Source organism: Janthinobacterium sp. CG_23.3 (assembly GCF_046115965.1).
In the GTDB taxonomy this organism is placed as follows: Bacteria; Pseudomonadota; Gammaproteobacteria; order Burkholderiales; family Burkholderiaceae_D; genus Janthinobacterium.
This window is the reverse complement of the sequence record NZ_JBJXIB010000041.1, coordinates 1-41835: the sequence shown is the minus strand read 5'-3', so window position 1 is coordinate 41835 and position 41835 is coordinate 1. Positions and strand designations below refer to the sequence as shown.

Sequence of the window (41835 nt, the reverse complement as noted above, 5' to 3'; positions counted from 1 at the left end):
TCGACAGTGTCGCTAACGAAGTAGGCCAGGTGCCCCTCAGGGAGCCAGTCTTGCAAAGCATGGGGAAGCAGCATCTGTTGATGCTGATTGTAGGGCAGGTAGCTCGTCGTCATTCGACAAGTTTACCTCGTCCCCATTCCGATTGCATCAGTTTCTGCCGCGCAGACTCCTAGCCGATGAAGGAGTCGAACTGCATGTCGAATTCTTGCAGCGCCTTTTGCGCGTTCTGCATCTTTTTGCGGAACTCGGGGCCGCGCTGCAGGGCCAGGCCGACCGCCAGTACGTCGATGACGACCAGGTAGGCCAGCCGCGCCGAGATCGGCGTGTACGGGTCGATGTTGAAGACCAGGTCGATCGGGATCAACACCGTGGCCAGGTCGGCCAGCGGCGTGCCCGACGGCGCCAGCACGATGACGTCGGCGCCGCCGCGGCGGGCCAGCTTGACCGAGCGCACCAGCGCCGGGCTGTTGCCGCGCTGCGAGATGGCGACCACCGCGTCGCCGCTGCGCAGCAGCGCCGCGGCGATGCTGTGGATGTTCGGGTCGGCGTAGGCCACCGTCGGCACGCCGGAGCGGAAGAATTTGTGCTGGGCGTCGGCGGCGACGATGCCCGACGTGCCCTGGCCGTAGAACTCGATCTTGCTGGCGCGCGACAGGATGTCGAGCGCGCGCTGGATCGCCTCCGGGTTCAGGTTGTTGCGCAGGTCGAGCAGGGTGTTGATCGAGCGGCTGCAAATCTTGTTGACGAGGTCGGCCGCCAGGTCGTCCTGGGCCGGTTGCTCGTTGGCGCCCGGCATGGCCAGCGCCAGGCCCTGCGCCAGCTTCAGCTTGAATTCGTGCCAGCCGTCGTAGCCCAGGGTGCGGCAAAAGCGCACCACCGTCGGCTCCGACACGCCGGCGCTCTTGGCCAGCGCCGTGATGTTCTGGCTCACGGTCTGGGTCGGCTGCTCCAGCACCGCCAGCGCGACTTTTTTCTCCGACTTCGAGAGCGAATCGAGCTGGGTGCGGATCGAGTCGAGTAGCATCAGTCTTCCGGCAGCGCTTCTTCGCGCCATTGCAAGCCGTCGCGCCCGATCAGGGCGCTGGCCGCGGCCGGGCCCCAGGTGCCGGCGGTGTACGGAATCGGCGCGTTGTCGCTGTCTTCCCAATGGTCGAGGATCGGTTCGACCCATTCCCACGCCGCCTCCAGCTCGTCGCCGCGCATGAACAGCGTCAGCTGGCCGCGCAGCACGTCGAGCAGCAGGCGCTCGTAGGCGTCCATGCGCGGCGTCTTGAACGATTCGCGGAAGTCCAGTTCCAGCTCGGCCGGTTTCAGGCGCATGCCGTCGCCCGGCGTCTTGGCCATCAGGTTCATGCGCAGGCCCTCGTCCGGCTGCAGGCGGATCACCAGGCAGTTCGGCTGGAAGCTCGAGGTCGGCTGGGCGAAGATCGAGTGCGGGATCGGCTTGAAGCGCACGACGATCTCGGCCAGGCTGTCGGCCATGCGCTTGCCGGTGCGCAGGTAGAACGGCACGCCGGCCCAGCGCCAGGTGTCGATTTCAGCCTTCAGCGCGACGAAGGTCTCGGTGTGCGAGTGCTCGGGCGCGTCCGGCTCGTCGCGGTAGCTCGGCACGGCCTTGCCGTCGACGTGGCCGGCGCGGTACTGGCCGCGCACGATGTTTTGCGCCAGCGTGGTCGGGGTGAATTTTTTCAGCGAGCGCAGCACCTGCAGCTTGGAGTCGCGCACCGCGTCCGACGAGATCGACGTCGGCGGTTCCATCGCCACGATACACAGCAGTTGCAGCAGATGGTTTTGCAGCATGTCGCGCAGCGCGCCGGAGGTGTCGTAGTAACCCATGCGGTTGCCGACGCCGAGCTTCTCGGCGATGGTGATCTGCACGTCGGAAATCCATTCGCGGCGCCACAGCGGCTCGAACAGGATGTTGCCGAAGCGCAGGGCCATCAGGTTCTGTACGGTTTCCTTGCCCAGGTAGTGGTCGATGCGGTAGATCTGCGTTTCGGCGAAGACCTGGCCGACTTCGGCGTTGATCTGCTTGGCGCTGGCGAGGTCGCGCCCGAGCGGCTTTTCCAGCACCACGCGCGAGTTCGGCGTGACCAGCGAGTTGGCGGCCAGGTTGTCACAGATTTGCGCGAACAGGTGCGGCGGCGTGGCCAGGTAGTAGACCCGGGTCAGGGCCGGCTCCGGGCGCAACGCCGCCACCAGCGGCGCGTAGCTGTCGGCGTCGGTGGCGTTGAGCGAGACGTAGACGATGCGCTGGCAGAACTTGGTCCAGGCCGGCGCCGTCAGCGTGGTGGCCTTGATGTGCGGCTTCGAGTTCGCTTCGACGGTCTTCAGGAACTCGTCCTGGCCGCAATCCTGGCGGCCGACGCAAATGATGCGTGAGCTCGCCGGCAAGTCGTTGGCGACGTCGCGCGCGTACATCGCCGGCAGCAACTTGCGCATGGATAAGTCGCCGCTGCCGCCAAACAGAACCAGGTCAAAATCGGAAAGAGCCATAATATGAGAGTCGTCGCAAAAGTAAAGGGGCCGGAGGAGGTGCGCAGGGTGTCGCGCTGCCGGCAGTCTGGAACCCGACGCGGGCATTTATGTAAATTTACTACGTAGATGTGACGAATGCAAGTAATTTTACTACATTGCAGCCATGTTCGGCCATCGGGGGCGCTGCCGCGCGCACCCGGACGGCCCATTATATGCCGATCCGCCGGCGCCGGGCGGGCGCTTGCGGCGCCGGGCTTGGCCGCCGCAAGCGCGGCGCCGGCCGCTTTGGCGCCGCTGCAACATGCGGACATAAAAGTGTGAGGCGGGACAGTGGAACGGCAAATATATTATTGCCCGCGAACAAATTTCCGTATAATCAAATCGACCGATTACCCCGTTTGGGCGTGCCCTTGCGTGCCTTCCGATGCGCCTGGGGCGATGCCCCGGGGCCGCCGCAACAGACCGGTGCGCACTACAAGCCGGCGCCCACACCACATTCGCACCTTTACAACAGGGGACACCATGAGTTCAATGCAGCAAGACGTCGATGAACGCACCAGCCTGACTGGCAACAACAAGTTCGAATTGTTCCTGTTCCGCCTGGGCACCAGCGAGAATTCGACCCAGCGCGAGCTGTTCGGCATCAACGTGTTCAAGGTGCGCGAGATCATGGAAATGCCGCAGGTGACCGCGGTGGCCGGCTCGCATCCGCACATGCTGGGGGTGGTCAACATCCGCGGCCAGATCGTGCCGGTGATCGACTTGCCGATGGCCGTCGGCTGCACCGCCAGCAACGGCCTGCGCATCCTGATGGTGACCGAATTCGCCCGCTCGACCCAGGCCTTCGCGGTCGAGGAAGTCGACGAGATCGTGCGCCTGGAGTGGAACCAGGTGCTGTCGGCCGAGCAGACCGTCGGCGGCGGCCTGATCACCAGCATCGCCCGCCTCGACGGCGACACCGACAAGACCCGCCTGGCCCAGGTGCTCGACGTCGAGCAGATCCTGCGCAACGTATTGCCGTCCGGCGACCCGGACGTCGACAAGAGCAGCATCGGCCCGCAAGTGCGCCTGCCGGTCGGCGCGGTCATTTTGGCGGCCGACGACTCGTCGCTGGCGCGCTCGCTGATCGAACAGGGCCTGACGGCGATGGGCACGCCGTACATCATGACCAAGACCGGCAAGGAAGCGTGGGAGAAATTGCAGGCCATGTCGGACCAGGCCATCACCGAGGGCAAGACCGTCAAGGACAAGGTCGCGCTGGTGCTGACCGACCTGGAGATGCCGGAGATGGACGGGTTCACGCTGACGCGCAACATCAAGACCGACACGCGCTTCGCCGGCATCCCGGTGGTGATCCACTCGTCGCTGACGGGCTCGACCAACGAAGACCACGTCAAGGGCGTCGGCGCCGACGCCTACGTCGCCAAGTTCGTCGCGGCGGAACTGGCCGCGACCATCCGCAAGGTGCTGGCCAAGTAAGGTTGCCCAGGTTTTGTCGGTCGGCTTACGCCCCCTGGGCTAACCCGACCGACGAAAATCCGCCCGTCGATATTAAGGGATATATGCCGGTTCGGCGCGTCCCGCCACGTCCACCCGCAGCGACAGCACGCAGCCCGACAGCGGATGCGCCGCCAATTCTTCGGCCGAGCGCTTGTAGCTGGCGCTGGTGATATACAGCGTGCGCAAGTCGGCGCCGCCGAACGCCACCATGGTCGGGCAGCGCACCGGCAGCGCCACTTCGCGCAGCAGCGTGCCGTCCGGCGCGATGCACAACACCCGCCCGCCCTCGAACATCGCGCACCAGTAGTTGCCTTCGCTGTCGACGGCCGCGCCGTCCGGCCGGCCGCCGTAGTGGTTGGCCTTGTCGGTCGAAAAACGCTGGAATTCGACCGCGTCGGCCACCGTGCCCGCTTGCAGGTCGAAGCTGTAGCGGTCGATGCGGTGGGTGGTGGTGTCGGCGTGGTACAGGCTGCGCTGGTCCGGGCTGAAACCGAGGCCGTTCGAGACCGTCATGCCGCCCGACCAGACCAGCCGGGTCTTGCCCCGTTCCAGGCAAAACATCTGCGCCGCCTGCCGGTCGCGCGGCTCGTAGATGGTGCCGACCCAGAAGCGCCCGGCGGCGTCGGCGCGGCCGTCGTTGAAGCGGGTGGTGGCGGTGTCGTACGGCGCCGGCGCGATCTGCGTGACGGCGCCGCTGTCGGTGTCGAGGTGGGCGAAGCCGCTGCGCAGCGCCACCAGCAGTCCGCCGCCGGCGTGGCGCGCCAGCGCCGACGGCTCGCACTCCATGCGCCAGGTGCGCCGCGCGCCGCTGGCCGGGTCGAGCCGGTGCACGCTGAAACCTTCGATGTCGACCCAGTACAGGGCCGCCTCTTCGGCGTGCCACAGCGGGCATTCGCCCACTTGCATGGCGCCGTCGCAGGCCGCTTCGATGGCGGCCGCGGTGTGATTCGTCATAGTCGTGTCCTTGCGATTAGTATGCCGACCTGGCCGCCCTGGCCAGTTCGATCAAGCCGTTGGTCGAGCTGTCGTGGCGCTGCGGGCAGGCCTCGCCCTGCAGTTCGGCCTGGATGTTGCGGGCCAGTACCTTGCCCAGTTCGACGCCCCACTGGTCGAAGCTGTTGACGTCCCACAGCACGCCCTGCACGAAGGTCTTGTGTTCGTACAGCGCGATCAGCGCGCCCAGCGCGGCCGGGGTCAGCTGGTCCATCAAAATGGTGTTGCTCGGACGGTTGCCGGGGAAGGTCTTGTGCGGCGCCAGCGCGTCGATCTGTTCGGCGGCCAAGCCCTGCGCCTGCAGGTCGGCGCGCACCTCGGCGTCGGTCTTGCCGGTCATGAAGGCTTCCGACTGGGCGAAGCAGTTCGCCAGCAGCGCGTCGTGGTGGCCGGGCAGGTCGTGGGTCGGGCGCAGCGCGGCGATGAAGTCGATCGGCGTGACGTCGCTGCCCTGGTGCAGCAATTGGAAGTAGGCGTGCTGGGCGTTGGTGCCGCACTCGCCCCAGACCACCGGACAGGTCGGCGTGTCGACCGCCGCGCCGCCCTTGGTGACGCGCTTGCCGTTGCTTTCCATGTCGAGTTGCTGCAGGTAGGCGGGGAAGCGGCTCAAGTCCTGGTGGTAGGGCGCGATCGACAGCGAGGCGCAGTCGAGGAACTGGCGGTTCCAGAAGCCGACCAGGGCCAGTAGCACCGGCATGTTGCGCTCCAGCGGCGTGCGGCGGAAGTGCTGGTCCATCGCGTGCGCCCCGGCCAGGAAGTCGCTGAAGTAGTCGAAGCCCACCGACAGCGCCAGCGCCAGGCCGATCGAGGACCAGACCGAGTAGCGTCCGCCGACCCAGTCCCAGAACGGAAACATGTTCTCCGGGTCGATGCCGAAGGCCTTGATCGCCTCGGTATTGGTCGACACGGCAACGAAGTGCCGCGCCAGGTCGGCCGCCTCGCCCTCGAGCAGGAACCAGGCGCGCGCGGTATTGGCGTTGAGCATGGTCTCGGCGGTCACGAAGGTTTTCGAGGCAACGATGAACAGCGTCGTCTCCGGGTCGACCTTGGAGAGGATCGCCTCCATGTCGTGGCCGTCGACGTTCGAGACGAAGTGCATTTCCAGGCCCGGGTTGGCGTAGGAGCGCAGCGCCAGGCAGGCCATTTTCGGGCCCAGGTCGGAGCCGCCGATGCCGATGTTGACGACGTCGCAGATCGGCTTGCCGGTGTAGCCGAGCCAGCCGCCGTTGCGCACCCGCGCGGTGAAGTCCTTGACGCGATCCAGTACGGCGTGGACGTCGGCGTTGACGTCCTGGCCGTCGACCACCAGCGCGCCGCCGCGCGGCGCGCGCAGCGCCGTGTGCAGCACCGCCCGGTCTTCGGTCGGGTTGACTTTTTCGCCGGCGAACATGGCCTCGCGCCGGGCTTCGACGCCGCGCTCGCGCGCCAGGTCGGTCAGCAGGCCGAGCGTGGTGGCGTCCAGGCGGTTCTTGGAAAAGTCCAGCAGCAGGCCGGCGGCCTCGACCGTCAGTTGGCGGAAGCGCTGCGGATTGTCCGCGAACAACTGGCGCATCTGCCATTGGCTGGCGGCGGTGGCGTGCGATTGCAGGGCCTGGAAACTGGCGGTGGCGGTGAGCATCGGGGTAGGGGCGGTCTGGCGCATGATGGGTCGGCGTCGTAGAGTGGCTGTGGCGGGTTGAGGGGGCGGGCGGCGCGGAAAAGGCCGGCCCGGCGTCATATTATTTAACTATACATGAAAAACCGGTAATTTCACTACAGTTTGATCGGCGGCGGCGCCCCGCGCCGGCCGCTTTGGCGGCGCCCGCTTGGCGTTCGCGCCCGCCCCGCAATCCGCCCGGCGCGCGGCGGCGGCCCGGCGCGCAGCCGTGCGGCGCTTGCGTTTTGGCGGAAAATATAGCAAGCTGGCTCACAAAAGGGTGGTCGTATTCCAATTTTGTAGTAAAATTTCACGAAATACATTTATAAGGAACCGATCATGGCGGTGCATCCAGTAGTCGAAACCGTAACAGCGCGCATTATCCAGCGCAGCCGACCGTCGCGCGGCGCCTATCTGGCGCACCTGGAAGCGGCGCGCGTCAAGGGCGTGCAGCGCAACGCGCTGTCGTGTACCAACCTGGCGCACGGTTTCGCGGCGTTCCCGGCCAACGACAAGCTGGCGCTGCGCGAAGACAAGAAGCCGTCGGTGGCCATCGTCTCGTCGTATAACGACATGCTGTCGGCGCACCAGCCGTTCGAGCGCTTTCCGGCCATCATCAAGGACGCCGTGCGCCAGGTCGGCGCGGTGGCGCAGTTCGCCGGCGGCGTGCCGGCCATGTGCGACGGCGTGACCCAGGGCCAGCCGGGCATGGAGTTGTCGTTGTTCTCGCGCGACGCCATCGCCATGGCCACCGCCGTGGCGCTGTCGCACAATATGTTCGACGCCGCCCTGTACCTGGGCGTGTGCGACAAGATCGTGCCGGGCCTGCTGATCGGCGCGCTGCACTTCGGCCACCTGCCGGCCGTGTTCGTGCCGGCCGGGCCGATGGCGTCGGGCCTGTCGAACCAGGAAAAAGCCAAGGTGCGCCAGTTGTACGCGCAGGGCAAGGCGACGCGCGAGGAATTGCTCGAAGGCGAGGCCAAGGCCTACCACGGCGCCGGCACCTGCACCTTCTACGGCACCGCCAACAGCAACCAGATGTTGATGGAAGTGATGGGCCTGCACCTGCCGGGCGCCGCCTTCATCACGCCGAACACGCCGCTGCGCGACGCCCTGACGGTGGCGGCGGCCCAGCGCGCCGCGTCGATCACGGCGCTAAGCGGCAACTACCTGCCGGTCGGCCACGTGGTCGACGAGAAATGTATCGTCAACGCCCTGGTCGGCCTGCTGGCCACCGGCGGCTCGACCAACCACACCTTGCACCTGGTGGCGATCGCCAAGGCGGCCGGCATCGTCATCGACTGGAACGACTTCAACGAACTGTCGGCCGCGGTGCCGATGCTGACGCGGATCTACCCGAACGGCGACGCCGACGTCAACCATTTCCACGCCGCCGGCGGCACCGGTTTCCTGATCCGCGAACTGCTCGACGCCGGCCTGCTGCACGAGGACGTCACGACCATCCTCGGCAAGGGCCTGCGCGCGCACTGCACCGAGCCCTTCCTCGACGCACCGGGGCGGGGCGTGGTGTGGAAGGACGCGCCGCTGGCCAGCGCCGACGAGAACGTGCTGCGCACGGCCGCCGCGCCGTTCGCGCCGGACGGCGGCATGGTGCTGGTGGCCGGCAACCTGGGCCGCGCCGTGATGAAGGTATCGGCCGTCAAGCCGCAGCACCGCACGGTCGAGGCGCCGGCGCTGGTGTTCAATTCGCAGGAGGAATTCATGCTCGCCTACAAGGCCGGCAAGCTCGACCGCGACTTCGTCGCCGTGCTGCGCTTCCAGGGGCCGCGCGCCAACGGCATGCCGGAACTGCACGCGCTGACGCCGGCGCTGGCCAACCTGCAGGACGCCGGGCGCCGCGTCGCCCTGGTCACCGACGGGCGCATGTCGGGCGCGTCGGGCAAGGTGCCGGCGGCGATCCACGTGTCGCCGGAAATCCTGGCCGGCGGCCCGCTCGGCCTGGTGCGCGACGGCGACATCATCCGCGTCGACGCCTTCACCGGCACGCTCGAGGCGCTGGTGCCGGCCGACGTCTGGTGCGCGCGCACGCAGGCGCAGGCCGACATGACGCCGAACCACGTCGGCATGGGCCGCGAATTGTTTGCCATGTTCCGCTCCACCGTCAGCGCCGCGGAAGAGGGTGCCACCACCTTCGGTCTGCCGTCGCCGATTCCCACCACCGTTGCCCTGCATGACGCCGACGCCATCGTCGAAGACTTGCCGGGGTCCGATGAAGACACTCTCATAAAGAAATAATATGACTATGACTCTGCTGGAAATGATGCGCACCTCGGCCGTGATCCCCGTGATTGCGATTGACGACCCCGAGCACGCCGTACCGCTGGCGCGCGCGCTGGTGGCGGGCGGCATCCGCGTGCTGGAAGTGACGCTGCGCACCAAACACGGCCTGGCGGCGATCCGCGCCATGGCCGAAGTGCCGGGCGCCATCGTCGGCGTCGGCACGCTGACGCAGCCGGAACAATTCGCCGCCGCGCGCGACGCCGGCGCCGTGTTCGGCGTCTCGCCGGGCCTGACGGCGGCGCTGATCGCCGCCGCGAAAAGCAGCGGCCTGCCGCTGCTGCCGGGCGTGATGACGCCGTCCGAAGTGATGGCCGCGCGCGAGCAGGGCTTCCAGCAACTGAAACTGTTCCCGGCGGTGCCGGCGGGCGGCGTCGGCATGCTCAACGCGATCTACGGCCCGCTGCCGGACATCACCTTCTGCCCGACCGGCGGCATCTCGCAGGAAACCGCGTCGCAGTTCCTGGCGTGCAAAAACGTCGCCTGCGTCGGCGGCTCGTGGCTGACGCCGAAAGACGCCATCCTGGCCGGCAACTGGGACCGCATCACCGACCTGGCCAAAGCCGCCAGCGGCCTGCGCTCCGCCTAAGCCCCCCCCCCGCGCGCCTGCCGTCCCGGCATGCGTGGCGCCGGCGCCGTTAAAACCAGCGGCGCCGGGCCGGGGTCGGCCCCCGAGGGGCCGCCCCCCCCATGCGGTGAAGCCGGATTCACGCTTTTTGTGTTAACTAGTTCAACGCCGAAGCGCGCTTGAATCCTAGTCCGCGCACAGGTCTGGCGTCGGTCCGCCGGCAACGCCGGCCGGCGCCGGCGTCTGCGCCAGCACGCGGTTGCGCCCGGCGCGCTTGGCGCCGTACAGCGCGCGGTCGGCGGCGCCGATCAGCGTCGCCACTTCGACCGGCGCGTCCGGGTCCTGGCTGGCGATGCCGATGCTGACGGTGATGTGGCGCTCGGCGCCGCCGGCCTGCAGGTGCGGCACGGCCAGCGCGCTAATGCCGGCGCGCATCGCCTCGGCCATCGCCAGCGCGCCGTCGGCGTCGGTCTCGGGCAGGATCACCGCGAACTCCTCGCCGCCGTAGCGCGCCAGCAGGTCGGTGGAGCGCTGCAGCAGCGCCGTCAGCGCCGCCGCCACCTGGATCAGGCAGTCGTCGCCCTGCTGGTGGCCGTAGTGGTCGTTGTAGGACTTGAAGTGGTCGATGTCGATCATCAGCAGCGACAGCGCGGCGCCGTTGCGCTTGGCGCGGCGCAGCTCCTTTTCCATCGCGACGTCGAAATGGCGGCGGTTGGCGATGCCGGTCAAGCCGTCGGCGAAGGTTTGCGAGCGCAGCACCAGGGTCTGCTCGCGCAGCAGTTTTTCGCGCCCGACGGCGACGCTGACGTCGTGCACCTGGATCAGGCAATGCCGCGGCGCGCCGGCGATGTCGATCGGCGTCACCGCCACCGCCTGCTGCATGCGTTCGTTGCGCGCCGCCGTGGCCGGGCTCGAGTACAGCGCGAACGGCGACTTGTTGAGCGTCTGCGACAGCAGCGAGGGGAAGTTGTCGCGCAACGCCTGGCCGATCGCCGCGTCGACCCGGCGCGCGCGCAGCTCGGGGTAGAGTTCGAGGAAATCCCGGCCCATCACGGTGTCGGCCGACAGGCCGGAGTGGCGCGCCATCCACTGGTTCCACAGCACCACGCGGCGCGCGCCGTCGAGCACGACGACGCCGAGGTTGACGGCGCCGAGCGCGCTCTCGAGCAGGCCCAGGCGCCCGACGTGGCCCGGCCCGGTCGTCACGCCGTCCCCATCACTTTGACCAGGTACTGGTTGACCAGGTCCTTCAGGTCGTGCAGCGAGGTGACGTCGAGCACGAAGGCGACGTAGCCGTGGATTTGGTGTTTTTCCAGGATGAAGTCGATGTGCAGCATCAGCACCACGGTGTCGGCCTGGCCGCCCGAGGAGGCCATGATTTCCTCGCTGGTGCCGACGTGGTAGACCGGCAGCGAGCCGTGCAGCTCGCGCCCGAAGATGTTGGCCAGCGTGCCGACGCAGGAATTGAGGATGATGTTGCCGATCTCGCTCATCGCCTCCTGTTCCATCTCCGTCAGTTCCTGCAGCGGGATCGATTCGCCCACCATCAGGCGCACGATTTCCAGGCTTTTATCCTCGGGGAACATGAGCATCGCCTCGGTCTGGAACGCGCCCTCGTAGTGCTGGCTGACGCCGCAGATGCGTTCGCCGTCGCGCTTGCCCAGCAACTGGGCCGCCTCGGCGCGGCTCAGGAAGCTGATCGAGGGCACCGACATCGTCACCTCCTCGTTGACGATTTCGCTCATCGCGGCGGCCGCGTGGCCGACCCCGATGTTGAAAATCTCCACCAGGGCATCGTGTTCGAGTTCGGTGAGGGAGAGCATGCTCAGCTCTCTAGCGCGTTGAGCAATTGGTGGATGCGGCCTTCGGTGATGGGTTTTTCCATGAAACCGATGCCCAGTTCGGTGGCCCGGTTGCGCGTGGCGTTTTGCACGTTGGCCGTCACCAGCGAGATGTGGCTGTGCGGACACAGCGCGCGCAGCTGTTCGGCCGCCGCCATGCCGCCCATGCCGGGCATGTTGACGTCCATCAGGATGAGGACCGGTTGCAGCGCCGGCGCCTTCGCCAGCGCTTCCTCGCCGGTGGCCGCCTCGACGACGGTCCAATCGGGTTTCTTGCTCAGAACAAATTGATGCGCCATCAGCCGGGAAACCCGGCTGTCGTCGACAATAAGGACCGTTTTACTTTGGTTCATGGGTTCTTCCTGAAACTTTGTATGCTGGCGACAACGCATTTTCGCACATTTTGCGCGCCCGCTCCCGCGTATATTAGGCGCGTGCGTACGGTGTCGGGGCGTGGGCGCTGCCGGCGCGGCGGACCGGCCGGCGCCATTTGCCGCGCAAAGCGGCTGGGCAGGCCGGCAATCCGCTAAAATACCGCCATTGCCGTTTATTTCCACCCTTTTTACAGAGCACCACTGCCATGACCCAAGACGAATTGAAACAAGCTGTTGCCCGCGCCGCCATCGAGTATGTAGTGGACGGTGAGATTATAGGTGTGGGCACGGGTTCGACCGCCAATTTTTTCATCGATGAATTGGCCAAGATCAAGCACCGCATCAAGGGCGCCGTGGCCTCGTCGGAAGCGACCGCGGCGCGCCTGCGCGGCCATGGCATCGAGGTGTTCGACCTCAACGACGTGGCGTCGATCGCCGTCTACGTCGACGGCGCCGACGAAATCACCGCCGCCGGCGCGATGATCAAGGGCGGCGGCGCGGCGCTGACGCGCGAGAAAATCGTCGCCTCGGTGTCGGGCCAGTTCGTCTGCATCGCCGACGGCTCCAAGCTGGTCGAGACGCTGGGCCAGTTCCCGCTGCCGGTCGAGGTGCTGCCGATGGCGCGCGCGGCCGTCTCGCGCCGCCTCGGCGCGCTGGGCGGCCAGCCGCGCCTGCGCCTGAAGGCGGGCAGCGACGAAGCCTTCGTCACCGACAACGGCGCCGTCATCGTCGACGTGCTGGGCCTGGCGATCGCCGACCCGGTGGCGTTGGAGCGCGAGATCAACCAGATCGTCGGCGTGATCGCGGTCGGGCTGTTCGCCGGTCGCGGCGCCGACGTTTGCCTGCTGGGTACCGCGGACGGCGTGCGCACGCTGACGTTTTAAACCACGGCGCCCCGGCGCCACTGCTGACCGGACCTGAGCATGAAGCGATTGACCGTATTGTTGTCGTCCGCGCTGTTGTTGAGCGCCTGCGCCGGCTTGCCGTTTGGCGTGCCGTTTATGAAAACCGAGGCGCAGGCGCGCGAGGAGGTGGCGCGCGCCGCCGCCAGCCGGCGCGTACCGCCGCCGGCCCTGGCGGCGGACGGCACCGCGCGCGTCGCCATCGACGGCGTGGAGATTGAGAAGGTCGAGTTTCGCGCCGGCGTGTCCTCGGCGACGGTGGAGCGCCTGGCGCGGCAGCGCAACTGCAGCGGCGGCCTGGGCGCCGGCCTGGTGAGCCAGCCCGGCCCGGTCGAGGTGTACCGCATGGCGTGCGACAACGGCAGCGTCTTCCTGGCCAAGTGCGAACTGCGCCAGTGCAAACCGATGTAGGCCAAGGCGCCGCGGACCCTGCTGGCGTTCAGTTGCCGTGTCGCAGGTCGGATGCGCGGGCCGCCGAGGCGTCGGCGTAATCCGACCTACAAAACCTGCGGGCGTAAAAAAACCACGCGTTCCGGAAGTGTCCCTGAAAGCGTGGCTTGTCGCCGGGCGGGCCGGCCGCCGCGGCTTAGTCGGCCGGTGGCACGTAACCCATGGCGGCGTCGGCGCCGTCGCCGAAGAAGTGCTTTTCCATCTGCGTGGCCAGGTATTTGCGGGCGCGCGCGTCGGCCAGGTTCAGGCGGTTCTCGTTGACCAGCATGGTCTGGTGCTTGAGCCAGGCCGCCCACGCTTCCTTCGATACCGATTCGTAGATCTTCTTGCCCAGTTCGCCCGGGTACGGCGCGAAATCGAGGCCTTCAGCGTCTTTGTTTAACTTGATACAGTGAATTGTGCGGGCCATCTGTGCTCCTAAAGCGGTCAATGTAAAGCGTGATTATAAAGTCTTAATGAGGACCTGGGATTTGCGCTGCCAGTTGTACATGTGCTGGCGGTCTTTCGGCAGGTCGTCGACGTTGGCCGGCACGAAGCCGCGTTTTTTGAACCAATGCGCGGTGCGCGTGGTCAAAACAAACATCTTGTTGAAGCCGGCGGCGCGGGCGCGGTTTTCCATGTGTTTCAAGATACGCTCGCCGTCGCCCTGCGCCTGCACTTCCGGATTAACCGTCAGGCAAGCCATTTCGGCCATTTTTTGCGCCGGGAACGGGTACAGGGCGGCGCAGCCGAAAATGACGCCGTCATGCTCGATGACGGAGAAATATTCGATTTCGCGTTCGATCAGCTCGCGTCCCCGCTTGACCAGGGTGCCGTCGGCCTCCAGCGGCTCGATCAGTTTGATGATGCCGCCGACGTCCTCGATGCTGGCCTGGCGCAGGCTTTCCAGGTTCTCGTGGCTGATCATGGTGCCCACGCCGTCATGGGTGAACAGCTCCAGCAGCGCCGAGCCGTCGGTGGTGAACGGCACGATGTGGGCGCGCGGTACGCCGCTGTTGCACGATTTGATGGCGTGCTGCAGGTAGAAGGCGGTGTCGTGCGGCAGGAAACCGGCTTGCAATACGGCCTCGGCCTGGTGCGAGGACAGTTCGCGGATTTCGGTGCCGGCGGCGTCGAGCATCATCGGCGTTTCGCTGATGAAGATCAATTTGTCGGCGTGCAGCGCGATCGCCGCCGAGACGGCGACGTCTTCCATCGTCAGGTTGAACGCCTCGCCGGTCGGCGAGAAGCCCAGCGGCGAGAGCAACACCAGCGCGTCGGCGGCCAGGATCGGGTGGATGGTTTCGGAGGCGATCTTGCGCACCACGCCGGTCAGTTCCAGGTCGACGCCGTCGATGACGCCGAGCGGGCGGGCGGTGACGAAGTTGCCGGAAATGATGCGGATGGCGGCGTGCGCCATCGGCGTGTTCGGCAAACCCTGGCTGAAGGCGGCCTCGATGTCGAGGCGCAATTCGCCGGCGGCCTCTTTCGCGCACTCGAGCGCGGCGATGTCGGTGATGCGGATGCCGTTGGTGAAACGGCCTTCGACGTTGCGCAACGCCAGTTGTTCGGCTACCTGCGGTCGCGAACCGTGGACGATGACGACTTTGATGCCGAGCGCGTGCAACAGCGACAAATCCTGCGCCAACACCGGCAACGCGCCGGCGGTGACGAGTTCACCTGGGAAGGCGACCACGAAGGTCTTGCCACGGAATGCGTGGATGTAAGGTGCGACCGAGCGCAGCCATTGGACGAATTGGGTAGGGTTTTCCATTAAGCGCATTATAATTCGCTGCGCGATGTCCGCGCCCAAATACCTGTAAAAAACAATGTCCCAAACCAGCAATAAGCCTTCGACTACTTTCCCACGCCCGAATTCGGCCTCCGACCAGAGTGGAACGACCGCGTCCGCGGCGCCAAACGCGCCCGCGCGGCCGGCGGAGCAGCCGCGCGCGCCGCGGCCGGAGGGGCAGCAGGCCCAGCGTCCGCCGCGCGCGCCGCGGCCGGACGGGCAGCAGGCGCAACGGCCGCCGCGCGCGCCGCGGCCGGAAGGCCAGGGCGGGCCCAGCGAGCCGCGCACGCCGCGCGAGCCGCGCGTCGCCGAAGCGCCGTTCCGCAATCCGCTGCCGCCGATCACCTATCCGGAAGACTTGCCGGTGTCGGGCCGGCGCGGCGAAATCGCCGAGGCCTTGCAGGCGAACCAGGTCATCATCGTCTGCGGCGAGACCGGTTCGGGCAAGACCACGCAGTTGCCGAAGATTTGCCTGGAGCTGGGGCGCGGCCGGAAGGGCCTGATCGGCCACACCCAGCCGCGGCGTATCGCCGCCTCGTCGACCGCCAAGCGCATCGCCCAGGAGATGGGCACGCCGCTGGGCGAAACCGTCGGCTTCAAGGTGCGCTTCGCCGACACGCTGACGCGCGGCGCCTCGGTCAAGCTGATGACGGACGGTATCTTGCTGGCCGAGACGCAAACCGATCCGCTGTTGAAAAATTACGACACGATCATCATCGATGAGGCGCACGAACGCAGCCTGAACATCGACTTCCTGCTCGGCTATCTAAAACAGTTGCTGCCGCGCCGGCCGGATTTGAAGATCATCATCACCTCGGCGACCATCGACGCCGACCGCTTCGCGCGCCATTTCGGCACGCCCGAGAAGCCGGCGCCGGTGATCGAGGTGTCGGGCCGGCTGTACCAGGTCGAGGTGCGCTACCGTCCGGTCGAACGCGACGGCGTGCCGATGGGTAACGCCGACGCCGCCAAGCCGGCGCCCAAGGCCGCCGCCGCGCGCGAGAAGCGCGACCTGATGGACGCCGTCGTCGACGGCGTCGAGGAACTGTGCCGCATCGGTTCGGGCGACGTGCTGGTGTTCCTGCCGGGCGAGCGCGAAATCCGCGACTGCGCCGAGGCGCTGCGCAAGCACCATCCGCCGCATGTCGAAATCCTGCCGCTGTTCGCCCGCCTGTCGGCCGAGGAGCAGGAACGCGTCTTCAAAGTGAGCAACGCGCGCCGCATCGTGCTCGCCACCAACGTCGCCGAGACCTCGCTGACGGTGCCGGGCATCCGCTACGTGGTCGACGCCGGCTTGGCGCGCGTAAAACGCTACAGCTACCGCAACAAGGTCGAACAGTTGCAGATCGAGCCGATCGCCCAGTCGGCGGCGAACCAGCGCGCCGGCCGTTGCGGCCGCGTCGCCGACGGCGTCTGCATCCGCCTGTACGAGGAGCAGGACTTCCTGCTGCGGCCGAAGTTCACCGAGCCGGAGATTCTGCGCTCGTCGCTGGCCTCGGTCATCTTGCGCATGAAGTCGCTGCACCTGACCGACGTCGAAACCTTCCCCTTCATCGAACCGCCGCTGGCGCGCGCCATCGCCGACGGCTACCAATTGTTGCAGGAACTGGGCGCGGTCGACGAGGTCAACCGCCTGACCGCGCTGGGCAACAAGCTGGCCAAGCTGCCGCTGGACCCGCGCGTGGGCCGGATGATTTTGGCCGCGCTCGACAACGTTTGCCTGACGGAAGTGCTGATCATCGCCTCGGCGCTGTCGGTGCAAGACCCGCGCGACCGGCCGATGGAACACCAGCAGGCGGCCGACGAGGCGCACAAGAAGTTCGCCGACGAGAAGTCGGAGTTCCTCAGCTACATCAAGATCTGGAGATGGTTCGAAGGCGCCATCGAGCACAAGAAAACCAACCGGCAATTGCAGGACAACTGCCGCGCCAATTTCCTGTCGCAACTGCGCCTGCGCGAGTGGCGCGACGTCCATTCGCAGCTCTTGACGATTGTCAAGGAGCAGGGCTGGCGCATGAACGACGCGCCCGCCACTTATGAAAACCTGCACACGGCGCTGCTGACCGGCCTGCTGGGCAACATCGGCTTCAAGGCCGAGGACGAGCCGGGCGCCGGCTTCCTGGGCGCGCGCGGCATCAAGTTCCACGTCTGGCCCGGTTCCTCGCTGCTGAAGAAACCCGGCAAATGGATCATGGCGGCCGAGCTGGTCGACACCACGCGCCTGTACGCGCGCTGCATCGCGCAGATCCAGCCGGAGTGGCTGGAAAAGGTCGGCGGCCATCTGTTGAAGAAGTCCTGGGGCGAGCCGCGCTGGGAAAAGCGCTCGGCGCAGGTCAGCGCGTCCGAACGCGCCACGCTGTACGGGCTGGTGGTGTACGCGCAGCGGCGCATCAACTACGGCCAGTTCAACCTGCCCGAGGCGCGCGAAATCTTCATCCGTGACGCGCTGGTGGGCGGCGAGTTCGACACGCGCGCGCCGTTCTTCGCGCACAACCACAAGCTGATCAAGGAAATCGAGAACCTCGAGCACAAGTCGCGCCGCCTCGACGTGCTGGTCGACGATGAATTGATCGCCGCGTTCTACGACAAGCTGCTGCCGGCCGACGTGTGCAACGGCGCCGGCTTCGAGAAGTGGCACAAGGACGCCACGGCCAAGGAAGCAAAGCTGCTGTTCCTCAACCGCGACGAGCTGATGCGCCACGAGGCGGCCGGCGTGACCACCGAGCTGTTCCCGAAAATGATGGCGGTGACGGGGCTGGAAATGCAGCTGACCTACCATTTCGAGCCGGGCAGCCTGCGCGACGGCGTCACCTTGTCGGTGCCGCTGTTCGCGCTCAACCAGTTGCCGCGCGAACGCTGCGAATGGCTGGTGCCGGGCATGCTGAAGGAGAAGGTGCATCTGCTGCTCAAATCGCTGCCGCAAAAGCTGCGCCGCCACTGCGTGCCGCTGCCCGACTACGCGGCCAAGTTCTGCGAACGGGTGCACGAAGCCGGCGTGTTCGGCCGCGGCGACCTGGTCGACGCCATCATCGCCGACGTGCGCGCCCAGACCAGCCTGAGCGTGCTGACCACCGACTTCAAACCGGAGACCTTGCCGGCGCATCACTTCATGAACTTCAAGGTGGTCGACGAGCACGGCCGCCAGTTGGACATGGGGCGCAACCTGGCCACCTTGCAGGCCGAGTTCGGCGGGCAGGCGCGCCAGGAGTTCCAAAAGATGGCGGAGGTGAAGACCGCGCCGCCGACCGGCGCGGTGCACGTGCCGGCCGCCGCCAAGGGCTTCGGCGCCGGCGGCAACGTGGCGGCGGCCAAGGCGGGCGGCGCGGCGGCGGCGAACACCGTCACGCAGCACATGGGCCTGACCGGCTGGACCTTCGGCGAACTGCCGGAACTGCTGGAAATCGTCCAGGGGAAAGTGACCCTGATCGGCTTCCCGGCGCTGGTCGACAAGCTCACGCATTGCGACCTGGAAGTGTTCGACGATCCGACCGTTGCCGCGCGCACGCACCGGGTCGGCCTGCGCCGCCTGTTCGCGCTGCAGATGAAGGACCAACTCAAATACGTCGAGAAAAGCATCCCCGGCCTGCAACAGATGGGCATGCAATTCATGGCGCTGGGTTCGCAGGAAGAGTTGCGCGAACAAATCATCCAAAAGGCGCTCGACATCGCCTGCCTGCAAGATCCGCTGCCGCTCGACGCCGCCGCCTTCGCCAAGCGCAAGGACGAGGGCAAGTCGCGCCTGGTATTGCTGGTCAATGAAATCGCGCGCCTGCTGGCGCAGGTGCTCACCGAGTTCCACGGTTTGCCGAAGCGCTTGCAGGGCATACCGGGGCCGGCCGCCGCCGACATGCAAAGCCAGTTGCAAGGGCTGGTCAACAAACGCTTCCTGCTTGACAACGATTACGGCCAGATCGCGCACTTCCCGCGCTACCTGAAGGCGATGAACGTGCGCCTGGAAAAGCTGCGCATCGACCCCGCCCGCGACGCTAAGCTGATGGCCGAGTGGCAACAGGCTGCGACCTTGTACCAGCGCTGCGCCAAGGACCGCCAGGCCGGCAAGAACACCGATCCGAAGCTGACGGAGTTCCGTTGGATGCTGGAAGAGCTGCGCGTGTCGCTGTACGCGCAGGAGTTGCGCACGCCGATGCCGGTGTCGGCGAAACGCCTGCAAAAAGTGTGGGAATCGATGCAGCGTTAAGTTAGCGTCTCGTAGGTCGGGTTGGCGTAGCGTAGTGCGGCAATGTTGGCCAAAGCGGAACGCGCCGCTCCAGGCCAACGTTGTCGGCTTACGCCCGATGGGCTAACCCGACCCACAAAACCTGGCGCTAGCCTGCAATCCCGCCCGAGCTACCGGCCCCGGAAGTCGACCGGCCGCTGTGTGCCGCGCCGCTGCGCGACCCGGTGCCATAGAACGTCCTGATTTGCTGGGCCCAGTCTTCGCTGGTCATGTCGGGCCAGTGGTCCTTGTCGAAACCGGGTGCGGTTTTAAGCTGGTCCTTGTCGATGTCGAGCAGGAAGCGCTTGTTGACGGTGTCGAGCGTCAGGCTTTCCCAAGGCACGGCAAACAGTTTTTCGCCCATGCCGAGAATGCCGCCGAACGACAGCACGGCATACGCCACTTCACCGGTGCGCATGTCGAGCATGATTTCCTTGATGTCGCCCAGGTCTTGCTCTTTGTGGTTGTAAACATCTTCGCCCACCAGCGTACCGGAACCCATTAATTCCGGGCCGGGGCCGCCGCTGCTGCTGCTTCTACCTTTGTACATGCCAAGGGTGTCACGGTCCATATAAGTCATGTCAGCCTCCTTTGTATTGATTCGCCCGGAAACGCCGGGAGTCGCTGATGAATAGGGTTCTGCAAAAGTCAGAATAAGCATTCGTACCCCGCGGCGTTTGATCTGCCTCAATCGTGTTGGCCCGCTCCTTGTGAGCGCTAGCGTACCGAGCGCGGCGCTGTTTCGCGTTATTGTGGTGTTTGTGCATGCCGGCGAAACAGTGCGGTTCTAACGCGGGATAGAGGATTGCGATGACATTTTTTACCGGCAGGATGGATTCCCATTGTCCAGGCAATGTGGTCAGACGACGATGGTGAAGGCCTCGACGCAGTGGCTGCGCGGCTTGGTGCGCGTTGGCAAGGCGCAGCAGCGCAGCGCCACCAAGCTAGCCCAAAGCCTGTTCGGCACACCCGCGCCCAGGCCGCGCGCCAAGGCCAAACCTAAACCCAAACCCACGCTGGCGTTGGCGCCGAAGCCAACGCTGGCGCCGTCGCCGAAGCCCCGGGCGGCGCCGAGGGCAAAGGCGGCGCCAAAGCCCGCTGCCGCCGCGTCGCGGGCCAAGCCGGCGGCCGCGCCGCGCGCCCATGTCGCGCAACCGGCGCTGCCCGGAAAGTGGCTGGCCAGCTATTATTCGCCGACGCCCGAAGCCGGGCACATGCCCGGCAAGCGCATGATGTATTACCTGTATTTGCCCGACAAAGCGCCGTCCGCGACAATGCTGCGCAAGGGGATGCCGCTGGTCGTGATGCTGCACGGCTGCGACCAGACCGCGCCGCAGTTCGCGCAAGGCACGCGGATGAACCGGCTGGCGGAGAAAAAAGGTTACGCCGTGCTGTATCCGCAGCAGTCGCTCAGCTCGCATGCCCACCGCTGCTGGAAATGGTACGACAAGGCCACGCAAGAGGGCGGCGGCGACGTCCGCACGATCGTCGGCATCATTGAGCAAGTGGCCCAGCGCTATGGCATCGACCGCTCGCGCGTCTACATTGCCGGCATGTCGGCCGGCGCCGGCATGGCCGACATCGTCGCGCTGACGCATCCCGAACTGATCGCCGCGGTGGGCCTGCATTCCGGGCCGGTGTATGGCGCCGGCCACGGCGTGATCGGCGCGCTGAAGGTGATGCAACACGGCGCCAGCCAGCACGTCGACGACGCCATCGGCGACGTGCTGGCGCGCCGCCCGGCGTTTCCGGCGCTGCCGGCGATTCTGATCCAGGGCGAGGCCGACAAGGTGGTGCGTCCGGTCAACCAAGCCCAGCTGACACGCCAAAGCCTGCTGCTGAACCGCATGCCGGCGCAGACGGCGGTGTCGGTCGAGGCGAAGCCGGCGGGGCGGGCCGGCAGCCGCAACCCGGCCAACGCGCACCAGATCCGCGACTTCCACGTCGGCAGCAAACTGCTGCTGCGGGTGGCCAGGATCGAGCGCCTGGAGCACGCCTGGAGCGGCGGCGACCCCAGCCTGACCTACAACGACAAGGCCGGGCCGGACGCCAGCAAAATGATGCTCGACTTCTTCGCCAAGCACCGCCGCGTTCGCTGAGGCCCGGGTTCGCCCGCAGCCTTAATGCAGCACAGTGGCCGATCCGCGCTGCAAGACGTAAGTGCCGCCCGTTGACGCGACGAAATATACAGTTCCCTCGTCAGGCTGGACTTCATACTGGACCGTGGCACTGTCGCCAGCTTTTCCGATCGTCCATATACCAGGCGTCAAGTCGGTCACCAACACTTTCATGCCCCCGGGCGAAGGCGGCAGCACGAAGCTGGCCGTGTCGGTGATGTCGGCGCCGTCCTTGGCGAACAACACCGCCCGGTCTTTCAGCGTCACGCCGCTCATCTGCTCCGACACAATGGCCGCCGTGGCAAATGGAGGGGGGCCTTCGCCAACGACCGTGCCGTTCATATTGAGCACCTTGGCATCCATCACCTGCATGACATTCAAGAAGGTATCGGCGCCGGCTTTCGTTTTTGGCGAAACTTCGACACGCCAAGATCCCGCTTCCTCGGTGTTTAGTTGATGGTTCGGAAAGATGGCGTAGTTCGTGTCGCCGACCAGATATTCGCGGCCCGGGCCGCCAACCTTGACGATGGCGGTGTTGTCTGCGGCGGGCAGCAAGGTCCGGTTGACCAGCTTGCCGTTGTAGCCGTTGCCGGTGCGCAGGACCGTGACGGTATCGCCTGTGATCTGCGGTTCGGCTTGGGTGTGCAGCAACCAGGTTTTGGTGAAGGCGCTGTTGCTGGAGGTTAGCTTGTCGAACACGATTAGGGCGGCGGGATGGTCGGGGTCGTTCAAATTCAAGAATACGAAGGAACGTTTGACCTCGCTGACCTTGGACGTGTAGGCGTTGGTGAGGTCGCCTTTCAGATAGCTGAACTCCGGTTTGACGGCGTCCGGGCCGAACTGGTGCCTGAGCACGCTGGCCACTACCGAGCTGTTGTCCACGCGCTGGTCGCTGTTGTACTGGGTATCCGGATGCGGCAGGTTGAGCAATTCCGGCAGCGAGAATGGTTCGTATTTCGAGACCCAGCGCTGGCCGCCGTCGTTGGCGGAACCCAGGAACTCTTCGCTCGGATCAAGCACCAATAGCGCATTGTGGGCGATCGTGCGCTTGTAGTAGTTTTTGTCGTGGGTGCTGCCGTATTCCAAACTTGTAGTGCCGTCGGCGCTACCGGGGACACCGTTGGCGGTGCTCTTGCCCGAGTAGATGCCCGATGCGCTGGCCAGGCTGCCTTTGTAGTAGAACTGGAACTGGCCGGCATCGAGGTGCTGGTGGTTCCTGTATTGCACGTTGCCGATTTTCATGCTCGCGATGGCCGTGCCGGAATCCAGCTTGACGCCGTTTTCCCAGCCCGTGCGCGCCACCATGATGCCTGCCGGGTCGGGGAAATACTTTGTGAGAGGCAGGTTTTTCGGACTGGTTTGCGGGATCAATTGCGTGTTGCCAAACAAATGGTACCAGATATCGTCCTCGACACTAAAACCAGTGGTTTGTTCGACCAAACTGAGTTGCTGCGCAAGCTCTTGTTTCAGTACCGGGTCGTTGTAATAGCTTGCGGGCAAAAGATAAGCGATCGGTTCCGACCAGTACTGGCCATAGCGCATGTAAGCGGATTGATAGATGTCGCCGTCACGCATCATCTGTCCATCGGGCCTGCGCATATAGAGCCAGTGATAGGGTGTCATTTGCTGCAGTGGATCGAATACGTCGCCGGCGCCCATGCGACGGAAGATCCAGGCCGCATACAGGTCGGCCATGTAGCGGACCGGCCCGTAAGAAAGGCCTTGATGGTGGCTTTGGGCTTGATAGCTGAAATGACGGGCTTCGATGAATTCCGCGAAGAAGCGGCCGGCGACGATCTGGTAAATGGTCGGATCTTCGTCGTAGAAAGCCACGCCGGCGCTTAACTGGTCGCGCATCAGTTGCGCCTCGCTGCCATGGCCAACCAACGAACCCTGTTTGATTGGCGGGTAGCCGATTTCCATGGTTGGCGCAATCGTCTTGAAGCGTTCGATGAAGTACGTCCGCTGCGCGGCGGTCATCAGCGGGTAACACCAGTCGTAGACCATGGCGCTGGTCAAGATGGTGTCGCCTTTTTCGCGGGTATCCGCAGTGAATCGGACGGTCTTTAGGTTGTTTTCCATCAGGGTGACGGCCAACGCTCCGTTCATCTGGTTGCCGTACAGCAGATAATCCAGGGCTCGGCGTTTAATGGCGACCAGCAACTCCTTTTTGTAATTTGACTTGCCGGCCTCCGCAAGCGGGAGATTGCCCTCGGGATAGACCTTGATTGCGTCGCCGGCAATTTTTTCCATGCGCTCCCACGCCGGCTTGATTTCCGGATGCGCCATTTGGCTGCGCAACCGGTCCAGATCGGAATTCCTGGCGAACAGGCGAGGGTGGCCGGCCGGTGGCACGATAGCGGGGATGCCGGGGCTGGTGCCCATGCCGCTGGCAACAAAGGCGGGCAAGGAGCTTACCATCAGTCGGTCAATGCCTGCTCCGCCCATGTGGCGGTCGAGCTTGATAGTGTTCACGCCAGCTTTGAGTACGCGCTCTACATAGAACCACTTCCAGTCGCCGTCCACTTTGGGCGGTCTGGTCGCGCTGAACGCGCTGGATCCCATGTCATCCTCTACCGCCAGAAAGAGGGAATTCGACGTAGCGCTTGTTGCCAGCATGCGCAGCCAGATTTTGTAAGTGCCGGCGGCAGGAATCAGCACTTGATAAGACAGTTCACCGGGAGTACCGGCCTCTTGCGCCCCCTTGTACTCGGGCGGCGCTTGCATGAACCGTTGATTCGATGCGCCGGCGCCAGTTTTCTCGAGCCATCCAGAGCTCGCGCTTTTCGTGCCGTCTTCGGCCTCGATCATGAACTCGGTTTGGAATGGGATCGATGCGCCCAGGGCCGCGTGGCTGGCCAGTCCCGCGGATATAAGCAACGGCAATAATTTGGCCCGTGCACCACAACGCGTGCGAATACTCATCTCATACTCTCCCATGCAATATTATATCAATGATAATTTCATAAATAGTAACATGTGGCGCCTGGCCCGTGCGGGTTACCGGACGTTTTTCGCCTACTGTGTGGCAACGTACGTATCGCCCCTGGAAAGGTGTAAAGCCGACCAATGTGGTATTAGTTTGGTATTTAAAATAGGCAAAAACATTGCTTAAAAGGTAAATTGGTATACAATTGGTATATGCTGACAGCGGCTGGCCGCGCTGGACACTACCCATTTACGGATCAAGCAATGTATATAAAGTCCAAACAACTGCTCTGGTTTTTTGCGTTTTTCGTCGTTTATGAACTCAATATCTATCTGTCGAATGACATGATCATGCCGGCGATGCTGATCATTATCGATGAGTTCAGGGCGCAGCAAAAATTCATACCCTTGTCCCTGAGCCTGTATCTGCTGGGCGGCAGTTCCATGCAGATTTTCCTCGGCCCTTTAGCCGATTACATCGGTAAGCGCAAACTCATCTTGATAGGCAATTCGTTGTTTCTGCTGGCAACGCTGATGGTGCCGTTTTCCACGTCCATCGAGCATTTTCTGCTCACGCGCTTTTTCCAGGGGATGGGCTGCTGTTTCGTGTTCGTCGGCTACGCCATGATTCACGAGTTGTTCGACGATATTGAAGCGGTCAAGCTCAGCAGCATCCTGTCCAGCACCACTATATTGGCGCCGCTGGCCGGACCCATTATCGGCAGCGCGATCATCAGCAAGTTGGATTGGAAATACGTGTTTTTCATGTCCGGCGCGCTGGGACTGATTTCATTGGTCGGCTTGTTCAAATTCATGCCGAAAAAAGAGGTGACGCAGCCATTCCTGGACTACGCCGCCATCCGCCGAAGTTACGCGAAAATCTTCAGCAACCGGCGCTTCATGTTCGGCATGTTCACCGCCGGACTGGCCACCGTGCCGCTGACGGCCTGGATCGGTTTTTCTCCCATCTTCGTGATGCAGGATATGCAAGCCTCCTACACCACCTACATCGTCCTGCAATGCGCCATCTTGTCGGGATTCGTTCTGAGCAGTATCGCCATTCAAAAAATCAAAAATGACTTCCAGCTCGTGAATTTGCTGCGCATGGGCGGTTTGATCGCGGCGGCCGGCATGCTGGGCGCTGGCGCGGCTCGTCACCATATCGATGTTTTCGCCGCCTGCATGTTTGTCTACTCCATCGGCTTCGGCTTGTTTAATGGCGCGTTGATCAGGTGCGCGATCACGTCGAGCAAGGAATCGCTGACCTTGACGTCGGCCGCGATGAGCCTGCTTTACTGCATCTACCTGGCTGCCTGGCTGCAGCTCTACAACGTGCTGTGCCAGCGCTTCGGCTACTCCCTGTCGACTTACGCATTGCTGAACATTCCCGTCATTTTGATGATCATGGCCTGCCTGCTGATTTTCTCCAGGGGCATGGCGGCGCGAGGGGGAAGCGCGCTACTGCAAGTCCAGCACTGATATCCGGTAGATTCGCGTGTGCTTGAAATGGTTGACATCGTTCGGAAATTACCTACATTCTCATCGGGAAATATGGAGCGCTCATGAAGATAGATGACCTGGCCTCGCAACACGATCAAGCGAAAATTTTCAACCTGGAGTATGAGTTCCGCATCAATAAGCTGAAGCTCGATTACATCACGCTGACGGACGCCTTTCCCCATGCGCTGGCGGACGCTGCCCGCCCTTCGCGCAATGACGCGCGCCTGGAGGAAATGGCGGACGAGTACGACGCCGGTGTCGCCGCGCTGCGCACATTTATTCATTTGAATTTCAACCACTTCAACGCGGCAACGTGTTCATCGCTGAGCTGTATTCCGACGCGCTCGATCGGCAACGATGAGCGCTATATCCACAGAATTTGGATGGGTGGGCAGTTGCCGTCCATTGCCGCGGAAGCCATACAGCAGTGGGGCGCGGCGCTCGACGAAGTAAGGGAAAACGGCGGCGCGCCGTATGTGTCGATCCTCTGGGTCTGGGACGAGGGGCAACTGGCGCGCGATCCCCGCTTCAGCCCGACCGGCGGCGTCGGGCGCTACGCCATCGGCCGCTATGCCATCGGCCCGAATACGCTGCATATCAACGCGCTGCGCGACTTGGCGCTGGACTTTGCGCAAGACAGATTTGATCTGTTGGATGAGTTGCATACGAAGCGCTATTTCGCGACGCTGTCCGATTACTTCCGCATCCTGATCATGTGCGAATATGGCGGCATCTACATGGACGTGGATACCATTCCGCATAATCCGGCGACCATTTTCCTGATGACGCCGGAGGTGCCCGATTATTTTCATCGCCAGGTCGCCGACGGCGGCGCGGAAAAAAGCCATCATGTCAGCTGGATGAATCTGTTTTTGGATGAGACCGGCATGGTCATCGCCAAAAAGAACGACCCCGCCCTGAGGGAGGTGTTCCGGAATGTGAATCTGGCCTATTCACGCATCGACGCGGGCATTCCTTGCAGCTGTCCGGAATTCGAATCGCGGCTGTTCGGCGAGTTTTATAGCGAGTGGAAGAAGAACTTGGGCCGGACCTTCCTGAGCCATGCCGAGTTCTACCAGCGCTATTCGGTGCTGTATCACGGCGGCAAAGAGGCGGTGGTCGGTGGAATCCGCGGCATGCGCTTGTTGGTTGATATCATCACCGATATTCAACTGCCCTTGAGCGAAGAGGAAAAGCGCGCGTATGCGCGCTGTATCGCCAGGCTCGACGAGATCAATTGGCGCCTGAAGGACCCCTTGGAGCTGGCCAATATCGTCGATGTGTTTTCAATCGATGAGGCGCCCAGGATGGCGTATCCGGCGCAGTTGCGCGCGGAAGTCGATCATTTCCACTACTACTCGGTGTTGTCGGACGACGGGCAGTTGGACCGGGTGAATGCGATATTTTGCCGCTACCTGGTGGCGCATAATTCGAAAAACATCGCGGCGGGGGCGTTCTGGCGTCGGACCGTCGGCCGCCACGGGGGCGCAAAGGCGCCGGACCATAGCGGCCATGCCGGGCTGTTGTCGCACGCCCCCGTCACACTGGTTCACGGCAGCCTGTTGGGGGAGGAGACCAAGAATCGCATGGCGAAACTCTTGTTTTCCACCAGTTACCTGGAGTACTGCTCCTTTGGGAACAAGCTGAATGTGCAGTTTGTCGAATTGCAAAGGCGGCAAAACATCGATCCCTATTTACAGCACATCCATGGCTTGCACGATGAGGAGGATAATTTCATCGGCTTTTTTACCGCCGCGACGATGGCGGATTTCCAGGCATGCGGCGCGGTATCGTACTACCGCGACGACATGAAGGCGCTCGACGACGCCTACGACCAATTCGTGCTGGAGCATTGCCGCGACGACGATTGTTTCGTCAGCAGTCTGGCCATCGATGAGAAATACCGGGGCAAGGGTTTGTTCAATCAGATGCTCAATGAAATCAAGAGCCTGAGCAGCCGCCGGCGCTGCGAGCGCATCACGCTGACGGTGTGGGAGAAGAGCGACGCCTTGCAGATCTATCTACGCAAGGGCTTCAAGATCGCCGGTACCTTCGACTATGCCTTCAGCATATTTTATGACCGCTTGCACTTCCTGGTGTACGAACCCGGCCAGGGCGGCGCTTAGCGCCGGGCTTCCATCGCCATGCGCATGGCCAAGCCCGCCAGCACGGTTCCCATAAGCCAGCGCTGGATGACCAGCCACGCCGGCCGCCCGGCGAAAAAGCCCGCAATGGTCCCGGCCGTCACGGCGACCAGGGCGTTAACGCTCAGGCTGACGGCGATCTGCGTAAAGCCGAGCGTGAGCGATTGTGCCAGCACGTTGCCATGCTCCAGGCTGATGAACTGGGGCAGCAGGGAAAGGTAGATGACCGCGATCTTCGGGTTGAACAGGCTGGTGAGAAAGCCCATCACAAACAGCCGAGGATTGCTGTCCTGTGGCAAGTCGCGCACGTGGAAGGGTGAGCGTGCGCCCGGTTTTACCGCCTGCCAGGCCAGGTAAAGCAGGTAAATGGCGCCGCCGATGCGCAAGGCGTCATAGGCATACGGAACCGCCAGAAACAGTACCGTGATACCCAGGGCGGTGCACACCATGTAGACGACAAAACCCAGGGCCACGCCGCCAAGCGAGACCAGCCCGGCCGCCGCTCCCTGGCAAATCGATCGCGAGATGAGATACACCATGTTCGGGCCGGGCGTCAGCGCCATGCCGAGTGCGACCAAGCCAAAAGCGAGCCAATTGCTTATGTCGGGCATGATGTGTTTCCTTTATATCGATACAAGATGGCACAACATGGTTTGACTACAGGAAAAACGCGGCGGCCGCGACCGCCGTCGGCAGCAGCGCGCCGGCCAGCAGGCCCAGCGCGCTGATCGACTCGTCCTTGAAACCGCGCCGCAACAGCGCCACGCCGGCCGGGTTGGGCGCGTTGGCGATCACGGTCAGGCCGCCGCCGGCGACGGCGCCGGCCACCAGCATGTATTTCGCCTCGTCGCTCATGCCGGCGATCAGCGAACCGAGGTAGGTCAGGGCGGCGTTGTCGGTGATGGCCGTCAGGCCCAGCGCGCCGAAGAACAGCGACACCGGCGGCAAGCTTGAGACGATCGGTTGCAACCACCATTGCTGCATGCCGCCCAGCACCACCAGCCCGGCCAGGAAGAAGCCGACCAGCAAGCCCTCCTTCAGGATCAACGGGCTCTGGTAGCGCTGGTAGGCTTGTGAAAACCCCAAGAACAGCAGGAACAGGCCGAGGAACAGCACCGGGTGGTGCGCCAGCGCGACCACGGCGGCCAGCACGCCCAGGTGCACGGCGGTGACCGGCCACGGGATCGCCGCGACCGGCTCGACGTGCGGGCCGGCGTCGTTGGCGGCGGCGCCGCGCAGGTAGCGGCGCAGCAGGAAGCTGGCGCCGGTGGCGTTGACGAGCACGGCGATGGCGGCTTTCCAGCCGAAATGGCTGGCCATGAAGGCGCTGTCCCAGTTCCACGTGGTGGCCACCATCAGCACCGGCGGCGCGGCGTAGGAGGTCAGCGTGCCGCCGATCGAGACGTTGACGAAGAGCACGCCGAGCGCGCCGTATTTGAGCCCCTCGGGAATGCCTTGGCGGAAGATTTGCGGCGCCAGCATCAGCGCCGCCAGCGTCATCGCGGCCGGCTCGGTGATCAGGGAGCCGAGCAGCGGCACCAGCGCCAGGCCGAGCCAGACCAGCGCCAGTTCGGTGCGCACCGGCATCAGCCGGGCCACGCCGCCGAGCAGGCGCTGCATGATGTCGAGCACCGGCCGCGACGCCGCCACCACCATCACCACGAAGACGAACAGCGGCTCGGTGTACTGGCGCGACTCGGCGTAGCCGATGGCCTGGGCGCCGCCGTCGACGAAGGCCATGACGATGATCAGAATGAAGGCCCAGAAGCCGAACACCACCTCGACCTCGCCCAGCAAATGGAACAGGCCGGCGTGGTGCGGATGGCGGTGGGCCAGTACTTCAAACGATTTGGCGGCGAAGGTGTGCAGCAGCGCGAGGCCGAAAACAATCGCGCTGATCAGTTGCATGGTGGTCAAATGGAATGCCTTTTTTAAAAGGAAATGGCCGACGGTCATGCCGGAATACGGTGTCTATTTTACAGTATTACCGCTTGGCACCTGTTGGCGTGTGGGCGGGCGCAAGATAAACCTTGCCAAACCCGGGTTCAAACAGTACTGTGTATTTATACAGTACTCTTACCGGCGAATGTTATGCTCCGATCCGACCTCCTCTCCGCGCCCGAAGCGCTGCACCCGTCCTTGTGGCGGGCCTCGCAGCTGGCGCACTCGGCCACGCGCTGCGTCGACACCGGCTTCGCCGCGCTGTCGGCGCAACTGCCGGGCGGCGGCTGGCCGACCGGCACCCTGATCGATTTGCTGGTGCAGCAGACCGGCAGCGGCGAAATGCGCTTGCTCAGTCCGGCGCTGGCGCGGCTGCCGAAGCTGCCCATCGTGCTGTTGCAGCCGCCCCATCCGCCGCAGGCGCTGGCGTTGGCGGCGCTGGGCTTGGCGCCGTCGCAACTGCTCTGGGTGCGCAGCGGCAGCAGCGGCGACGCGCTGTGGGCGGCCGAAAACGTGCTGCGCAGCGGCAGTTGCGCCGCCTTGCTGTTCTGGCAAAACCATGCGCGCGGCGAAACCCTGCGCCGCCTGCACCTGGCGGCGCAAAGCGGCGACACGCTGTTTTGCATGCTGCGCCCGCTGGCCTCGGCGCAGGACGCCTCGCCGGCGCCGCTGCGGCTGTCGCTGCGCCCGGCCGCCGGCGGCGTCGACATCGGCTTCGTGAAACGCCGGGGACCGCAGCGCGACGCGCCGCTGTTCCTGCCCCTGACCCCCTCTTCTTTACTGCAGCGCCATGCGTCTTTGGATCGGCCTTTATCTGCCCCGGCTTCCGCTCGAAGTGTTTTTTCCGAACTGGTCGGATGACAGTTGCAGCGTGGTGCTGGAGCACGAGCGGGTGGTGGCGCTGTCGCCGTTGGCGCACGCGGCCGGGGTGCGTCCGGGCATGCGCCGCGGCGGCGCGCTGATGCTGGCGCCGCAGGTGCGCGTGCACGAGCGCGCGCCGGCGCGCGAGGCCGAGGCGCTGCACGCGGTGGCGATGGCCTTGCTGCAGTACACGCCGCTGGTGGCGGCGGCCGAGGAGGCCACGCTGTTGATCGACGTCGGTGCCAGCCTGCGCCTGTTCGGCGGCGTGCGCGCGCTGTGCCGGCGCATCGCCGCCAGCGTGCAGGCGCTGGGTTTTTCGGCCGCGCTGGCCTGCGCGCCGACCGCGCGCGGCGCCTGGCTGTTGGCGCGCGCCAACGCCGGGCGCGCGCTGACGATGCCGTCGATGGTGCGCCGGCTGGACCGGCTGCCGAGCGCCCTGCTGCCGCCGGCGCGGCCCTACCTGGAGTGGTTTGACGGCATCGGCTGCCTGACGCTGGGACAGATGCGCGCCCTGCCGCGGCCCGGTTTGCAGCGGCGCTGCGGCCGCGCGCTGCTCGACATGCTCGACGGCGCGCACGGCCACAGCGCCGAACTGTTTGAATGGATCGAGGCGCCGGCGAGTTTTCGCGCCAAGCTGGAACTGTTCGACCGGGTCGAGGACGCCGAGGCCTTGCTGTTCGGTGCGCGCCGGCTGCTGTTGCAGATGACGGGCTGGCTGTGCGCGCGGCAATGCGCGGTCGAGCGCGTCAGCCTGCTGCTTGAACACGAGCGCGGCCGGGTGGCGCGGCCGCCGACGGCGCTTGAGATCGTGCTGGCCGAACCGACCTGGCGCGACGACCACCTGCTGCGCCTGCTCAAGGAGCGGCTGGCGCAACTGACGCTGGAGGCGCCGGTGATCGGCCTGTGCCTGGAGGCCTTGCAGGTGCAGCCGATGGCGCCGCCGAGCGAGTCGCTGTTCCCCGAGCCGGGCGGCACGCCGCAGGAGCGCCAGCGCCTGTTCGAGTTGCTGGCGGCGCGGCTGGGTCCGGACAACGTGTTGCAGGCGGCGCCGCGGGCCGACTACCGGCCGGAGGCGGCCAACGCCTGGGTGCCGCTGCAACTGGCGCCGAAGGCGGCGGCCGGCCAGGCGCAACTGCCGGCCGACATCCTCAGCATGCCGCGTCCGAGCTGGCTGCTGGCCAAGCCGGTCGCGCTGCTGATGCGCGAGCACCGGCCGTTTTACGGTTCGCCGCTGACGATGAGGTCGGCGCCGGAACGCATCGAGGCGGGCTGGTGGAGCCAGACGCAGGCGCGCGACTACTTCGTCGCCGAGGGCCGCGACCACGCCCATTACTGGGTCTACCGCGAGCGCATCGGCGGCGCGGTCGAGCAGGCCGAACCGCGCTGGTATCTGCACGGCCTGTTCGGCTGAGGGGGGGCTGCGTCGACGCTGACGCCGCCCGCCGGCTCGGCGCCAGCATTGTCGGGTTACGCGCGCGTTGCGCGCTAACCCGACCTACGAAAACCTTGGCTTGGCGGCATGGGGGAAGGGACGGCGCGCATAAGGAACGGTTGCGGCCAGGCCGTCATTCCAAGGGGGGGGAGGCGATCAGCGCGACTGGACTTGGCCGGCGCCGATGGCGCCAGGCTGGCGGTCCGGCCCGGCTCGATTCGCCGGACGGCCCGTCCGCCGGTTGCCGGCGAGTTTACAACCGAGGGTCCGACCCCGGCTCTTTGCCGTTGCTTGATTTCAGCGCCGCCGGCCCGCTCACGCTCATTTAACGCCGTTCCTGTCAGGCGTCGTCGCCCTCGTCGAACTCGGCCGCCAGGTCTTTCCAGCCCTTGCTGGCGGCGAAGGTGTTGAACTCCTCCGGCGCTTCGAGCACGATCAATTTCTTGTCCTGCAGGCCCAGGTCGCCGTGGCCGAAGTCCGGGCCGACGTAGCCGAGGCTGCGCAGGCGCGCCAGGATCTGTCCGACCAGGGTCTTGTCTTTGTACGCGTCGGCGTCGATGGCGGCGCTGAAGTCGACGTAGACGTCGATGACGCCGTAGCCTTCGTCGAAAATGCGGATCGCTTTGATGTCGTGCGCGCGGCCGGAGCCGTCGGTGGCCTTGAAGGGGCCGCTCAGTTGGATATCGGTGTCAGTATTCATAGCGTCAGCATACACCAAAACGCCGCCGCGCCACAGGGCCGGCGCAGCCGTCAGCGCGACACCAGATTGCGCCCCTTGGCCTTGGCGCGGTACAGCGCGCGGTCGGCCAGTTCATAAAAAGCGTGCTGGTCGAGCGCGGCGTCGGGGGCGATGAAAACCAGGCCGATCGACAGCGTGACCTGGCCGAAGGGCGCGTTGGCGCGGTGCGCGATGCCGGCCTGGAACACGCCGCGGCGCATGCGCTCGGCCAGCGCGACGCTGTCGTCGGCGCCGCGGCTGGCGAACAGGCAGGCGAATTCGTCGCCGCCGGTGCGAAAGCACAGGTCGGCCGGCCGGCTCAGCGCCGCCCGCATCGCCCGCGCCACCGCCGCCAGCACCCGGTCGCCCGCCGCGTGGCCGTAGTGGTCGTTGTATTGCTTGAAACGGTCGACGTCGGCCAGCAGCAGCGTCAGCACGCGGCGTTCGCGCTGGGCGCGCTTTTGCTCTTCGGCGTAGCGCAGATTGAAGTAGCGCCGGTTGTTCAGGCCGGTCAGCTCGTCGGTGATGCTGTCGAGCCTGGCGGCCTTGGCCTCGGTGACGTCGGTCGAGACGGCGCAGGTCGCGGTGACCCGGCCGGCGCTGTCGAACAGCGGGAACTTCACCGTCGCGTAGGTGTGCAGCGACTGGTCGGCGTGGTACACCGACTCCTCCTCGCGCACCGGGGCGCGCTGTTGCGCGGCGCGCTGGTCGTTGTTCCACAGCTGTTCGGCTATGGCGCGGGGAAACAGGTCGAAGACGTTCCTGCCGACGAAATTGTCGGGGTCGTAGCCGTCGAGGACCGCGAAATGGCGGTTGGCCATGGTCACCGTGCCCTGCAGGTCCTTGGTGGAAATCAGCATCGGCGCGTGCTCGAGCAGGGCGCGCAACAGCCCGTCGGCTGCGCGCAGCCCGGCCAGCTCCTGGAGCTGGCGCGCTAGCTCGTCGCTGGCAGCGTCGGCGTCGGTGGAATGGGCGATATCGGGCGGCATGGACGGGGTGGCGGAGTCGGGGCTATGTCATGCAAAAAATGTAATATACACCAGCCCCGCCCGCCGTCCGCCCTATTTTAACGCTTGCAAGATGCCCGTCAAACGGTCCGGCGCGCCCTCGATGCGTTCCAGGCGCGGATAGCGCGGGCCGCCGTGGTAGTCCAGCGCCACGGTGCGAAATTGCGTGCCCTTCTTGACCAGCAATTCAATCGCCTTGGGGGCGCCCTTGGCCGCCTTGATGGCCGCCTTCAGCACCTCCGGCTTGTAGGCGCGGCCGTTCACCGCCAGCAAGGTGGTGTTGCCCGACAGGCCGGCCTGGAACGCCGGCCCGCCCCATTGCAGGTTGCCGATCTTGCCTTCCTTGTCGACCGCCAGGCCCAGCGAGTAGCTGAAATCGGTCCAGTTGCCGCGCCCCTCGGCGCCTTTCAGGAACTCGCTCTGGGTGTCGCCGTAGACCAGTTTCCAGCCGGCCCGCGCCAGGCCGTCGAGCGGCGCGCCGGGGCCGTGGCCGTCCAGGCGGGCGCGCAGGAAACCGGCCCAGTCGTGCGGCTGGACCGCGTTCAACGCCTGCACCACGTCGTCGAAGGTGTAGGGCGCGGTGGCGGCGCTGCCGTCGCCGGCGCCGAAGAAGGCGCGGGCGAAATGGTCGAGCGAACGGCGCTCGCCCGACAGTTCGCGCAGCTTGGTGTCGACGTCGAGCCAGATCAGCGCGCCTTCCGAATAATAGTCCTCGCTGCGTTGCCAGTTGCCCCAGCCGAGCGGGCGGCGGCCGTTGATGATCGGGTCGTTGGTGGTGTCCTGCACCGCGCGCCAGCTGCGGCCCTGGACGTTGTCGTATTGCGCCGCGCTGGCGGCGAAGATGTCGCGCATGTTTTGCGCGCCGATCAGGCCCGAGCGCGCGGCCAGCACGTTGCCCCAGTATTGGGTCTGGCCCTCGTAGACCCACAGCAGGCTGTTTTGCAGCGGCGTGTTGAAGTCCGGCGTGACCTGGTCGGCCGGGCGGCGGAACTTGCCGTTCCAGGAGTGCGCGAACTCGTGCGGCAGCAGCGCCCGCACCGGCTCGCTCTTGGCCCAGTCGGTGAAGTAATCCGGCTTGACGCCGTTCTCGCTGGACTGGTGGTGCTCGCGGCCGATCGCGCCGAAGTCGTCGCTGAGCGCCAGCAGGAAGTCGTAGTGGGCGTAGTGGTGCGACTGGAACAGCTTGTAGCTCTGTTGCACCAGCGCGCGGTGCAGCGCGATGTGTTCCGGCTTCGCCTCCAGGCTGTCGGCGTTGTCGGCGAACAGGTTCAGGTGCACCGGCACCGTGGCGCCCGGGTCGAGGTCGATGCGCTTGACGTGGCGGCCGGCGAACAGCGGCGAGTCGACCAGCTTTTCCAGGTCGAGCGGCTTGAAGGCGACCTCGTTGCCGCGCCGCCCGGCCTGCTCCAGCGCGCTGGCGTACTGCCAGCCGTCGGGCAGGGTCAGGTTGGCCTGCACGCTGATGTTGCGGCTGGCGTAGCCGGCCGGGTACAGCGCCATCGCGTGCCATTGCACGCCGAGGATCTCGTTGCTCATCGTGAAGCGGCCCTGGGTGGCCTCGACCGGCGACAGGTACTGGTATTCGGCCTCCAGCATGGCGACGCCGGCCGGCACCTCGACGTGGAAGGCGAACATGTTGACCGGGTCGCGGCGCCACGCCAGCGCGGTGCCGTTGCCGCTCAGCTTCAAGCCGGCGAACTGGGCCAGCGGGCCGCTGGGGCCGTGGTTGCCGGGTACCCATTGCGGATACAGCAAGGTCACATTGCCGGCCCGCACGGGAATGCTGGCGCTGACGCGGAAGATCTGTTGCGCCAGGTTGGTGGCGTCGACGCGCAGCACGATGGTGCCGGGATAGGCCAGCTCGGCGGCGGCGGCCGGCGCCGCGGCGCGGGCGCCGAAGGCGGCGCCGAGCAACGCGGCGAGCAGGGCGGTCGAGCGCGCGCTGGCGCGTAAACGGAACAGCGATTGAGCAATCATGGGCGGTCGAAAGGGAGGGTGAGTGGATGACCCGCCGGGGCGAAAACGGCCGCCGCCGACAGCCTTGCGCAGGGCCGATCCAGTGTAGCATGCGGCCCGCCGCGGCAGGCTGGAACACCACCGGCAAATTATTTTGCGCCGCCATGGGGCGTCTTGCAGCGTTTTTCAAGGCCTTGAAATGCCTGGGCGGGGGCCGTATATCGTACTCAGCGGATGCTCATCGTGAGGTCCGCGCCACCCTATCGCTTCACTCTTAAAAGGATATCTACCATGCGTACATTCGACCTCGCCCCCCTGTATCGTTCCGCCATTGGCTTCGACCGCTTGGCCCATCTGTTGAACGAAGCGCAGCGCGGCGACGCCCAGCCCAGCTACCCGCCCTACAACATCGAACTGGTGTCGGAGGACAACTACCGCATCGTCATGGCGCTGGCCGGCTTCAGCCGCGCCGAAGTCGACATCGTCGCCGAACGCGATTCGCTGCACGTGACCGGCCGCAAACAAAAGGACGGCGTCGAGCGCACCTTCCTGCACCGTGGCATCGCGGCGCGCGACTTCGAGCAGCGCTTCCAGCTGGCCAACCACGTCAAGGTAACCGGCGCCTCGTTCGACAACGGCATGCTCACCATCGAACTGGTGCGCGAGGTGCCGGAGGCGCACAAGCCGCGCAAGATCGTCATCGACGGCGCGGACAACGTCAGTGCGCTGGAGCGCCAGGCCGCGTAAGCCCGTAATCGCCTACCGACATCCGGCCGGCCCAAGCCGGGACTGGCCGGAACACGGCTTTCAAGGAGCTGGCCCGTATTCCGCTACGGGCCATTCGCGTTTCCCGGCGCGCCAGGTCGATGGCGCGCTGGCCTAGTCGTTTATTTAAGCGGCGTCTAAGTCTAGTGCGCGATGATCCACTACATCAATCATCCTATTCAATCAGGAGCGCCCCATGCAAAAACAATCCCATTCCGGGTCGATGACAATCAAACGGCTGACGCTGGCCTTGGCCACCGTCAGCGTCGTCGGCGCCGTCGGCGCGATTGCGATGCATCAGAATAAGGCCGACGCCAATGCGGCGCCGGCCGCCGTCGCCGCCATCGCCGCGCCGGCCACGGCCGCCGCGCCGTCGACCGCGGCGGCGCTGACGGTGGCGCTGCCGGACTTCAGCCAGATCGCCGCGCGCAACAGCCCGGCGGTGGTCAACATCAGCGTCACCGGCACCACCAAGGTCGGCCTCGACATGGCCGATGGCGCCCAGGGCCGCGGCCAGCGCGCCGACCCGTTCGGCGACGACCCGTTCTTCGAATTCTTCCGCCGCTTCCAGGGGCCGCAGGGCGGCCAGCGCGGCGGGCGCGAGATGCCGACCCACGGCCTGGGCTCGGGCTTCATCGTCAGCCCGGACGGCGTCATCATCACCAACGCCCACGTCGTGCGCGACGCCAGCGAGGTGACGGTGAAGCTGGCCGACCGCCGCGAATACCGCGCCCGCGTGCTCGGCTCGGACCCGAAAACCGACATCGCGGTGTTGAAGATCGACGCCAAGAACCTGCCGGTGGTGCCGCTGGGCGCCTCGAAGGACTTGAAGGTCGGCGAATGGGTGCTGGCGATCGGTTCGCCCTACGGCTTCGACAGCACCGTCACCGCCGGCGTGGTCAGCGCCAAGGGCCGCTCGTTGCCGGACGACAGCAACGTGCCCTTCATCCAGACCGACGTCGCGGTCAACCCCGGCAACTCGGGCGGGCCGCTGTTCAATGTGCGCGGCGAGGTGGTCGGCGTGAATTCGCAGATCTACAGCCAGACCGGCGGCTTCCAGGGCTTGTCGTTCGCCATTCCAATCGACGTCGCCAACCGCATCAAGGACCAGATCGTCGCCACCGGCAAGGCCAGCCACGCCAAGCTGGGCGTGACGGTGCAGGAGGTCAACCAGGGCTTCGCCGATTCGTTCAAGCTGGCCACGCCGGAGGGCGCGCTGGTGGCCAACGTCGAGCCGGGCAGTCCGGCCGAACGGGCCGGCCTGAAGCCGGGCGACGTGGTGCGCAAGCTCAACGGCCAGAACATCGTCGCCTCGGCCGACCTGCCGGCGATGGTGGGAATCGCGCTGCCGGGTGATAATGTGACGATGGAGGTGTGGCGCGAAGGCAAAACCATCGCGCTGTCGGCCAAGCTGGGCAACGCCGCCGACAAGCTCGCCGACGTCAACCGCGGCGACGCGCCGGCCGGCAAGGTCAAGCTGGGGCTGGCGCTGCGCGCGCTGCAACCGGCCGAGCGGCGCGACGCCGGCCTGCCCTCGGGCCTGCTGGTGGAGGACGCCAGCGGCGCCGCCGCCTACGCCGGGGTGCAGGCCGGCGACGTGCTGCTGTCGGTGAACGGCAAGCCGGTCAACAGCGTCGAACAGGTGCGCGAAGTGGTGGGGCAGTCGGCCAGGTCGGTGGCGCTGCTGATCCAGCGCGGCGCCGAGCGCATCTTCATCCCGGTGCGCCTGGGGTGACCACCACGCGCGAGGAGCCGGGGTCGGACCGTCGGGGTCTGACCCCCGGTTCACGCCGGCGGTTTGGTTTGGCATGAATCATTAACGAGAATAACGGGGACGCGATGCGACTTTTGCTGGTGGAAGATGATGTCATGATCGGCGAGGTCGTGCTCGACTTGCTGCGGGCCGAGCACTACGCGGTCGACTGGGTCAAGGACGGCGACATGGCCGACACGGCCTTGCAGACCCAGACCTACGACCTGGTGCTGCTGGACCTGGGCCTGCCGCGCAAGGACGGCCTCGACGTGCTGCGCGGCATGCGCCTGCGCAAGCAGGACACGCCGGTGCTGGTGGCGACGGCGCGCGACGCCGTCGACCAGCGCATCGCCGGGCTCGACGCCGGCGCCGACGACTACGTGCTCAAGCCCTACGACCTCGACGAGCTGCTGGCGCGCATCCGCGCGCTGTTGCGGCGCGCCGCCGGCCGGCCCGAACCGGTGTTCGAGCACCAGGGCGTGAGCATCAATCCGCTGACGCGCGAAGTGGTGGCCGACGGCCACCCGGTCAACCTGTCGGCGCGCGAATGGGCGGTGCTCGAGGCGCTGATCGCGCGCCCCGGCATCGTGCTCTCGCGCGCCCAGCTGGAGGAAAAACTGTACAGCTGGAAGGACGAGGTCAACAGCAACGCCGTCGAAGTCTACATCCACGGCCTGCGCAAGAAGCTCGGCAGCGAGTTGATCCAGAACGTGCGCGGACTCGGCTACATGGTGCCGAAGGCATGAGAGTGGCGCATTCGATGCGCGGGCGCCTGCTGTGGTTTCTGCTGGCGGCCATCATCATGGCGGCGCTGGCGCAGGCCTCGATCGCCTACCGCAGCGCGCTGTACGACGCCGACGAAATCTTCGACTACCACATGCAGCAGATGGCGCTGTCGCTGCGCTCGGGCGCGCCGCTGGCGAACCAGCAGCAGCAGCCGCCGCAGACGCCGGCCGACCCGGCCAACAACGACCTGGTGGTGCAGGTGTGGACGCCGGACGGCGCCCAGGTGTACCGCTCGATCACCCGGGCCGAGCTGCCGCAGCGCGCGGTGCTGGGCTTTTCCAACGTCCAGGCCAACGGCACCACCTACCGGATCTTCTCGGTGCAGACCAGCTCGCAAACGGTGCAGGTGGCGCAGGACATGGCGGTGCGCAAGCGCATGGCCGGCAGCATGGCGCTGCGCACGGTCGGGCCAATCGCGCTGATGGCGCCGATCCTGATGCTGGTGGTGTGGTGGGTCGTCAGCGGCTCGCTGGCGCCGGTCGAGCGGGTCCGCAAGCAGGTCGCGGCGCGCCAGGCCGACGACCTCTCGCCGGTGTCGGAGTCGGGCCTGCCCGACGAGGTACAGCCGCTGGTGCGCGAGCTGAACCTGCTGTTCGGCCGCGTCAAAACCGCCTTCGAGGCGCAGCAGCACTTCGTCGCCGACGCCGCGCACGAGTTGCGCACGCCGCTGGCGGCGCTCAAGCTGCAGGTGGTCAGCCTGGAGCGGGCCGGCTGCGACGAGGCGCGCGGCGTCGCGGTGGCGCGCCTGGGCGCCGGCATCGAACGGGCCACCCGCCTGGTCGAGCAATTGCTGGTGCTGGCGCGGCAGGAGGCCAGCGCGGCCAGCGGCGACCTGCTGCAACCGGTCGAACTGGGCGAGCTGGTCAAACGCACGCTGGGCGACATGGCCGGCGCCGCGCAGGCGCGCCAGATCGACCTGGGCCTGCACCACCTCGACCCGGCCGGCGTGGCGGGGCAGGGCGACGCCCTGTTGATCATGCTGCGCAACCTGGTCGACAACGCGCTCAAGTACACGCCGGCCGGCGGCAGCGTCGACGTCGAGCTGCGCGCCGGCGCGGCCGGCGTGACGCTGGCGGTCGAGGACAGCGGCCCCGGCATCTCGCCGGAGGAGCGCGAGCGCGTCTTCAACCGCTTCTACCGGGTGCCGGGCAGCGCGGCCGGCGGTAGCGGCCTGGGCCTGGCGATCATCAAGGCCATCGCCGAACGGCATGGCGCCAAACTGGTGCTGGAGCAGTCGCAGCGGCTGGGCGGGCTGCGCGTGCAGGTCGAATTCCCCGCCGCGGCGCTTAAAGCTTAATCTTGATGCAATCCTTTTGATTGACGGGGGCGCCCGCGCGCTATATCTTCTGCGGAACTACAGCCAATTTGGAGCGCCGCATGAAGAAAATCGGATTCTCGGGAACCCTCGACCCCATCACCAACGGCCACATGTGGGTGATCGGCGAGGCGCGCTCGATCGCCGACGAGGTCATCGTGTTCCTGTCGCAGAATCCGGCCAAGCGGCCGCAATTTCCCGCCGAGGACCGCAAGAACATCATCGAGCAGAGCGCGCGCGAACGCGGCTGGGACAACGTCCAGGTCGTCATCGTCAAGAGCGACTACACCGCGCGCGTGGCGAAAAAGCACGGCGCCGACTACCTGATCCGCGGCATCCGCACCACCGCCGACTTCGACTACGAGAACCTGATCCAGCAAACCAACGTCGACGTGCTGCAGGGCGCCAAGACCATCTTCGTGATGCCGCCGCGCGACCTCGGCTCGGTCAGTTCGAGCTTCGTCAAGGCGCTGGAGGGGCCGGTTGGCTGGAACTGGACCATGAAGAAATTCGTGCCCGGCCCGGCCTACCGCGCCTGGATCCTCAGCTGGTTGCGCAAGGAATGGGACGGCCTGTGGGACAACGCCGGCGCGCTGGCGCCGGAGCCGGCGCTGATCGAGCGCTGGTTCGCCCACCTGACCGGGGCGCAGGCCTACGGCGGCGCCGACCGCTATTACCATAACCTCGACCACCTGGTGCACGGCCTGTGCGAAATCCGCGTGTGGACCGCCAACACCCAGGCCTCGGCGCACGATATGGACATCGTCAAGAAGGCCTTCTGGTTCCACGACGCGCTGTACGAGCGCGACGAGGCGGCGCTGTTCTCGAACGAGGAGGCGAGCGCGCAACTGTGGTTGGGCAGCGGCCTGGACATGGGCACCGGTACCGAGGTGGCCGAGCTGATCCGCGCCACCGACCACTTCCAGAGCCCCAGCATCAGCCACAAGCTTAAGGACGTCATGCTCAGCGTCGACTTGGCCATCCTGGGCCAGAACGACGAGGTGTACGAAGCGTACACCCGCGCCATCCGCCAGGAATACGCGCACGTCGACGAGGCCCGCTTCCGCGAGCAGCGCCGGCTGGCGCTGATCCACCTGCGCGCCAAAGCCGAGTCCGGCGGGATGTTCGGCGACCCCTACTTCGCCGAGCAGTACAACGACAAGGCCATCGACAACCTGACGCGCGAGATCGACGCGCTCGGCGCTTGAAAATTGTTGTTTATATAAAAATTTATTGATATTTAAATTGCATTGTAAATTTTAAATTGGAAAGCTTGCTATAATGTTTGTTAATTAGCCTTGATCTTCAGCCAACCGAAGCCACGCTTCAGTCCGGGTTTCAGTCGTGACGGCAGCGTGTAAAAACGAACGAAAATGTTGGCCAGGTCGAAGCGGCGGTTGAATCGGGTGGACGCCGCCAAGATGGCTCTATGCCGTTTCGTGTGGAACTTGACATCTAGTACCATAGCGGGCACTGCCATTTTGAAGACGAAGAACGCCTGATGAGTATTGCCGTTGAAGCCCTGTTTACAAGCGCGCTGGGCCTGCAAGCGCCGTGGTCGGTGACCAAAGTCGAACTCGATACA

Annotated in this window: 33 protein-coding genes; 16 read left to right on the top strand and 17 right to left on the bottom strand. The window is 65.5% G+C overall.

Annotated elements, in window-relative coordinates; genetic code table 11:
* Positions 1-169: 169 nt before the first annotated feature.
* Together ACFDR9_RS12015 and zwf are read right to left on the bottom strand one after the other, a co-directional pair.
* The gene (locus ACFDR9_RS12015; protein WP_017878969.1) at positions 170-1024 is read right to left on the bottom strand and encodes an SIS domain-containing protein; all 855 of its coding nucleotides are present in this window, start codon (positions 1022-1024) and stop codon (positions 170-172) included.
* On the bottom strand, positions 1024-2496 hold the full coding sequence (gene zwf, locus ACFDR9_RS12010; protein ID WP_017878970.1) for a glucose-6-phosphate dehydrogenase: 1473 nt from the start codon (positions 2494-2496) through the stop codon (positions 1024-1026). The genes ACFDR9_RS12015 and zwf overlap by 1 nt, the downstream gene beginning before the upstream one ends.
* 504 nt (positions 2497-3000) lie before the next feature.
* On the opposite strand from zwf, the gene ACFDR9_RS12005 reads away from it, so the two are divergent.
* Positions 3001-3957, top strand: a complete 957-nt coding sequence (locus ACFDR9_RS12005) for a chemotaxis protein (protein ID WP_026133424.1) — start codon at positions 3001-3003, stop codon at positions 3955-3957.
* A 72-nt stretch (positions 3958-4029) separates the two neighbouring features.
* Here the strand turns inward: ACFDR9_RS12005 and ACFDR9_RS12000 are convergent, their stop codons facing one another.
* Complete coding sequence (locus tag ACFDR9_RS12000; RefSeq protein ID WP_017878972.1) at positions 4030-4932, bottom strand: SMP-30/gluconolactonase/LRE family protein; 903 nt, start codon at positions 4930-4932, stop codon at positions 4030-4032.
* Positions 4933-4948: 16 nt separating this feature from the next.
* Positions 4949-6613, bottom strand: a complete 1665-nt coding sequence (gene pgi, locus ACFDR9_RS11995; RefSeq protein WP_026133425.1) for a glucose-6-phosphate isomerase — start codon at positions 6611-6613, stop codon at positions 4949-4951.
* 333 nt (positions 6614-6946) lie between these two features.
* Here pgi and edd point away from each other — a divergent pair, with 333 nt between their 5' ends.
* Positions 6947-8863 carry a phosphogluconate dehydratase gene (gene edd, locus ACFDR9_RS11990; RefSeq protein WP_017878974.1) on the top strand — a complete coding sequence of 639 codons (1917 nt, stop codon included), beginning with the start codon at positions 6947-6949 and terminating at the stop codon, positions 8861-8863.
* Position 8864: 1 nt separating this feature from the next.
* Entirely contained in the window at positions 8865-9494 is a 630-nt protein-coding gene (gene eda / locus ACFDR9_RS11985) for a bifunctional 4-hydroxy-2-oxoglutarate aldolase/2-dehydro-3-deoxy-phosphogluconate aldolase (protein WP_026133426.1), read from the top strand.
* 165 nt (positions 9495-9659) lie between these two features.
* Here the strand turns inward: eda and ACFDR9_RS11980 are convergent, their stop codons facing one another.
* From ACFDR9_RS11980 to ACFDR9_RS11970, 3 genes are read right to left on the bottom strand one after another with little or no spacing between them, the layout of a single operon-like run.
* A complete protein-coding gene (locus ACFDR9_RS11980) occupies positions 9660-10679 on the bottom strand; it encodes a diguanylate cyclase domain-containing protein (RefSeq protein WP_409031139.1) in 1020 nt (339 codons plus the stop codon).
* Positions 10676-11296, bottom strand: coding sequence for a chemotaxis protein CheC (locus ACFDR9_RS11975; RefSeq protein WP_017878977.1), 621 nt, complete (start codon positions 11294-11296; stop codon positions 10676-10678). The genes ACFDR9_RS11980 and ACFDR9_RS11975 overlap by 4 nt, the downstream gene beginning before the upstream one ends.
* 2 nt (positions 11297-11298) lie before the next feature.
* Positions 11299-11667: a response regulator gene (locus tag ACFDR9_RS11970; protein ID WP_026133427.1), complete on the bottom strand. Its 369-nt coding sequence runs from the start codon at positions 11665-11667 to the stop codon at positions 11299-11301.
* Between the two features lie 227 nt (positions 11668-11894).
* Between ACFDR9_RS11970 and rpiA the strand changes: the two genes are divergently transcribed.
* Together rpiA and ACFDR9_RS11960 are read left to right on the top strand one after the other, a co-directional pair.
* Complete coding sequence (gene rpiA, locus ACFDR9_RS11965) at positions 11895-12572, top strand: ribose-5-phosphate isomerase RpiA (RefSeq protein ID WP_026133428.1); 678 nt, start codon at positions 11895-11897, stop codon at positions 12570-12572.
* A gap of 39 nt (positions 12573-12611) precedes the next feature.
* A complete protein-coding gene (locus tag ACFDR9_RS11960; protein ID WP_409031138.1) occupies positions 12612-13001 on the top strand; it encodes a hypothetical protein in 390 nt (129 codons plus the stop codon).
* Between the two features lie 175 nt (positions 13002-13176).
* On the opposite strand, the gene ACFDR9_RS11955 is transcribed toward ACFDR9_RS11960, so the two are convergent.
* Positions 13177-13449, bottom strand: coding sequence for an oxidative damage protection protein (locus ACFDR9_RS11955; protein ID WP_017878981.1), 273 nt, complete (start codon positions 13447-13449; stop codon positions 13177-13179).
* Between the two features lie 33 nt (positions 13450-13482).
* Positions 13483-14793, bottom strand: a complete 1311-nt coding sequence (gene argA, locus ACFDR9_RS11950; RefSeq protein WP_017878982.1) for an amino-acid N-acetyltransferase — start codon at positions 14791-14793, stop codon at positions 13483-13485.
* A gap of 55 nt (positions 14794-14848) precedes the next feature.
* Between argA and hrpA the strand changes: the two genes are divergently transcribed.
* On the top strand, positions 14849-19009 hold the full coding sequence (gene hrpA / locus ACFDR9_RS11945) for an ATP-dependent RNA helicase HrpA (RefSeq protein WP_409031137.1): 4161 nt from the start codon (positions 14849-14851) through the stop codon (positions 19007-19009).
* Positions 19010-19136: 127 nt separating this feature from the next.
* Here the strand turns inward: hrpA and ACFDR9_RS11940 are convergent, their stop codons facing one another.
* Entirely contained in the window at positions 19137-19607 is a 471-nt protein-coding gene (locus ACFDR9_RS11940; protein ID WP_035787922.1) for a PRC-barrel domain-containing protein, read from the bottom strand.
* Between the two features lie 262 nt (positions 19608-19869).
* Here ACFDR9_RS11940 and ACFDR9_RS11935 point away from each other — a divergent pair, with 262 nt between their 5' ends.
* Positions 19870-21126, top strand: coding sequence for an alpha/beta hydrolase family esterase (locus ACFDR9_RS11935; protein ID WP_409031136.1), 1257 nt, complete (start codon positions 19870-19872; stop codon positions 21124-21126).
* Positions 21127-21147: 21 nt separating this feature from the next.
* Here ACFDR9_RS11935 and hepB read toward each other — a convergent pair whose 3' ends face one another.
* Positions 21148-24069 carry a heparin/heparin-sulfate lyase HepB gene (hepB, locus tag ACFDR9_RS11930; protein ID WP_409031135.1) on the bottom strand — a complete coding sequence of 974 codons (2922 nt, stop codon included), beginning with the start codon at positions 24067-24069 and terminating at the stop codon, positions 21148-21150.
* A gap of 267 nt (positions 24070-24336) precedes the next feature.
* Here hepB and ACFDR9_RS11925 point away from each other — a divergent pair, with 267 nt between their 5' ends.
* Complete coding sequence (locus tag ACFDR9_RS11925; RefSeq protein WP_409031134.1) at positions 24337-25551, top strand: MFS transporter; 1215 nt, start codon at positions 24337-24339, stop codon at positions 25549-25551.
* Between the two features lie 83 nt (positions 25552-25634).
* The gene (locus ACFDR9_RS11920) at positions 25635-27698 is read left to right on the top strand and encodes a GNAT family N-acetyltransferase (protein WP_409031133.1); all 2064 of its coding nucleotides are present in this window, start codon (positions 25635-25637) and stop codon (positions 27696-27698) included.
* Here the strand turns inward: ACFDR9_RS11920 and ACFDR9_RS11915 are convergent.
* Positions 27695-28327, bottom strand: a complete 633-nt coding sequence (locus tag ACFDR9_RS11915; RefSeq protein WP_409031132.1) for a LysE family translocator — start codon at positions 28325-28327, stop codon at positions 27695-27697. The genes ACFDR9_RS11920 and ACFDR9_RS11915 overlap by 4 nt on opposite strands.
* A 46-nt stretch (positions 28328-28373) precedes the next feature.
* Positions 28374-29633 carry a putative Na+/H+ antiporter gene (locus tag ACFDR9_RS11910; protein WP_026133430.1) on the bottom strand — a complete coding sequence of 420 codons (1260 nt, stop codon included), beginning with the start codon at positions 29631-29633 and terminating at the stop codon, positions 28374-28376.
* A 174-nt stretch (positions 29634-29807) separates the two neighbouring features.
* Here ACFDR9_RS11910 and imuA point away from each other — a divergent pair, with 174 nt between their 5' ends.
* Together imuA and ACFDR9_RS11900 are read left to right on the top strand one after the other, a co-directional pair.
* Entirely contained in the window at positions 29808-30518 is a 711-nt protein-coding gene (imuA, locus tag ACFDR9_RS11905; protein WP_409031131.1) for a translesion DNA synthesis-associated protein ImuA, read from the top strand.
* Positions 30448-31929 (top strand): Y-family DNA polymerase, encoded by a 1482-nt coding sequence (locus ACFDR9_RS11900; RefSeq protein ID WP_409031130.1) that lies wholly within the window; start codon positions 30448-30450, stop codon positions 31927-31929. Before imuA ends, ACFDR9_RS11900 begins: the two co-directional genes overlap by 71 nt.
* A gap of 361 nt (positions 31930-32290) precedes the next feature.
* On the opposite strand, the gene ACFDR9_RS11895 is transcribed toward ACFDR9_RS11900, so the two are convergent.
* The 3 genes from ACFDR9_RS11895 to ACFDR9_RS11885 all read right to left on the bottom strand — a co-directional run bounded on the left by ACFDR9_RS11895 (position 32291) and on the right by ACFDR9_RS11885 (position 35652).
* Positions 32291-32650, bottom strand: a complete 360-nt coding sequence (locus tag ACFDR9_RS11895) for a hypothetical protein (protein ID WP_017878995.1) — start codon at positions 32648-32650, stop codon at positions 32291-32293.
* A gap of 50 nt (positions 32651-32700) precedes the next feature.
* Complete coding sequence (locus tag ACFDR9_RS11890) at positions 32701-33657, bottom strand: sensor domain-containing diguanylate cyclase (RefSeq protein ID WP_409031129.1); 957 nt, start codon at positions 33655-33657, stop codon at positions 32701-32703.
* Positions 33658-33729: 72 nt separating this feature from the next.
* Positions 33730-35652 (bottom strand): M61 family metallopeptidase, encoded by a 1923-nt coding sequence (locus tag ACFDR9_RS11885; RefSeq protein ID WP_409031128.1) that lies wholly within the window; start codon positions 35650-35652, stop codon positions 33730-33732.
* 270 nt (positions 35653-35922) lie between these two features.
* On the opposite strand from ACFDR9_RS11885, the gene ACFDR9_RS11880 reads away from it, so the two are divergent.
* The 5 genes from ACFDR9_RS11880 to coaD all read left to right on the top strand — a co-directional run bounded on the left by ACFDR9_RS11880 (position 35923) and on the right by coaD (position 41458).
* Positions 35923-36378: an Hsp20 family protein gene (locus ACFDR9_RS11880; RefSeq protein ID WP_017878998.1), complete on the top strand. Its 456-nt coding sequence runs from the start codon at positions 35923-35925 to the stop codon at positions 36376-36378.
* Between the two features lie 214 nt (positions 36379-36592).
* Entirely contained in the window at positions 36593-38131 is a 1539-nt protein-coding gene (locus ACFDR9_RS11875; protein ID WP_409031127.1) for a Do family serine endopeptidase, read from the top strand.
* 104 nt (positions 38132-38235) lie between these two features.
* Complete coding sequence (locus tag ACFDR9_RS11870) at positions 38236-38895, top strand: response regulator transcription factor (RefSeq protein ID WP_026133432.1); 660 nt, start codon at positions 38236-38238, stop codon at positions 38893-38895.
* Positions 38892-40232 (top strand): ATP-binding protein, encoded by a 1341-nt coding sequence (locus ACFDR9_RS11865; RefSeq protein WP_026133433.1) that lies wholly within the window; start codon positions 38892-38894, stop codon positions 40230-40232. The genes ACFDR9_RS11870 and ACFDR9_RS11865 overlap by 4 nt, the downstream gene beginning before the upstream one ends.
* Positions 40233-40312: 80 nt before the next feature.
* Positions 40313-41458, top strand: a complete 1146-nt coding sequence (gene coaD, locus ACFDR9_RS11860) for a pantetheine-phosphate adenylyltransferase (protein WP_409031126.1) — start codon at positions 40313-40315, stop codon at positions 41456-41458.
* An 80-nt stretch (positions 41459-41538) separates the two neighbouring features.
* Here coaD and ACFDR9_RS11855 read toward each other — a convergent pair.
* On the bottom strand, positions 41539-41835 hold a 297-nt coding region (locus ACFDR9_RS11855; protein WP_409031125.1), incomplete at its 5' end, for a hypothetical protein.

Coding starts and splice junctions, on each gene's coding strand:
- hepB (WP_409031135.1), bottom strand. CDS start 24,069: ATGAGTATTCGCACGCGTTGTGGTGCACGGGCCAAATTATTGCCGTTG.
- ACFDR9_RS11900 (WP_409031130.1), top strand. CDS start 30,448: ATGCGTCTTTGGATCGGCCTTTATCTGCCCCGGCTTCCGCTCGAAGTG.
- ACFDR9_RS11970 (WP_026133427.1), bottom strand. CDS start 11,667: ATGAACCAAAGTAAAACGGTCCTTATTGTCGACGACAGCCGGGTTTCC.
- ACFDR9_RS11885 (WP_409031128.1), bottom strand. CDS start 35,652: ATGATTGCTCAATCGCTGTTCCGTTTACGCGCCAGCGCGCGCTCGACC.
- ACFDR9_RS11920 (WP_409031133.1), top strand. CDS start 25,635: ATGAAGATAGATGACCTGGCCTCGCAACACGATCAAGCGAAAATTTTC.
- ACFDR9_RS12005 (WP_026133424.1), top strand. CDS start 3,001: ATGAGTTCAATGCAGCAAGACGTCGATGAACGCACCAGCCTGACTGGC.
- ACFDR9_RS12015 (WP_017878969.1), bottom strand. CDS start 1,024: ATGCTACTCGACTCGATCCGCACCCAGCTCGATTCGCTCTCGAAGTCG.
- ACFDR9_RS11895 (WP_017878995.1), bottom strand. CDS start 32,650: ATGAATACTGACACCGATATCCAACTGAGCGGCCCCTTCAAGGCCACC.
- hrpA (WP_409031137.1), top strand. CDS start 14,849: ATGTCCCAAACCAGCAATAAGCCTTCGACTACTTTCCCACGCCCGAAT.
- imuA (WP_409031131.1), top strand. CDS start 29,808: ATGCTCCGATCCGACCTCCTCTCCGCGCCCGAAGCGCTGCACCCGTCC.
- pgi (WP_026133425.1), bottom strand. CDS start 6,613: ATGCGCCAGACCGCCCCTACCCCGATGCTCACCGCCACCGCCAGTTTC.
- edd (WP_017878974.1), top strand. CDS start 6,947: ATGGCGGTGCATCCAGTAGTCGAAACCGTAACAGCGCGCATTATCCAG.
- ACFDR9_RS11870 (WP_026133432.1), top strand. CDS start 38,236: ATGCGACTTTTGCTGGTGGAAGATGATGTCATGATCGGCGAGGTCGTG.
- eda (WP_026133426.1), top strand. CDS start 8,865: ATGACTATGACTCTGCTGGAAATGATGCGCACCTCGGCCGTGATCCCC.
- ACFDR9_RS11880 (WP_017878998.1), top strand. CDS start 35,923: ATGCGTACATTCGACCTCGCCCCCCTGTATCGTTCCGCCATTGGCTTC.
- ACFDR9_RS11975 (WP_017878977.1), bottom strand. CDS start 11,296: ATGCTCTCCCTCACCGAACTCGAACACGATGCCCTGGTGGAGATTTTC.
- ACFDR9_RS11925 (WP_409031134.1), top strand. CDS start 24,337: ATGTATATAAAGTCCAAACAACTGCTCTGGTTTTTTGCGTTTTTCGTC.
- ACFDR9_RS11955 (WP_017878981.1), bottom strand. CDS start 13,449: ATGGCCCGCACAATTCACTGTATCAAGTTAAACAAAGACGCTGAAGGC.
- zwf (WP_017878970.1), bottom strand. CDS start 2,496: ATGGCTCTTTCCGATTTTGACCTGGTTCTGTTTGGCGGCAGCGGCGAC.
- rpiA (WP_026133428.1), top strand. CDS start 11,895: ATGACCCAAGACGAATTGAAACAAGCTGTTGCCCGCGCCGCCATCGAG.
- argA (WP_017878982.1), bottom strand. CDS start 14,793: ATGGAAAACCCTACCCAATTCGTCCAATGGCTGCGCTCGGTCGCACCT.
- coaD (WP_409031126.1), top strand. CDS start 40,313: ATGAAGAAAATCGGATTCTCGGGAACCCTCGACCCCATCACCAACGGC.
- ACFDR9_RS11915 (WP_409031132.1), bottom strand. CDS start 28,327: ATGCCCGACATAAGCAATTGGCTCGCTTTTGGCTTGGTCGCACTCGGC.
- ACFDR9_RS11960 (WP_409031138.1), top strand. CDS start 12,612: ATGAAGCGATTGACCGTATTGTTGTCGTCCGCGCTGTTGTTGAGCGCC.
- ACFDR9_RS11865 (WP_026133433.1), top strand. CDS start 38,892: ATGAGAGTGGCGCATTCGATGCGCGGGCGCCTGCTGTGGTTTCTGCTG.
- ACFDR9_RS11875 (WP_409031127.1), top strand. CDS start 36,593: ATGCAAAAACAATCCCATTCCGGGTCGATGACAATCAAACGGCTGACG.
- ACFDR9_RS11890 (WP_409031129.1), bottom strand. CDS start 33,657: ATGCCGCCCGATATCGCCCATTCCACCGACGCCGACGCTGCCAGCGAC.
- ACFDR9_RS12000 (WP_017878972.1), bottom strand. CDS start 4,932: ATGACGAATCACACCGCGGCCGCCATCGAAGCGGCCTGCGACGGCGCC.
- ACFDR9_RS11940 (WP_035787922.1), bottom strand. CDS start 19,607: ATGACTTATATGGACCGTGACACCCTTGGCATGTACAAAGGTAGAAGC.